This is a genomic window from Ohtaekwangia kribbensis, from assembly GCF_042676245.1.
GTDB classification, from domain to species: domain Bacteria; phylum Bacteroidota; class Bacteroidia; order Cytophagales; family Cyclobacteriaceae; genus Ohtaekwangia; species Ohtaekwangia kribbensis.
In genome coordinates, this window is the sequence record NZ_JBHTKA010000016.1 from 115,344 (window position 1) to 173,014 (window position 57,671).

The window sequence follows — 57,671 nt, forward strand, 5'->3', positions numbered from 1 at the left end:
CCCCATACAATAGGATTTGTAGTAAGTTCAAAGAAACCACTGGCTCCAAACCATAATGAAGTTAATATAGCGCCTGTCCAGTAAATTACTTTTGTTGTTTTCAGGTTCATGATTTGTTGTTTTGAGTTTAATGATGCTCAAAACTGCAAGTACTCGCGCAGTAATCTCAGTGAATTATAGGCGAAGTGGACAAATTGAATGGCCGGTCAGGCAACCATCGTGTGGACTCACCATGGTTTTCATGCCATACTGTAATTAAAACGCATAATGACGCATGCCTCCATCCACAACGGCTACACTACCCGTAATATACCGGGCACGTGGCGATACCAGGAACATTGCCATGTTAGCTATGTCCTGCGGTTCACCGAAGTCACCTAATGGAATTTCACGCTCGGCAAACTTCCTGCGCTCATCCCCGGGAAAGAACGGACGAATGTTCGCAGTATCGATAAGTCCGGGCTGCAGACAATTAACACGAATACCATATTGACCAAGTTGTGAAGCAAGTTGCTTGGACCATGCCGCTATACTTGCTTTGGCAACGGCCGAAGCATTGATCGAACGCAATTCGTATGTACTAGTGATATTTAAAATTGAACCCTGCTTACGTTCTATGAATTGTGGCAAAAGTTGTTGTGTTAGTTGTCGATGCCTACCGAAGTCGAGCGTCATCGCGGCATCCCATTCATCTTCAGCTCCAATAACGTCCAGGGGTCGGCTGCGGCCCGCGTTGTTAATGAGTATATCTATAGTACCCAGTGCTGCGAGCGCTGCTGTGGCAATCTTTTGAGGTCCGTCAGGTGCGACAAAATTTTGGACGAAAGTAACGGGCTCAACACCACCGGCCGCTATAATTTCATCTTTGAGACTGTCCAGCAGATCTTCGTTTCTCGCGGTGGCAAAAACTTTTACACCCTCTATCGCCGATTCTTTAGCAATCGCCCGGCCGAATCCCTGGCTTGCACCGCTTACAATAGCAGTTTTTCCTTTTAAATACAGATCCATAATTTTTTGCTTGCTTTAAAATTTCTATGCAAGAGTAACGCACCACTTTTGATTTTATACGTTGTAGAATTAATTGTATGGTACTATAAAACATGTAAGTAATGGCAACCCGCAAACAAGACTCCACCTACACCCGAAACGAGAAATGTATTGTTGAATGTGATCTCACCTATGTTATTCAAAAAATTGAAGGTCGGTGGAAATTGCAATTGCTAAGTAAATTGGAAGAACGAAAGTTCAGGTTCAGTGAGTTGAAGAAAGAGTTTTCGCTAATTACTGAGCGCATGCTAACGCTACAGTTGCGGGCACTGGAACAGGATGGGCTGGTGAAGCGAACGGTGTTCGCTGAAGTGCCACCGCGGGTGGAGTATGAACTTACAGCGATGGCGCTCGAGTTAGCCCCTATCTTTAAACAATTGAGTGACTGGGGTAACAAACATCGGAAGTTGGCAGAGAAGGCTTTGGTATAGATGTACCAGAATCTTTTTATGATCATACTTGTATGTACAAATATAAAGTTTATTACCTTTGTATCGATTTGAAAAAGTTGGAGAACGAGTATCGTAAGTGTCTTTATTTTTCGGCCAATGCTCTGGCGCGGAAAACGGAGAAGCTGGCCCAGGAGAGCTGGAGTAAGGTTGATCTTACACCCAGTCATGCCTATTTATTGATGCTGGTAATTGATCAGCCGGGTATACAGCCCACGCAGATCGCGACTTATCTACACTTAACACCCAGCACGGTAACGCGACTCATCTTGAAACTTGAAAGTAAAAAGCTTGTGCATCGCACCATGGAAGGTAAGATGACTAACGTTTACCCGACAACGAAAGGAAGCAACCTGCTGCCGAAGCTGCATGCCTGCCAGCAGGAATTTTTCGCCAACTATGTGAAGATCCTGGGCGAGAACGAAAGCACACGACTCGCTCTTCAAATGGTAAATGTTGCTGATAAACTGAAGGGTTGATTTTTTTTGCAATGATATTTGTATATACAAACATAACCTATAAATAGTATGAATTATGTAATTACAGGAGGGGCGGGTAATATCTCGGCACCCTTGGTTAAAAATCTACTGGCGGCCGGTAAACGTGTTACTGTAGTAGGAAGAAATGCAGACAACCTCAAAGAACTGACGCAGGCAGGTGCAACGGCAGCGATTGGTTCGGTAGAAGATGTAGATTTTCTTACCAGGACATTTAAAGATGCCGATGCGGTATATACTATGATACCTCCCAAATGGGACGCACCTCAATGGAAAAAGCATATCGGAAAGATTGGTGAAAACTTTGCGACTGCTATAAAAGGGTCAAGTGTGAAATATGTGGTTAACCTGAGCAGCATCGGGGCACATTTACCGGATGGCGTAGGGCCGGTTAGCGGACTATATTTAGCAGAGAATGCGTTGAACAAACTCGAAGGCGTAAATATACTTCACCTGCGTCCATCGTACTTTTATCATAACCTGTTGTCTAATGTTGGTCTGGTCAAGCAAGCCGGAATTATGGGGGGTAATTTTGCGATCGATAATAACAAGTTTCCGATTGTAGATCCGCAGGATATCAGTGCTGCTGCGTTTGAAGAACTCACATCGTTGAAATTTACCGGGCACAGCGTACGATATGTGGTGAGTGATGAAGTCTCTACCGATGCAATTGCCAAAGCGATTGGCAGTGCCATTGGTAAACCAGACCTGGCGTGGGTAAAATTCCCGGATGATCAGGCATTACAAGGTATGTTGCAAGCCGGACTATCAAAGGAAGTAGCGGAGAATTATGTTGAGATGGGGGTTGCGTTACACTCCGGTAAAATGGCAGAAGACTATTGGAAGAACCGTACCGGGAAACTTGGAAAAGTAAAGCTTAATGATTTCGCAAAAGTATTTGCCGCTATATATGGTGCTGCATAAAATATAGCGGGATGGTGTACTTATTTTATGAATGCGGAGTGCCTGTCAGCTCCGCATTTTTTGTTCCGGCATAAATGCTTTAGCTATATCCTGCAGGGTTTGTAACCAGCTACCCTTCGGCAGTGAATATCTTGTCATACTTGGAGAGGCACTTATGGAAGGTGGCCTGTATAGTAGAGATCTTGCTCTTGCCAGTTTCACCCATTTTTGACTCTTCCGTGTCATACAGCATGTGCGCGATGTCGGGATCGAAGAGATGCCGCTCTATTTCTTCGTACAAATCTGCCAAGTCTTTGACAAGCCCGGTCTCATCACCAAACTCGGCAGCCATATCCCGGATATACTTTCGGATAATGGCGTGTGTTTTTAACAGCAGCCGGTAAGTTGGTAATTTATTTTCGTGCTGATCGATTTTAAAAAAGAAGGCAATTTCATTCAGGCTTCTCGTTAGCAGAATAAAGTAAATGCGTTCCCGGGTTCTCCGCTTCCGCTTCCTCATAATATTCAGCACCAATTTGTATATCAGCACGATACAGCCTAGAGTGATGAATATAATCAGCACGTAATCGCTCTGTATTGAATTCGCATCGGTCATAAGTATAACGGCTTGACTTTAATCTGTTACAAAGATATCCGCCATAGAAAATTATGAATGAGCATGAATACTTGCTGGAATATCCGTATAACTACGGACACGCGGCAAAATTTTATAGTGCAGCCATTAATAATGTTTTGAGGTTACTGAAATCACTGTGTTTAAAAATCCACCATGAATGATGAAATGGTATGCATGCAAACTATAGTGTAGTAAAATGCATCGTGTATAATTCACATTTACTTAATATGTATATAGGTATAAACTCGGAGCGAAACCGGTTTCGTAAATAAAACATGAAGTAAAGTTCGGTTCAATCAATATTATTTCTGAAGTTAGTACAAAGGCTAAGCCTATACGCTATATATAGCCTCATACTAAGCCCAAAACCCATCTTGACCGAGCCTGACTATTTTTCGCTGGTAAAGAACATTCGGCAGAATGACAAGAAGAGCCTGGAAGCTCTGTTCAGGCTTTTATATACCCCGCTGCGTAATTACGCCAACGTCATTATCAATAGCAAAGAAGACGCGGAAGATATAGTTCAGGAAGTCTTTTTAAAGCTCTGGAACAGTCGGGGCGATCTCGATGAAAACAAGAGTATAAAGACTTATTTATATGTATGCACGAAGCACAGTTGCCTGAATTGGCTCAAGCACACCAAAGTGCGAAGCGATTATGCACGGGTAATGGCCGTTGTATATGAGTCTTCATCAGACGAACTTTCTCCTCACGAATCGCTGGTTGTCAATGATATTGAAAGCGATCTGTCGATAGCACTGGACGAACTTCCAACCCAATGTCGCAAAATATTTGAGCTGAGCCGCTTTGAAGGATTGAAGTATCACGAAATAGCATCCAGGCTGAATATATCTATTAAAACTGTGGAGACTCAAATGTCGCGGGCGCTGGTTAAGATCAGGTTCCAGCTCAAGAAGCATAGCACTACACCGCATACACTGTTGTGGCTGGCCATTATATTTTCCAGAAAGCTGTAAACTTTTTGTCAGGGTAAAATCAGGCTGAGTTGTATTTGTTATATACGACTATCAGCCCGAATGAATACTCACAAGCGACTGCCGCACGATACATATAATCTTGTTATCCGGTTTCTCCGTCACGAAACTTCTGCCGCGGAAATTCAAACCCTGGAGCAATGGCTGGCTGAAGACCCGTCTCACCGAAAATTGTTTCATGAGATCAATGCTGAATTTCAGGCGCATTCTGAAAACGATCGCGACTATAAACATATAGAGGATATATGGATGTCGCTGTCGGAGAAGATTGAGACAGCCGATGAAAGTAAGACACGCGTTATCGTTCCTGAATATACCCGGTTCTCCTGGTATACAATAGCAGCATCCATCAGTATAGTACTCGTTGCCGGTTTTTCGCTATGGAGGTATATACAACCTGATCTTGTGAAGTCGCAGACTATTATAGTGGAGCAGGCTGCTGATCAAAAGAAACTGGTAACGCTTATAGATGGTACGAAAGTGTGGCTGAATGCAAACAGTTCGATTCAATATGATGAGCACTTCGGAAAAGATACCCGAACGGTTTTACTAAAAGGTGAAGCGTTCTTTGATGTAACCAAAACCGGTATAGATTTCATCGTTCAAACCAACAACTTGAACATACGGGTTAAGGGAACAAAGTTTAATGTCACGGCTTTCAACAACGATGCAAGTGAATGTGCTACACTGGAAGAAGGCCGTGTAGTGTTGCAGGTGAAGGGAAAAAATGAAGCCTTTGATATGAAGCCAGGCGACCAGGTAACATTCGAACATCAGTCGAATGCCGTGAGCAGGAGAGTTGTGCGTCCATCGAGTTACTCACTCTGGAAAGAAGACCCGCTCCGATTTCAAAACGCTACACTCGAAGATATTCTGAAGAAAATCCAAACACGTTACCGCGTAACGATTAAAATACATGCCTCCAGTGTCATGCACGAGAAATTATCCATGACGCTTCATGAAGAAACCCTGGAAGAAGCGATGGAATTGATCGGTATAGCAACATCTCTGAAATATAGTATAAATGATAGTGAAGTTGTAATGTATAAGTAACGGTACAACCCCTAAACATCAAAGCCTATGAAATATTTCTATCAGTTTTTAAACAAACAGGCTATAGCTGCATACCCACGATGTGCCGTATATAGCATGGCGTTTCTGCTGCTATGCCTGGTGGCTTTACCCGGTGCCGGTCAGGCAGCACAAAAGAAGAGCAAGCGGACGGTGATTGAATTGTCCGTATCGAACCTTCCGCTAAAGGATGTACTTACGGAATTGGAGCGACAAACGGAATATACCTTTGTTGTAAATCACAGTCGGTTAGCATCACTGAACCGTTCGATTACCGTATCCATTCGGGAAGAGCGAATCGAACCGGTGCTCGATAAAATACTCGAAGGAACCAACGTTACCTATACTATACGGAAAAAGCAGATTACACTTGTAGCCGTTACACAAACGCCTTCCTCTATTCTTCATTATCAGTCAGGTGGTGGCTCGGCTCTAACGTCCAGCAATGTTAATTATATACCCTTGCCGGGACTGGTAAATAAAAAACTCATTGCTATATCCGGTCAGGTTACCGACAGTCCGGATGGCGCTCCGCTTCCCGGAGTAAATGTATTGGAGAAGGGAACTTCCAATGGCGTTGCTACGGATGCTGAAGGTAAATTTGCGCTCAACGTTTCATCTGAAACTTCCGTACTTGTCTTCAGCTTTATCGGGTATATAACGCAGGAAATAACAGTAGGCAGTCAAACCGTGCTCAACGTTCAGATGGCTTCTGATATAAATACCCTGAACGAAGTAGTGGTTGTCGGCTATGGTACACAAGAGAAAAGTGATGTAACGGGTTCAATCTCTTCTGTAAAAGGATCAGACTTTGCCAACCTGCCGGTATCTTCTACACAACAGGCACTGCAAGGTCGTACGGCCGGGGTAAATATAGTGCGCAGCGGTGGCGAGCCGGGCAATACAGGTGCCATACGCATCCGCGGTGTTGGTACCGTGAATGATGCCAACCCGTTGATCATTATTGATGGCGTACCTTCCGATGGACCACTTGTGGATGTTAACCCCAACGATATCGAATCGGTAGAAGTATTGAAAGATGCATCTGCCTCTGCTATCTATGGAACACGGGCTGCCAACGGAGTGGTGATAGTCACAACCAAGCGCGGCAAGTTTGGACAATCACTGCGCATGAGCGTGAACGGATATAGCGGTGTCTCAAACCGTATAAAGTCCATTGATGTACTCGATGCACCGACACTGGCCATGCTGAAACGCGAACGCTATACCAACGATGGTCTTGCTATAGATCCTATATGGGAAGATCCACAATACCAGACACAATTAACCGACTGGCAGGATGAGGTACTTGGAAAAGGTACGATAAACAACCTCGATGTATCCGTAAGTTCCGGTGGAGAAAAATCTGCGTTCGCATTATCCGGTGGTGTATACAACGAACAGGGGATGATCCGGAATTCATACTTCAAGCGTTATAGCTTTCGTATAAACTCTGATCACAAGATCAGCAGTAAATTTAAACTCGGACAGAATTTACAGATCACCACTCAGGCCGGTACAGCACCAAATACATTATCGGCACAGGATGGATTGGTGTGGAGTGCCATACGTTTTCATCCGGGATTACCGGTAAAACTGGCCGATGGCAGCTATAGTACATCACAGGTGAGTTCGCAGTTCGGCGATATCAACAACCCTATATTTACCATCGATACACAAGACAGACGTTCAACACGTTCGCGACTGCTGGGAAGTGTAAATGGAGATTTCGAAATATTCAAAGGTCTTCATGCCAAAGCGAACGTAGCACTTGACGCGAGCTTCGGCGACTATCGTGAATTCAATATCCGCGTACTCAACCAGACACGTACCACCACCAACAATTCCAGAACAGTAAGTTCGTACAAGAGCTATTCATTACTTCAGGAATATTTTCTGAACTATAACAAACAATTTGGTGTGCATGATGTAACGATTGTAGCGGGATACTCACAGCAAACATTCGATTATTCAGATATGTCTGCGCAGAAGAAAGATTTACCAAGCGAAGATCCGAGTCAGCGCTATCTTAATTCAGGCGGTACACTTACAAGTGCAACGGAAGGTCGGTCGTACAATGCACTTCAATCTGCGTTCGGACGAGCAAACTATAGCTTGAAGAATAAATATCTGGCAACGGTAACATTTCGTGCCGATGCATCATCGCGATTTGCACCTGATAAGCGCTGGGGATACTTTCCTGCGTTTTCATTGGGATGGAGAATTTCGGAAGAACCATTCTTTACAAACATGACGAATGTTGTATCGAACCTCAAAATTACCGGAGGCTATGGCGAGTTGGGCAATTCCAATATTCCAGCCCTACAATATCTTTCGCTGATTAGCGGTGGCTACCGGTATTCGTTTGGCAGTGAACAGACGCTTGGCTCGGCACAAAGTCTTATTGGTAATTTAAATATAGGGTGGGAGCGTGCTACTATGACTTCGTTTGGATTGGAAGCAGGATTGTTTCAAAATAAAGTCGTAGCAACGCTCGGTTATTTTAACAAGCAGACCAAAGATATGTTGCTTGCACCTCCATCGCTTGGATCGATCGGAACAGCTACCATTCCCTTTCAAAACGTTGGACGGCTTGAAAATAAAGGTGTGGAACTGGAGTTGAGTTATCGCAAAAGTGATGGACCGATCACCTATACTATAGCGGGTAATTTCAGCTATATCACCAACAAGGTTACAAAACTCTTTAACTCTAATTTCCTGTCGTCTCAATTATATGGACGAAGCAGTTCAGAGATTTCGCGCACGTATGAAGGTCATCCTATCGCTACATTCTACGGTTGGAAAACAAATGGTTTATATCAGAACCAGTCAGAGATCGACAGCGATCCGAATATAACCGAAGACCCGCGAAGGTCTAACGGTCAGATACAACCGGGTGATGTTCGTTTCCTCGATCTGAATGGTGACCATGTGATCGATGATGAAGACAGAACAATAATCGGTAATCCTACTCCTAAAATTACGTACGGTATAAATGCAGGTATAGAGTATAAAGGATTCGATGTAACGCTTTTCTTCCTCGGTTCTGCTAAAGTAGATATATACAATGCCGACCGCATGCAGGGTATAGATCCTACGTATCCGTTCAATATGTACGCTGAAACGATAAATCGCTGGCATGGTGAAGGTACAAGTAACTCTATTCCCCGGATGACCACTGCACGGGACAACCTCAACCACAGAACGTCTGATATGTTTGTAGAGTCAGGCGCATTCTTCCGGTTGAAGAATGTGACGGTTGGCTATACTTTGCCGCAGAGTATCACCAATGTTGTTCGCATCAGCAAGGCACGCTTTTACGTAACGGGACAGAATATATTTATAATTACCAACTATAAAGGTATGGATCCTGAACTCGGTATTGTGCAGGGAAATTTCCAGATGAATGTGGACTATGCGCAATACCCGCAGGCGCGCACATGGACAGTAGGTGCTCAATTATCATTCTAAACTATAAGCGATCAGAATTATGAAACCTATACTAAAAATTTCAGCGTGGCTTCTGGTTGTCATGGTAACCTTCACGCAGTGTAAAGATGACTTGTTGGAATCTACCGCCTACGGTCAGGCTACCAGTCAGCAATTCTGGCGTAATGGTGATGATGTTGTATCGGCAGTCAATGCTATATATGAACCGCTGTTGCAGGAAAATTACTTCGGTCATTTCGAGCGCACGTGGGATATACAGTCGGATGATATGTGGCGGGCAGGTGACCATGCCGAAGATCAATCGATCGAATACTTTACCTATGATGCGAGTAATCCGAAACTGATTGATACCTGGAAGTGGCGCTATGAAATGATATCACGCGCCAACGCAGTGCTCATCAACGCACCGGATGTAGAGATGGACCAGGCTATAAAAAACAGAAGTCTGGGTGAAGCTTATTTCCTTCGCGGCTTCAGTTACTGGAGACACTACCTGGTGCACGGTGAAGTTCCGCTGTTTCTGGAAGCTGATGTTACTTCGGGCACCATCAATAAACCCAAGGCTACACTGGCGGAAGTGCAGGCTCAGATCGAATCAGACTTTTTAAAGGCAGCTGAGTTGTTGCCGGAGTCTTATCAGGCAGAGACGGAAAATCTCGGGCGTGTATCACGCGGTACTGCGTATGGCTTTCTTGCCAAGTTCTATTTATATACGGAACAGTTTCAGAAAGCGATCGATGCGGGTATACACGTAACTGAGAATGCACAGTATGCATTGGCTGATAACTTTGAAGATAATTTTACAATTGCTACCGAGAACAATCCGGAAATTCTGTTCTCCATGCAATACAAAGCCAACTGGACAACGGATAATACACCACAGATATATACTACGCCTCGTCCATGGGGGGGATGGGATTTCCGAGAACCTGTACAAGATCTTGTAGATGAATTTGAACCTGACGATCCGAGACTTGGGTATACTGTATTCCAGGTTGGTGAGATGGTTGACCTTGGTGGTGATGCCGGTGTGCAGGAGTATACCGCTGATCTTTCTACTTCCGGGTATCATTTTAAAAAGTTTGCTTCATGGGTGAACGGTGGCTTGAATTCCGATCAGAATGCTCCCATACTTCGCTCGGCAGATGTATACCTGTTGGTGGCAGAAGCCAGGATACGAGCCGGACAGAATGGTGATGCGGAGCTGAATGCAGTGCGAGAGAGAAATGGTCTCGACCCCATCACGAATGCTACTATGGAAGATATCATTCACGAACGCAGGGTAGAACTTGCCGGTGAGAATGAACGCCACCAGGATCTGCTGCGTTGGGACAAGGCCGGCATCATTGACATCGTTGCGTTCTATGCTATCAATCGCGGTTCGTTAAAGCCGGGCAGAACATTTCAAAGACCCAAGCATTATTACTTTCCGATACCGCAGCGTGAGATCGACCTGAGTAATGGCGTGCTGATACAGAATGAAAACTATAGATAGTATAGATACTTCGGATAAGACACTGCTATAGTGGCTTTTCCCGGGTTTGGGATGAGTGAACTCCTTTTGTGAAAACAAAGGGAGTTTTTTATATAATCAATAAGCAAAAACCTGGTATAGATGCATATAAATATTCGTGCAGGATTTATGGCTATCGTCACGGCGGTATCTGTGACATTATATCAATGTTCTGGTCGCAACAGTGTGCAATCACTGGAAGGAACGTGGCGCATGGATTCGGTATACTCGTACTACAACGGATTTGCCTTTACCCGCAAAGATATTTTGGACGAACCGCTACAACGCTATGAACCCGATGGCAGTTTGGTTATGACGCTCAACGAAGAATCGCGTACGTTTTATTTTTCTATGCCTGTACGTGATAGTCTTGTACACCTGGCACCTGATAAATCGGTTATCGATAAATTCGCAATCATTGCATTGGACAATGATGTACTTGCTTTAAAGAAGTCATTGAATCCTGTCTTTAAAGGGCCGCAACAGGAACGATACGAAGTGCGTTACTTTTCGAAAGTAAAATAACAATCCTGAATTTGTTGTCAGGGAAATGTTACAGTTCTCGATGTTCCGGTATAACTATATATAACCGCTTGCTTTACATCCGGAGTTACGGCAAGTCTGCGGGATGATTGTGATAGATAGCCACTGCTATAGTAAAATTCATGTTTTGATTTTTTACCGTTAGCATGTGTCATAATCGCATAGGCATCATTTGCCTGGATAGCAATATACTTACCGGGTGTGACGGTATTCTCAAATACCTTTAGCGTATCGTTATTCTGTGTTGCCAGCAAAAGAAGTTTTCCTTTTCCATCCACCAGCTCACTCAGTGCTTTGGCATTTCCATCGATCAGTAAGCCGCTTTGTTTGATCGATAGCGGTAGAAACGTTCCGTTGCCATTGCCGTGTAGTATCATTCCTTTAAATGCATCGTATCGGCCGGTGAGTACATCGGGTGCGTATGAGTTTCCACTCAGAGCTATATCGATATGACCATCGCTGTTGTAGTCATCTACCGATATGCCATATACCGGGGCAACCTGTGTCTGTAACGGTAAGGGTACCAGTTTCCAACCTGCTGCTCCGTTGTTTTCGAGGTAGCATGATTGAAGTATATCGCTTCGAAGAATAGTCGGTGCTGTGGTTGCCCCGGCAAACATGCTTTCCATTGTTGCATCGGAATATACTTTATAGCTTGGATATTTTTTCTTGAACTGCACAAGCTGTAGAAAAAGATCATCACGCGGATGTGCGGGACGGTTTACACCCTGGATATAGTGTGCCAGTATAGCATCTTGTGTGCCATCCTGGTTAAAATCTCCGGTGCATATACTCACCGGTTGATCAGGGTATATTTTATAGCGCGTGTTCAGACCGAGGTTTCCTACAATGAAATCTATATCGCCATCTTCATCAAAGTCACCGCCTTGTATACTGTTCCACCAACCGGTAGAGTTCGCGACAGTCGCTTTATCTTTTGCCTGTACAAATTTACCCTGCTTGTTTTTGAAAATGGTGATTGGCATCCATTCGCCAACAACAACCAGGTCTGTTTGATTGTCGTTATCAACATCACTCCAGGTTGCCGCAGACACCATGCCTATATTTTTTAAGCCTGCTGCCACGAGGTCTGTAACATCTGTAAAGCGGCCGTTATTATTTTGATAGATATAGCTTTCGCCAGCTTGCGGGTAATGTTGTGGTGTCAACCGTCCTCCTATAAAAAGATCGAGATCACCATCGGCATCATAATCGGCAGCTGTTACACATGAGCCGCTTGCTGCTGAAACAGGAAGAGCATCTTGGCTATAACTGAAATTGCCGTGACCATCGTTGCTATAGAGACGATCGCGATAGTACGGTGAACCCACAGCAAATTCGTTTCCGCCACTTACTATATATAGATCGTTATCGTGGTCGCCATCGGCATCGAACAATAATACGCCTATATCTTCTTCAAACTTCTTTTCGTGCGTCAGCACTTTACTGCTAAAGGTTCCATTCTTCTGTTGAACGAAAAACTGCCCGGATTGATTATAGGCTCCCCCAATGAAGAAATCATCGAGACCGTCACCATTGATATCTCCGATAGCTATACCCGGACCGTCTTCCGAAAACTTATGTGGGATTAGCGGCTGAATTTTAAAATCTGCGTATTCAGTTTCATGGTGTATATAGGTAATGTTTCGATCGACTTGCTTGAACAGTGGCTGCGATTGATCCTGTTTAGTTGATACATCGATTGTTTTTGCATCGCTATATTTGATGGTAAGGGTCTGATCAGCGGACAACTGTTTAAGTAATTGTTGCTTCCCGTCTGGCCATTGAATGCGTACGGAGTCTATCGTTTTAAGTTGTGCTAATCCGAAATGAAGTCCTTGCTCTACCGAGGACTGATAGCCTCTGTAGGGATAGTTTTCCTGGAATTGAAATGTGGAATCGGTATATAGCCAGACCTTCGCACCATAACCCTGTATATTTCCGGAAGCACCTTCAAACTTTAATTTTAGAAAATGATTTTGTGTCAGCTTATCGGAATGGTTTTGAAATATAAATGCAGGCCCGTCTATATTGTTGGTTAAATAATCAAGATCACCATCGTTATCAAGGTCGGCATAGGCTGCTCCGGTGGAATAGGAGGGTAAGGTAAAGCCCCACGCGGCAGACTGATTGCTGAAGGTAAGATCGCCTTTATTTTTGAAAGCAAAGATGGGTATATGTGCACCTTCTATACTTTGAATGGCGTTGAGCAGTTTTTTCTTTACCGATTCATTGTAGCCATGGTTCATAAACTCGTGCATCTTGTAACTGGCAAAATCGCGATTGGTTATGTCGCGGGCATAACCGTTCGTAATCAGCAAGTCTTTCCAGCCGTCATTATCGATATCTGCGAACAGCGGGCTCCAGCTCCAGTCTGTAGCTTCGATGCCCGCGAGTTGTCCTATTTCACTAAAGAGCGGTTGCCCTGCCAGAGATTCTCCAACGTTTAGCTGCAATGTATTGCGCATGAACTGCGGTGTATATCCATAGGCAATTTCTGAACGGTAGCGATCGTAATTCGTGGAGCCAAACATCATTTTCTGTCGCTTGTTATCTGGTGGCAACATATCAACCGCTACAACATCCGGCAATCCATCATTGTTGAAATCAGAAACATCGTTGCCCATGGCGGAGTAACTTGTATGTTTGAAGTACTGCGACAGACGATCGGTAAATGTACCGTTGCGATTATTGATATAGAGCAAGTCGTTGGACAGATAGTCATTCGAGACATAGATATCAGACCAACCGTCATTGTTGATGTCGCATATTGATATTCCTAATCCATAGCCTTCTATTGTGATGCCTGCTTCCGTTGAGACATTGGTAAACGTGTTGTTGCCATTGTTCCGATAGAGGCGGTCGGTGTTGATCATTTCTCCCTTTACCCGTTTCGTTCGGATCACGTTCGGACCGGTCTGATCGGTTGTGTTGGTAAGGATATATACATCCAGGTCGCCATCTTTATCATAGTCAAAAAATGCTGCTTGTACCGAATGACCGGTATCGGCAAGTCCGTATTCTTTTGCTTTCTCGGTAAATGTATTGTTGCCGTTGTTGATATAGAGTTCGTTAGCACGTTTGGTTGAATCAGTTGAAGGACCTGCATAGCATACATATATATCCAGCCAGTGATCCTGGTTGATGTCAATCATCGAAACGCCAGTCGCCCATTTACCGGAGGAAGGTATGCCTGCTTGCTTGGTAATGTCTTCAAATTTAAAATGACCACGATTCAGATAAAGCTTACTGGCCGACATGTTGGCTGCGAAAAATATGTCCTGCAGTCCATCGTTGTTAATGTCACCTGCGCCAACACCGGCACCGTTATAAAAGTACTCGAACGTGATGATGTTTAGGTCTTCGTCTTCTTTCAGATTATTGGCAAAGTAGATTCCGGTTTCAACGGCCGGAAGTAATTCCATCAGGTAAGTTTTCTTTTCGGGTGTGGTACACGAAGCAAAAACCCATACCAGTATGACGGCATGAAATATACTTCCTTTGTGGAGCGTTTTGAGTTTGCGATCTGTGGATGTGCGTGTGCTTCTAAAGATGGTGCTATAGGTCGCTTTTGCAGGCTTCATGGTGTCCTAAGTTAGTGAGCAATCCAATGGTACACAGGTATATCGCAATAAAAATATTTTTTCATTTGTTGTCAGGGCGAAATGTATGTATAGTTGTATTAATAAACTGTAATGTTCCGAAAGTAAAAAACACCGACTGTATGAATAGATTTGTATCAGGTTTAATAGTGTTTGTCTGCATCGCTGCGCTGATGGGATGCAGCCAGTCTGCCACCATAGATGACAAGAAGCAAGACGATGCAGCCACAGCGCTTCTGAAACGCATTGTGAAAGATAAAGCAGGTTCGTTTCTGATCGAATACATTCCACAAGACAACGGTAAAGATGTATACGAGTTGGAGAGTAACGGTGATAGGATTGTGTTGCGTGGAAATAATGCTGTAGCGGTAGCCTCTGCTCTCAACCATTACCTGAAACATTTTTGTCATCAACATTACGCCTGGGATAAACTGGACGTTACGTTGCCCGATGTATTGCCGGTGGTCTCTGCGAAAGTTAGACGTGTGTCTCCCTATAAATATCGCTACTATCTCAATTACTGTACATTCAATTATACCATGGCCTGGTGGGACTGGGAACGGTGGCAACGTGAAATAGACTGGATGGCGCTGCATGGTATTAACATGCCGCTGGCGCTTACGGGTGAAGAAGCTATATGGAACGATGTATACCATACGATGGGTTTTACCGACAAAGAGCTTGAGACATTTTTTACAGGGCCTTCTTACTTCTCATGGTTCTGGATGGGAAACATCGATGCATGGGGCGGACCTCTGCCACAAAACTGGATGGACACGCACAAAGATCTTCAGAAAAAAATACTGGCACAGGAGAGAGCGTTGGGCATGACTCCTGTATTACCTGCCTTTACCGGTCACGTGCCACCGGCATTCAAAGATAAATTTCCAAATGCCAAGTTGAAGAAGACAAACTGGGAGGCAGGCTTTAATGATGTATATATACTCGATGCCGAAGACTCGTTGTTTGAAAAAGTAGGTGCGCTATTTCTGGAAGCACAAACACGTGAATATGGTACCGATCATTTTTACTCGGCCGATACGTTTAATGAAAATGTTCCGCCTACAAATGATACTACATTTCTGAAACAGATCAGTAACAAGGTATATAAATCGATGGCCAATACTGATCCGCAGGCGGTGTGGCTTATGCAGGGATGGATGTTTCATTACAACGATGAATACTGGAAACCTGCACAGATAAAAGCAATTCTTTCGGGTGTACCGGAAGATCGTATGATTGTACTGGATTTATATAGCGAGAGCCACCCGGTATGGCAACAGACGGATGCCTACTATGGCAAGACTCCTTGGATATGGAATATGCTGCAGAACTTTGGAGGCAACGTAGCGATGTTTGGAAGAATGCGTAACGTAGCGGCCGATCCGTCTGCAGCGTTGCATGATGCAAAATCAGGAAAGTTAACAGGCATTGGTCTTACACCCGAAGGTATTGAACAGAACCCTGCGCTCTTTGAACTCATGCTGGAGAATGTGTGGCAGAGTGAAGCGATCAATCTGGACAACTGGCTGAGAGATTATGCGACAGCGCGATACGGTTCTGAAAATGCTTCGATCAATGAAGCGTGGACTATATTGAAGAATACAGTATATAGCGGTGGCCTTGGTGAGGGTGGCTCTGAATCGATTATCGTGGCACGTCCTACATTCTCGATACAAGGACATCGTGTGCTGACCAAACTCGATTATGATCCGGTAGAACTTGCTAAAGCATGGAAGATATTTGTTGACAACGCAGATGCATTTAAAGATAACACCGGGTATCGATACGACCTGGTGGATATTACACGGCAGGTATTGGCGAATTATGCTTCGCCCTTGCAACAGTCTATAGCAACCGCTTACAGCAAGAAAGATATTGCATCATTTAAGAAATATAGTACTGAGTTCATTCAGTTGATTGATGATATGGATACGTTATTGAGTACACATCCGGATTTTCTTTTGGGCAAATGGATTGACGATGCGCGCAGTTGGGGTGTTACCCCTGAGGAGAAAAACCTGTATGAGTTTAACGCCCGTGACCTGGTAACACTTTGGGGTGATAAGAACAGCGAACTGCACGAATACTCTAATCGCCAATGGGCCGGGTTACTGAAAGATTTTTACAAACCTCGCTGGCAACAATTCTTTACCTATATCGAACAAAGCATGGTGCAACGGAAAACTCCTGACCTGGCTACGTTCGAAACAAAACTGAAAGATTGGGAATGGCAATGGGTAAATTCTACCAAAGAAAAATATTCACCAACCGCGCAGGGAAATTCAATTGATATAGCGAAGGCTATATATGGGAAGTATCATTCCAGGATTACTGCGATGCCGTAGAAGATTTGATAGTATAAAATGTCCAATCGACTTTTAGAATTTTATTGCCAGGAATTCTTTGTGAACAAATAAATCAGGCCAACTGTCATTGCTATAGATAACGATGGTTGGCCTGCAAAAACTGTATATCAATATATAGCAGTATTATCCTACCGTAATTGTTTTCATAAGAGTATAGCCGTCCGCAATATTTCCGGTAATACTATCGGCCATGTTTTGATTTAAGCTGTTTGAAAAAATGGAGTCTTGTGTGTTTGATCGGTCCGGAACACCATTATAGCCATCGCTTGCGTAAACTTCAGAATATACCGGAACAGGGAATGCAATTTGTGTTACCAAAAGCGAAGTACCGTCTGCTGTGAGAATTTGAACATGGATGTGAGGCGCCCGGCCTGGATACCATCCCGGAAAGATACTGAGATACGACACCTGTCCGTTAGCATCTGTGGTTTGGCGGCCACGCAAGAAATTCTGATTGCTATAATTGGTAGCCTGTAACTGATTGCCTCCGTACTGAGAATAGTTACCATCCTTGTCACATTGCCAAATGTCTACCAGTACACCCTCCAGCGGTGTGCAGCCATTGCTCTTGTCTTGTATCGTTAGTGTTATTAAAAGCGGAATACCTGCTCTGTCGCCAATGATATTCGCCCGCACATATTGAGCCGGTGTGCGGATAGGGAAGGGGCCTATAGTCTCCACAGGCGACACTACACAGTTATCCGAGCCATTGTTACCACCGTTCACAGGAGGAGAAGCAGCTGCGTTATCGTCATCAGAGCAAGCGGTCAATGCGGCCGGTAAAGCTGCCATGGCGCCTAGTCGCAAAAATCCATTCGTTAAAAATTTCTTCCGGTCCATCTCTATAATTTTGTTGTATATATAGGTAAACTATACGCTGGCAGATTACTTCATTAAAACATCGGATGTGGATTTGAGGAAGTCTCAGGAGCCACTTGTATAACGTTCCAATGTTCTACGATCATATTGTCTTCTACTTTGAACATTTCGGCAATCGCCAGGTATTTATATCTACCGTTGTTTGCGGACCGCCTGCAATCCATTGCTTTGTCATTGCTTTCAGAGCCTCTCTGCCATCTGCTACCTGCAGGTTGTGCTGCATATAATCTGTAACAATATATTCATCGATAGCAGATATATCTTTGTCACCAAACAATGTCTGGCGGAACGTTATCACCAACTGCTTATTGCTCTCCTCTTGTTTCAGGTTTCCGGTTGAGGATGTATTTGAATCATCATCTTTCGAGCAACCTGCTATAAGAACAACAGCACTTACCACTACATTAAGCGCAATTTTTTGGTCATCATATTCTTTAAGGGTTATACTGCAAACATGCGGCAGTGATCGCTTAAATCCATTGAACTAGTTCAACAAATAATGCTCCTTTCCCGGGTATATTCACGAATTAAGGTTCAGATCGCCATAGCATGTTGAAGCCACTCTTTAGCAGACTCAATATTTTCGAACGATGCTGTTTTTATTTTCTGGGTGCCTAACTTCACAAAGTCCTGAATCTGTAGATCAGCGAAAATATCTTTCGGTGAAACAAAAGCAATATGATATATACCGCCTGCCTGAACTCGTGGAGCCCAATCATTGGCCGACCATTCTGCCATGGTATTGCCGTCCATCAGTAAGGTGTCTGCGAGCCAGGCGATTTTACCATGAGTTTTTCTTTTCACAATTGCATACGCCAATCCAAGGTTGAGTATTTCTTTAAATTCATCATCAGTAGCGTAACCAATGTGTGTGGCAATTATACAGGGAACAGACGGATCGTAGTCAAGTGTTCCATATTCCCATGTTTGTAATCTGATAACTGTTGATTGTTCGTTCATAGTTAGATATTATATTTTCTGCTGTGTCTTACCGTTCAATTCAATACATCGGAGAAGGTTGCATCGTTGTCTCATTCTCTTATTTATGGAATTGCTATGCAAAATAGCGGGCAAAGCTATTCCAGAAGACACGGCATAGCATTGAACAAGTTCACTAAATTGGTCATTGCCTAATTTTTAAAAATAACCTGTCCTTCCAGCGGGAATTGCATCTCGAAAAGGTCTATGTATAAAGTGGCAATACTTGTTTTAAACCGGGTATAATGATCAGAGTTTATTAAAGAAGGTCTTCGCTGTGCTTCATGCATGAATACACTGATTTGATTTCGTATCAATTCACTTTTAAAAGCGTAGAGTATACTTTGATCCTGGATCATTCTTTGAAAGAAGGAAGCGAAGAAGTTACTTTCCTTTGAACTAAACTCAAGTACGGAAGCCTCAAATGTATTCAGCAAGCGAGATTGCTCGAGCCAATGGAAACATTCGCCATGAAGAAATTTTTCGGTGAAAATACAAATATACCCTGTGGTAATTTTAGCCGGATTGATATTCCACGATATGGTTACACCAGGTTTAGCAACCACTAAAACGGACCCATCGATCACCACTTTTTTGTTGGAATAATGGATCACTCCCTTGCCGGATAGCAGTGATATTTTATAAACGTCCTTCCCGCGATATGTCTGCAGTATATTTCCGTGCGATTTCACTTTATATACCTTGAATCCATTGAGCTCAAGGTCGTCACGAGTGTTTGGAAAGCGAGCGGAGTGATGCTTCATTTGTATTCCATCAACCGTTTTTTAATAACTGAACCCATGCAATTATATATTCAACTGATGTAAAACAAAACTATCACGTATTTATTGGTAAAAAATATGGGAATCAAACAAGAAGTTAATCTATTCAAATAATGTTATAGTATACACGGATTAGATGCGAAATGATTTAGGTGCACTGCCGGTCATACGCTTGAAGAAATTGTTAAAGTATGTTGGGTAGTCAAAGCCGAGCGCAAAGGCAATTTCACCTACACTCCAGTTTGTATGTTGTAAAAGCGCTTTCGCTTCAACAGCTACCCGCTCGGATATATGCCGTGTAGTAGATTTACCGGTTACATGTTTCACAGCACGATTTAAATGATTCACATGTACTGCTAATTTATCAGCATAGCCTTGTGCTGTTTTCAACTGAAGCGGACGATCGATCTGTTCGATCGGAAATTGTTTTTCCAACAGTTCAATAAACTGAATGGCAATTCTGGAAGATGCATCCTGGTGCTTTGCAAACTTTTCAGACGGTTGCATCTTGAGCGCTTCGTGAATGATGAGATTGATATAGTTTCGTATCAGGTCATTTCTGAAAGCATAAGCAGTTTGCTGTTCAACGATCATGCGTTGAAATAAAGACGAAATAAAATCACGTTGTTGCTGATCGAGTGAAAATATAGGCGTGCCTCCCAGTTTAAAAAGTGGCGATTCCTGAAGACTCTCTGAGCGATCTTTTGCTTTGAAAAAATCTTCCGAGAAGAGACAGGTATATCCTGTCTGCTCGGTGGTATTTTCCCATGAATACGGAATGAGCGGGTTGCCAAAGAACAATGTTGTTCCGCTAACTTTATAGCCTCTGTCTGCATATTGTATTACCTTTTCCCCGGTAATCATACATATTTTATAGAAGCTCTTCCGATCGTACGATCTCAAAACGCAGCTCTTCGTATCGACTTCAAAAACACTGAATTCATGTTGCTTCAGGTCTTCGTTGATGTCCAAAACATTGAGAATAGTTCGCGTATTCATGTTCAACATGGTAAGGTCTATCCGCGCCTTTGGCTGCCAGCGTGTTTCGAGGCAGCATTACTTCCAACAGTAAAAAAGCGAAATGCCAAAAATAGTTCAGGTAGTGGCCCGCTATATAAGATATTCAAACAGGAATTTAAGCTTTTCAAACAAAGCGTGAAATAGCGAACATTTGTAAAATAGAAGAGCGTCCAGATACACGTAGTTAAATGTGCCTGAACGCTCCGGGTATAAACTTGTATAGGATGATCAGCAGATCATTGTTTTAATCAAGCTGCTGGTATGTAAAATTTCTGAAGGTTACCTCTCCCGTGCCTATAGAACAGAGCCCGATCCGTAGCCCGATAAAACCTCCGAGCGCGTTGTGATTATAGGAGGAAACTTCAAATGAATTCTCTGTCTTGTTCCATTTCTCTCCGTCCGTGCTATAGTACATATCCACGGTGTTGTTGATATTCCGGAGGCGTAGTATAACGTGGCGTTGAATTACTTTTTTTTCTGCAGGAAACTGCCAGCCTTTAAAATTGGTGAGTATATTTTCTTTATCTGCCAGTATACCGGAATATGCAACGTTGTTATAGAAGAGTACAAGTCCACCCACGGCATCACCCTCCATGGACAGTTCAACCTGAACGGTATAGGAGTGATCTGATGGCACGCAAAGTAATGGAGAACTATCGGGCACACCATTTCCTTTAGCTTTAATGACTAAACTTTTATTGGCGAGGTGGAAGCGTGTTGTATCATAGTTTTGAAAAAACTTCCATTGTGTTTTTAATTTCTTTCCGTCAAAATTATCGGACAATGAAAATATACCGGGCAGTGCTGTTCCTGCAGGTTTCGTTATTGTTTCACTGGTATTGTCCTTCACCTTGAACCATCCGTCCTTTGTCCACTCTACTGGTATGAGTAAAGTTTGTCGTCCCATATTATAGAAACCATTTTCATACGCATGGTATACCATCCACCAGTTTCCGGCTACATCATCCACGAGTGTACCATGTCCTTGCGACCACCACTTTTCAGCACTGCTATTGGTTCTGATGATCGGGTTGTAGGGTGAATTTTCCCAGGGGCCTAATGGCGATTTAGAGCGTGCAGAAATTACCATGTGACTGGTTGCCGGTCCTGCTGTTCCTCCTTCGGCTGAAGTGAGGTAATAGTACTCACCATGTTTCATGAGTTTAGGACCTTCCATGCAGAAGCATTCAATGCTCCAGTCGCGTGGTATAGGCCAGCCGTTATAGGTATGCCTGAATTCTCCTGCAACCGAAAGACCATCATCCGACAGCGGCACGTAGCCACCGTTGCTGAAGTATAAATATCGTTTGCCTTTGGTATCAGCAATATGTCCCGGATCAATGTTGCCGATTTTCAAATCAACAGGGTCACTCCACGGACCGTGAATGGAATTGGCCGTAATAACGTAGTTGGTATTGTTGGCCGGAAAGTATATATAGTATTTGTTCTTGTACTTAACGAGATCGGGCGCCCAAACGGAGCCTACATACTTATGCAATGCATTGGTAACGGGTGTCCAATGGATGAGATCTTTTGAATGCCAGATCATGAGTCCCGGGTAATATTCAAATGATGAATGAACTATATAATAGTCGCTTCCATCGCGTAATATACTTGGATCAGGATAATCACCTCTGAAGATCGGGTTTACATAACCATCGTTCTTTTTTTCTTTTGTGTTGACCTGGGACTGAGCATTGGCGAATAAACTCAGTAATGTGAGAAGTGTGAGGAGACAAACCTTCATAGTTTTTATTAGAGCTATATATGGATTGTAAATTTATTCTAATTTTCCCCAGGAAAACAATACCCATTTGGTGGTACGATTACGATATTATAAATACTGACTTCGTACAATTTAATTAGCCGTCAACAGGTATAGTTTGATGCAGAGCAAGTTAGACGATAACATTTGTTGCGCCTGTATTAAAATCAAACAATAGTGAGAGCCCGCGCGTCCACCCTGATCAAGTTACGCAATTCAGTCCACTTTGTACATAATATAGTTAAACAGCCACGGTATTAATTGTCCTGATAAATTTTGCCGGCACTCCGCCGGCAATTGTATTGGCAGGAACATCTTTGTTTACCACTGCACCTGCTGCCACAATTGCATTTTCGCCTACCGTTACACCCGGTAATATAGTGGCACCTGCACCGATCCATGCATTTCGTTTTATGAGTATGGATTTCAGATCAAGTTGTTTTCTTCTTGCCGGATCAACAGGATGGTTTTCGGTGATCAGGTTTACCCTCGGCCCGATCAATACATCGTCTTCAATGGTTATTCCGCCCATGTCAAGGAAGCTGCAGGCGTGGTTGATAAATACATTCTTACCGATGCGTATATGCTGACCGAAGTTTGTATGGAAGGGTATAGATATAGTGGTGCTGCTATCAATCTGACATCCGATAATTTCACTGAGGCGTTCCCGAATCTGATCGACATCGGTAGCACTGTTAAGCGCTGCCGACAATTGCATCGTTCGAAAAACTACTTTCCACGCATCAGCCATCTCATCATTTCGAATTATACCTCCGGCAAGCATTCTTTCAAAAAGCGTAGTATTGTCCCGATTCATATTTACCTGTTTATCTCCTTAATAATTTATATATATAGTTTCTAGCGCTCCTGGCGAAGCTCAAACGTCACCTTCACATCATCTGATCCCAATGCAGCCGCCAGCCCTGTTGGATCATCAATCTTCCCGACTTTCGTATAGGTATAGGATGTGGAAAAGCTTTTGTAAAACAGCACGATGGTATTGGCACCCCACAGCATCAGGTCTCCTGTTTTTATAGTGCCAGGGTTGGATGCATTTGCCTGTAAATCAGCAGGCAGGCGAAAGTACTTCTCATTGCCGTTCAACTCAGTCATGTTTATGGTAAGAGGCAACATGGCTTTAAATGCCATAGCCGTAGCATTGTCCAGAAGAGTTGCTGTAAAAATTTTGTCTCCGGTTTTAATATTGATGGTGCCAGGCATACGAGGGTTGTTTGAGCTAATGTTACTGTCTTGAAAATTTTTATATACCAGTATGGTGTTGCCCGCGATCAGGAGCGGAAGTATACAGATAAGGATGTTGAAAGTATATTTCATCGTGCTGGTATTAACACATTGCTTCTACACGATAACAATATGTATTTTGAGATTTATCCATTTATAAGCAGTGGATAATCAAAATTAGCGCAGCAGCGTCACTTACGGTTAATAAAAAACAAACTGATTCTTAAGATTTTCAAACCAGGCAGACACAGGTTGCTTTCATATTTTGGGATTCTGGATGCCTGGGTAATAGTTTCACGGCCTGGTATATATTATAATTCAGGAATTGGAAAGTATAGTTTAAAGGTCGATCCTTTGTTGGGTTCACTTTCGGCAATGATCCAGCCGGAATGGTTGACCATTACTTTCTTCACAATCGCCAGCCCTATACCACTTCCGGCAGATTCATGTTTCGCGTGTAATTTGTGAAACACCTCAAATATCTTTTTAGAATATTCCTGAGAGAACCCTATGCCATTATCAGCAAAGGATATTTCGTAAAAGTGTTGATGCGGTGTGTCTGCCTCTATAGCTATTTCTTTATTCCGTACTTGCCTCAGCGTGATTTTTATCGTCAGCTTTTCTGACGGTTTGGAGAATTTTATAGCGTTGGTGAACAGGTTCAGAAATAATTGGTAGAGCTGATGTTGTATACCGTGAATTACCGGTAACGTATCCGAGTATATATCGGCTCCCTTTTCTTCGATCAGCAATTCAATATCGTTCTTAACTGCACTGATAACATCGTTGAGATTGACCGGTTCGAATGTAATGCGTGAGGAGAGTTCCGAGTAGGCGAGTACATCTTCCATCATCTTCTGCATCTTGGCAGCGCTGTCTTCAATCTTGTGCGAGTACTCCAGTATCTGCGCCATTGATCGGTCTTCTTCGCGTTGCCGGGTCGAGAAGATCCGGATCTTGCGTATCGGTTCTTTTAAATCATGACTTACGATGTAAGCAAAAGCAGAGAGTTCGCTGTTCAGATTTTCCAGTACTTTATTTTGATCCTTTAATACTACAGCGGCAGCCTTCATCTCATCGTCTGCATGTTTGCGTTCGGTGAGATCGCGTGTAACTTTCGAGAAGCCGATCACTTCACCATTGTTGTTGTGCAAAGCTGTAATGACAACACTGCCCCAGAACCTGGCGCCATCTTTCCGCACGCGCCATCCTTCGCTGTTAGCCTTTCCATTAACTTCAGCTTCATGAAGAAGTTTCTCCGGAAGTCCATATGTAATGTCTTCCGGAGTATAAAATGTTTTAAAGCTTCTGCCGATAATTTCAGAAGCGGTGTAGCCTTTCAGGAGCGCTGCTCCGGCATTCCAGTTTTGGACAATGCCTTCCTTATTCAGCAGGAGTATAGCGTAGTCCTGTACCTCTTCAATCATCTTATGATACCGCTCTTCACTTTGTCGCAGCGCTTCGTTTCGTTGCTTGAGCTCTTCGGTATACATGCTGAGTTTATCTTCAGCAATCTTTCGTTCTGTAAGGTCTTTGGTAACTTTCGAGTAGCCGATGATCTGGTGATCATTATTGCGCAATGCCGTCATGGTGATGCCTGCCCAGAAGCGCGTTCCGTCTTTTCGTATTCGCCATCCTTCGTGCGTAATCCAACCGTTATCATGCGCAACTTTTAATATCCGCTCGGGCACATTCGCGGCTTTATCTTCTGCAGTATAAAAAAGTCTGAAACTCTTGCCTATAATTTCTTCCGCTTTATAGCCTTTCACCGTTTCAGCACCTTTGTTCCAGTCGAGAATTTTTCCCTCTTTGTCCAAAAGAATAATGGCATAGTCGTTTACTTCCGACACCATTTTATGATATCGTTCTTCGCTTTGTTTCAGATCTTCATTCTTGAGTCTGAGTAACTCAGCGTAGTTGCTTAACCGATCTTCTGCTTTTTTACGCTCGGTGAGATCGCGTGTAACTTTCAGTATCCCCGTAACAGCGCCGTGGTCATTATGTAACGCTGTAAGCGTAATGCTTCCCCAAAAACGTATACCATCTTTGCGCAGCCGCCAACCTTCGTGATTCGCGCGGCCTTCCTGTATGGCTGTTGCTAAAAGTCTATCCGGTAATCCATCTTCCTTATCCTCCCGCGTATAGAAAACTTTGAAACTTTTTCCGATGATCTCCTCTGCGCTATATCCTTTAATTCGTTCGGCACCTTTGTTCCAGGAAGATATAGTTCCTTGTATATCCAGCAGAATGATAGCGTAATCTTCTACTTCTGCAATAAGTCTTTCAAAGCGGTCTTCACTCAGTTTAAAAACGTGGCTCGCGTTATTGACAGCAGATTGGAAATTCTTTTCAGGTAGATTCTTCATGCGTCAGTACATTGGGCTTAAATATAAAAGCACCAACATATTTTTGTTTAAGAAATGAACGTCATTTTTAATTTTCAGACAATAAAAATTAAACAATATGAGGTGTAAAAAATCATGCCCGATAGATCCGCGATACATTTTTGAAAAAAAAGGAAAGCGGTTACGTAAAAAATGACTTCAATACTTCACGCGTATCGATCGATATAGTGTTCATGTCTCATTATCGATGGAGTCCTATAACTTTTTATTTATGATTAGCGATAACTTCCTTCAACAAAGAGCAAACCAATAAAAGCTCGGCCAGTAATTTTAAGCATTCTTCCCACAGAACGCCTGCTCCGGTAATATCAAAGCCAACGGATATACCACCTGCTATAGAGGCAAGCAATAAAAGTATTCGACTTGTTTGCTGAAGGTGCAGCCATAGTAATGCCGTAACGGCTATGCCTGCACATGCGCCCAGTATAACCGGTAACTCATATAGCCACCGCGATGTTTCATGGGGAGAACTGAAGATAATCTTCTCTTTTATTCGTTCATGAAACATGAAGCGTTCATCCGCAGCGAGTATAAAAAAGAATACAGAAGCTATATACCATGGAAACCAACCTCTGCGCATGCCGGTGATCAGTGCTATAGCGGCTGCCATAGTCAACAATACTCCTGATAACCAGGTGCCCGGTGAAGACTCGCCCGCCAGTATAAGAACCGGGTTGTGCGGGTGCCATGCAAAGGCAATAACAAAGAAGAGTGTAAATAAACCAACAAGCAATACAACGGACTGCGTATACGCTTTCATGTGCAATCCAGGTCTTGTCCCCAATCAATGATTTGCCACGTGCCTTGTATATTGACAAACCACAGGACTTCCGCCAGTGTGTCGCTGCTAATGCCTTCAAAGGTAGCCGATACACAGGCTATATCCGCAATGCCGTCTCTGTTCAGATCGGCTGTCCATACAGTGCTATTCGGATTGTTAACCGTGAACGAAACTTTTGAATCACCCTGGTAGGGTATATATACCGCCAGTATATCTTCGGATTCCAGGCTCGTTGCGCAGGCAAATTCAATGCGCGGCTGATCCGAAACACAACCCAGACTTTCCGGAACGATCTTCACGGTGATCGAAATAAGATGTGCCGGTACAGCACCCCTGGTTGTGAGAAAATATAGCGGTATACGACTGGTGAATTCATGGATGATTGTTCCGATACCATTAACCTCCTGCGGTCCGCTGTCGTACGAACGAAGCGGTGGACCGAATGCTATGGTAGTTTTGGGATGCCGCGCGTGATAGATTGACTTCAACAAATAGTTGGTGTTCTCCGTAACCGAGCACTCGAAACGTGTTTCCGGTTTTCCATCCGGGGAAGTATATACTGCATTATCTTCCGGGCTTAATTTGTAAATGAAAGGTCTTCCGCCCAGGAAGAAAAAGTTACCATCTGTGAGGAGTTGTGATGCACCTGCCGGTGGAAGCGCATAGGTGGATGAGTCTTCTGTACCCGTTACCCGGTTAAGCTGTATAAGTTCAGGACATGCTTCATGCGGTGCTGTTCCGGCCTGCATGGATTTTTTATAGGCTAGCATCGCTTCGTATGCCTTGGTCTCAAACGGTGCAAAGACCAGGCTGTCCTGTAGATCAGAAAGCTCCAGTGTTCCGCGAATTCTCTCGATACTGTCGCGGGTATAGATGGCCTGCCGGGATAAAGTATAGATGTCATGCAAGGGCGAAAATGTTTCCATCGCCAGGCGAATGCTGTCATTGGCAACCCCTTCGTACGCTATCTTTACTTTCACGGCAGATAGTTGTGCTTCCACGACTTCGGTTACTACGCTATCCGGTGGTATAGCTGTAGTTTGATCTTCGTTATCGGTTTTAGGCTTGCAGTAAAACAGGATAAGAAGCGAGAAGATTGATATGAGCGTCAGTCGATATTTCATTATTCGATACGGGCCAGGATTATCGTTTAAATATATAGGTTTCTTGTGTACGAATGCGAAGGCTGGTATAAAGAATTTTGGAGCGGTGGTGCTACATCCGGTTGGTGTTACTGCACGAAAATAGTTCACAACCGTACATAGAGCTGGGTAATGAGAATGTGTATTCTCTTGTGTTATGATTTAACTAATTTTTAACGAATGATGTCGGGTAAAAACAGTTGATTTGTTAAGCGTACTTTCCAAACCCATGCTAGATGAAAAAACCTTCGGTAATATCACGCAGAGATTTTCTGAAATCGGGCAGCCTGGCGGCAGGGGGACTGCTGCTCTCTTTTTCGGTAGGAACGGCTGCTGTTAAATCTTTGATAAATACGATAACAACAGCTTCGTTGAATGCTCATCTGAAAATTGGCGAGGATGATAGTATATATATCATTCTCTCCAAGGTAGAGATGGGACAAGGTATATGGACAACCCTGCCCATGCTGATTGCTGAAGAACTGGATTGCGACTGGAAGAAAATAAAGGTAATGCATCGTCCTTCCGGAAGGGGAGATGATTTCCGTGAATCTATATTTGTTCAATCCACCGGCGGGTCGGACTCCACGCGGTCTGAATTTGATCGTTACCGTCTGGCAGGAGCTACCGCGCGTGAAATGCTGATCGAAGCCGCTGCGAGGAAAATGCAAGTGCAGCCATCATCGTGTCGTACCGAAAATGGTTTTGTTATAACAGGCGAGAGACGCATGCGCTATGGCGAAGTTGCAACAGCAGCAGCTACGCTGCCCGTGCCGACAGTCGTGTTGCGCGATGCTTCAAAATGGAAATATATAGGTAAACCGCAAAAACGCCTGGATAATCCTGAAAAGGTAAATGGCCAGGCACGCTACGGTATAGATATACAATTCCCGGATCTGTTAACCGCTGTGGTTGCTCATGCACCGGCATTCGGTGCCGTTGTAGAATCATTTGATGCGCGCGAAGCCAAAGCTATAAAAGGTGTATATGATGTTGTACAGATTCCGCAGGGTATTGCTGTTGTCGCCACTAACTTCTGGACTGCCAAACAAGGACGTGATGCCTTGAAAATCGAATGGGACTTCAGCAAAGGCCAGCACGTAACCAGCAGCACGCAACGGGATGCATACCGGTCGCTGTCTCAAACAGCCGGAACAGTTGTGCTGCGGAAAGGTTCTGCAGCGGATGCATTAAAAGCAACCAACATTATACTTGAAGCAGAATATACTTTTCCATACCTCGCGCATGCACCGATGGAGCCTTTGAACTGCACGGTAAAGATCGATGCCAACCGCTGTGAGATATGGACCGGTACACAAACACCTTTACTGCATCAACAGGAGGTAGCGGCATTTTTAGGTTTGTCGACAGACCAGGTAATTTTTAATACGCCTTATATCGGTGGAAGTTTTGGAAGGCGTGGCTCATTCGGAGAAGACTGGGTATTGGAGGCCGTACACATTGCCAAAGCGAGTGGTCGCTCTGTTAAATTGGTCTGGACACGCGAGGACGATATAAAAGGTGGTGGCTATCGGCCGGTATATTTACATCGTGTACAGGTTGGTATAGGGCAGGATGGTTTACCTTCAGCGTGGCTTCATCGCATTGTAGGGCAATCACTGTTTACTAATACGGTACTTGAAAAAGATATTGTTGCCAATGGTATAGACTATAGCTCGGTAGATGGTGTAAACGGATCGCCTTACTTCAGCAAGATCAATGATCATACGATCGAGCTGCATACAACCACCAGCGATGTTACAGTTTTAGCGTGGCGCTCGGTGGGTAATACTCATACTTGTTTTGTGATGGAAACGTTGATTGATGAGCTTGCGGTGAAAGCCGGTAAAGATCCGGTTGCTTACAGGCGTATACTCTTGAAGGATCACCCCCGCCATTTGGCGGCACTCAATCTAGCAGCTGAAAAAGCGCAATGGCATAAACCATTGCCGGCCGGCCGATATCGAGGTATAGCGGTGCATGCTGCGATGGGAAGTTATGTGGCGCAGGCGGTGGAGATATCAATCGGGAATCAAAAACTATATATACATAAAGTTGTGTGTGCCATAGATTGCGGCCTGGCGGTTAACCCGGATGGTGTACGTGCCCAAATGGAAAGTGGAATTGTATATGGACTTACCGCAGCACTCTACGGTGAAATTACACTCGAGAATGGTGCAGTAAAGCAAAGTAACTTTCACGATTATCGCATGCTGCGGCTACCCGAGGCACCCGCGATCGAAGTATATATTGTTCCCGCTAATGAACGAATGGGGGGAGCGGGCGAACCGGGGGTGCCTCCTATTGCACCTGCACTTGCCAATGCGCTATATGCCGCTACCGGAAAACGACTGCGTAATCTGCCTGTTGACATGCGCGAGTTGGTGAAATCCTGAGGCGACATGTATATACTATAGCTATAGCATCTGTACCGTACAGCTTTCAGTTTTTGTGTCCAGTATCAGTATTCCTTCATGCGATTCGTCCAGGTGAGCGAGCAGTATACCTTTTGAGTTCCAGGCTGCGGTGTTGCCGGCACACATACCTCCGTCAGCAGCACCAATGGCATTGGACATCAGCACCGGAACATTCCTGGTGCCGGCAATTTCGGATAGCCGTTGCGTTGCTTTATCAACACCGTTCGTAAATTTGGCCACGCTGGCTATATAAACGGCAGCTCCGTTTTTAAATGCTTCATCAGCGTGTGCTTGTACAGACAACTCGAAGCAAATGGCGAAGGCTACGGTGTTGCCTGCTATCGCAATGGTCGGGAAGTTCTGGCCGGGAATAAAAAACTCTTCTTCATCCGGATGTATATATTTCTTTGCGTAGGCCAATCGCTCGCGGTGTGGTTGGAAAAGAATCATGCTGATGGTGATACCCTTTTCGGTTCTGATCGGTATGCCAGCACCAATGGTAACTTTCTGAGCGTTACTGATCGTTTGAAAATCATCAAGCCTGTTGTCGTGCAGATCAACTGCGAGTGCTTTTGCCTGGGGTGGCTCATAACCGGTTAGCGATAACTCCGGAAAGATGATCATATTCGCGCCAAACGATGTAGCCCGGTTTATAAATTCTTTATGGCGAACGATGTTTTGTTGGATATCACCGGTTACCGGCCTGGTTTGAGCCACACAGATTTTCATGCGATCGGTTGTCTTTAAATAATGGTAAAGAAGTATAGCACGGGCATTTTGTTGCTTGCTTTGCGGTTCTATACCATTAGTAATATTACACTATTTGTGATAGTATACCACTTATAGAGTTGTGTTAATTTTATAAGCAGGAGTTCGTTAATACGCGGTGTATTTGTGTTAAATTTGATTTTTCGGTAAACACGACACGGTAAAAACTTCAGTAGTAATTGTCGGCAAACGTGCTATACTGGATAAATCCTAACAGCGGGAAACACTAAATGGACTATATGCAGAAATCTCTACAGTCTTTTTGAATTTATTCACTTCGTCAACGAGCAACCGTATGCCTTCTGAAAAAGGCATTCTCCGCTGAATATAAATCAGATGTGAAGTAAACCTCTTGAAAGTAGCCGTTACGAAGGTCATCCGAGATAAAACAGGTCGGCAAAGGTCAGGGAATTTCTGTGCATGATGTTACCAGCTATATGTTAAGTGCGGGGTGTTTGCTTTTACGCCATCGTAAAGGGAATTTTCTAATCGATTGTAACAGTATATATGAACATACGTGTTCAACTATGGATTGTTTTTTATCTGTTCGCAGCATATCTGCCGCTAACGGCACAGCAGCTCTTTATCCAGGAGTATCCGGTCGAGCTGTATAAAGGCTCATCCCAGAATTGGGATATTACACAAGATACGCAAGGTATAGTATATGTTGGTAATACGGATGGTGTGCTGGTTTATGACGGACTGGAATGGAGGCGAGTTGAAATGCCGGCCGGTGCGTATCCCTTAACAATAACGGCTGATGATGCCGGACATGTATATATAGGATCAATCTCGGATTTCGGGTACCTGGAAAAGGATAATGCGGGTGAATACCAGTATCGCTCACTGCTTTCACTGATTCCTGCAAAGGATCAGCAGAACATGGGGGAAATAAATGATATCAAATCTGTTGGCAACGCGGTATACTTCAGTGATCTGGAACATGTCTATATATATGAAGACGGAGCCATACGTGTCTGGAATGGAGCCAACAATGGCGTGGTTGTTTTGGGAGGTCGGGCTTACATTGTTCACGAGGGGAATATGCACTTGTATCGTGACGGAGTGTTTACGCAAGTGCCATTTGTTTTTCCGGCGGCAGACATCCAGCATCTGAATGATTATTCACCTGGTAAATACATTATAGTAGATAAGGCCGACAGGATATGGATAGTGGATGCAGCGACCGGGGTCCGGCAACCGTTTTCCAGAGAACTTGACAAGCATTTGCAGGGAGAAGATATCAACAAATTTACACTTCTGTCAGAAGGCAGAGTTGCGCTTCTTACCGATACACGGATTCTTATTCTTGGTCGTAATGGTCAATTGTTTTTTACAGTAACCAACGATATGTTGAAGGGTAATCTCTGGTTGCAGGTACTCTATGAAGATAAACAACACAACTTGTGGTTCTCTACAGACGAATCGATCGGAATGATTGCCACCAGCTCTCCGCTGGCATATTTCAGCAAGTATAACGGTATTCAGGGAATTATATTTTCGCAGACGTTTCATGACGGTCATCACTATGTTGGTACCGATCGTGGTGTTTACCGCAGAATGGAAAAGGAAAAATTTACCTATATGCCCGGAACATCCGGCACGGTCTGGAATTTTTATAGCCAGGGAGATATACTATACATTGCACATGAGACTGGTATACTGGAAATGAAAAACGGTGTTTCGAAACGGATTCTTACGGAGCGACACGTTGAAACTTTGTGCTGGATCGGAAACCGCACCGACCGTTTTCTGATGGGTACGTATACTTCGGGTATATGGCTCGTGAAAAAGACAGGAAACGGCTGGCAGAAAAGAAGAATCAACGGGTTTGACGATGAGGTTCGCTATATGCAGATAGACACAACGGGCAGTATATGGATTGGACATTACAGTAAAGGTCTTTGGAAGCTAAAGCTGAATGACGCTATGGATTCCATTATCCAGAAGGAGTATTATAACACGTCACGCGGGCTTCCTTCTGGTGTGGATAACCGGGTTTATAAGTTGAATAGTGATAAGAGTATTGTGTTTGCTACCGCGAATGGTATATATGCGTACAATGCTTTGCGAAATACATTCGAACCTGATAAACGATTTTCGCAACATTTAACCGGAGCCACGATTTACTCGCTGATGGAGACACCCAATGGCGATATTTACTTTCGTGGAAAAAATATAAAGCATAAGAAGAATGAAGTGGCCGGTGTATTAAAAAGGAAGAGTAGTACGGAGTACACTATGTTGACAGCACCGTTCCATAAAATAATCTGGACCGATACAGAGCCCAGTATATATGCTACTGATGATGGTGCCTGGATTGCTAATCATAACAGAGTGATCGTATTTAATCCGCATCGCAGAACGTACTATCACGATCCGTTGTGGCCGTATATTCGAAAAGTAACTGCGCAAGATTCATTGATCTATGCCGCAGGACAAAAAGCCAGGGATATAACGTTGCCTTACGAAATGAATAGTGTGCATTTTCAGTTTAATGTGCCCTACTATGAAAACGTAGAGCGCCTGGAGTTTCAGTATAAATTGCAGGGATTTGACAGGGAGTGGTCGCGCTGGACAACCCAGCATGAAGCGAGCTTTACCAACTTGCCCGAAGGCGACTATACGTTTCTGCTTCAAACCCGGAACATCTACGAGAATGAAAGCCGGCTTGCAAGTTTTTCATTTCACATCGATCCTCCCTTTTACCGTACCGTTTGGGCGTACTTGCTATATATAGGCGTTTTTGCTTTGCTGCTATATGTAGTTGCTATAATAAATACCAAGCGCGTGAAGTGGCAGAACGAAATGCTGGAGAAGGAAGTAAACGAAAAAACAAAAGAACTGCTGGCGATGAATGAAGAGATCATGGCGCAGAATGAAGAGATCTCCATGATTAACGAAGAGGTTAATAAAAAGAATCTTGAAATCGAAAATCAGACGCAGATACTAAAAGAATCGAACACAACGAAGGACAAACTTTTCTCGATCGTATCGCACGATCTTCGCGGCCCTGTCCACCAGCTTCGCGAGATATTTAGTTTGATGGATGCCGGCCATATATCCGGAGAAGAATTTTTAAAAGTGCTGATGCCCGACCTGCGCGAACGCGTAGGGTACGTTGCTGCCCTTACCGATAACCTGCTGCATTGGGCTAAAGATCAGATGGAAGGTATACAAGTGAAGTCCGCAGCGTTTAACCTCAGCGATGTTGTACAGGAAAATATGAACCTGTTCGCTGCGCAAGCCGGCAAGAAAAATGTAAACCTGGTAAACACAACTGCCCCGGAGTGCGAGGTATTTGCCGACAAGGATATGATACGCCTGGTGTTGCGTAACCTGATGAGCAATGCCGTAAAGTTTACACCTTCGCAGGGAAGCATTGAGGTGTCGGTTCAGGCCGATCATCAATATGCCATCGTTTCGGTTCATGACACGGGTATAGGACTCTCGTCTGAAGAGATCGATATGATATTGCGTAAAGATTATTTTACCCGCTACGGAACAGCCGGAGAGAAAGGATCAGGACTCGGGCTGATGCTTTGCCGTGAGTTTATCGAGAAGAACAAGGGCACGTTCATGATTGAAAGTATACCCGGAGCAGGGAGCAGGTTTTCGTTCAGTGTGCCGTTAACGTCCTGCTGCCTTACGCAGATTGTCAATTCTAAATGAACCATCATTGGCAACCTTGAAGCTATATATGCTTTCATGCTATGCCCGGTGTGCACAGTTCCTTTCGAAGATTCTATTTCCCTTCTGTACTGTTTTTCAATCCCTTTATAAACGGAAAAATTTGATTATACAGAATGTTGATTCATCTTGTGTATTATATCCTTTCAAAAAAAATCTTATGAAGCAAAGTGTTTTGCCAGGGATACTCGTGCTGGCCATGTTTTTTAGTATGAGTAATGGTATGGCTCAATCAAAACCAACCAAGGCGAAAGCCGTGCTCAATCACACTGCAATCTATGTAAAGGATGTAAAGACAAGCGCATCATTCTATCACAACATTGTTGGTCTTGATACAATTCCGGAGCCGTTTCACGATGGCATGCATGCGTGGTTCAGAATTGCTCCCGGAGTAGCGATGCATATTATACAAGGTGCTACTGAGAAAAAGGAGTACTACAAGAATCAGCATACTTGTTTTAGTGTAGCATCGGTGGATGCCTTTGCTGCGATGTTAAAGAAAAATAATATTCCCTGGGAAGATCGCGATGGTGCCAAGCTTGCCATTACCACGCGCGTTGATGGTGTAAAGCAACTCTGGTTGCAGGATCCGGATGGTTACTGGATCGAGATCAACGATGCGAAGGATTGATACACTGTAATTCTGTAACTATATATTCTGTTCTTGTTGTAATTATTCTTTGTTTGGTAAAGTGAACGCCTTTCTGTTATTTGTCAGTCAGGAATTTTAGTTCCTTGATTATTACTGCGTGCACGATCAGCGAAAATATAGCATCCCGGTATATCACCTGGCAATATTGGTATTGCTCTGGCTTGGCATTCATATACTGCTCGTTCATCAATATGGTTTGCGTAATCTGCATGATGCCGCCAGCTATGTAAGGCGTGCGGATTACCTGCTGATTCATGGAAGTATGGAGGATTCACAGGATATTTTTTACGCAGTGCCGGTTGGTCTCATTGCACTTTTCCGATGGCTCTTTCCCGGGCAACTGGTTCCCTTTCTTTTTTTCCAAAGTATAGTTTCAGTACTTGCTGCGATAGCTCTATACCGGGCAGGTTCGAAACTATTTAACAACACATTGGCGGGACTGGCCACCGGAGTAATCTTTTTGTCAGGGTGGGATACGATACAGTGGAACACAACCACCATGACGGAGTCGCTCGCGTGCAGTGTTATTTGTTTTATACTTTATAGGTTAACATGCTTCCGTGGTTCTGCGAAAGATTATGCGTGGATCATCACGTTGCTCATCATCAATTTTTTTACACGGCCTACGGGTGTCGTGATCATTGTCGGCACACTCGCGTTTTTGTTGCACTACTACCGGCATGATATACGCAGAAACTATAGAGTGATGATGATCGGTATACCATGTCTGCTGATACTCGCATACTGGTCGGCCGACCAGATGTTTACGCGATGGGATTTTACAGACCAATATCGCAGAGGCAACATCGTTACCTATATGGATGTGATTGAAGGTGGCACACTATATCGCAGTGAAATGCGACTCGATACAGCCGGTATAGTTCTCACCGGGCAGGAACCATCGGTATGGAAGATTGTAGCATTTGTCATCAACAATCCGGCACACTTTGTAAAAGCTGCTTGTCTCAAAGTATATTATTTAATGACGGGTATACGTCCGTATTATTCAACACTTCACAATGTTTACATACTGATCTGGCTGGCGCTTATGTATACCTTGTACTACATCGGGTGGCGCAACACGCCAAAGAGTTCTGTTCGCTTTTTTACAATGGCTGTTGTAATTCTGAATTGCTGTCTCATCGGAATTTCTACAGTGGATTGGGACAATCGCTTTTACATTCCCATGCAGCCGGGCATTGTGTTGCTTGCAGGCGGTGGCGTTGCCTATGGCATAGGTCGTTTCAAGACATTCCATGTTTCTGGAAATTCGCAATGAGATGTGGTAATCCAAAACGGAGTGATCTTTGTAAACTTATTACGCGATCATCCGTATATTCAATCCGTAATCGGTCGTTCTCTTGTTTTGTGAGGAGAACGATTAAAAAAAGTAACTCTATAACCCTAATAATCATGAACAGGAAAAAGGTATTTGGTTTTGTCTTGGCGATCCTTCTGATCGGATCGAGTGCAATGGCGCAACAGTATGTAACGCAGGTTAAGTCGAGCAACAAAAAGTGGGGCTACATTAACTCGAAAGGTGAGGTAATCATCCAGCCTCAATTTGAAAAGTGCTATGAATTTTCTGCCGATGGTTACGCTCCCATATACGATACCAAAAACAGACAATATTATTTTATCAATCCGAAAGGAGAGAAGCTGCAAACAGAAGTTAGCGGTTTTAAACTGATCGATGGTTTCGGAATTGATCTGAAAGGATTTGAGGATGGACTTGTACCGGTGAAGGTTGGCGAGAAATGGGGCTATATGAACACGAGCGGCAAGCTTGCTATACTCGCTATGTATGATGAGCCCACGGCATTCAGCAGTGGTCACGCTTCTGTAAAAAAAGGTTCAACCTATGTTGTGCTGAATACAAAAGGAGAAGAAACTCCGGTGGCCGGTGATGTGGTTGATATCAAGGCGTTTTCAGAAAACCTTGCACCCTTCCGCGCAGCCGACAAGAAGTTTGGATTTATAGGTACAAACGGAAAGGTAGCAATACCGGCACAGTTTGAAAGTGTAGGTTATTTCAAGAATGGACTTGCCTGGGCAAAGACGCTGGATAAAAAAGTAGGCTATATCAACCCGGCAGGTGAGTGGATTATCAAACCACAATTTGATGTAGCAAAAGAGTTTGATGCCAAGAGCGGTTTGGCTCGCATCAAGCAGGGCGATCAGTGGGGGTATGTTTCAAAGACTGGCAGTGTACTGTATGTAAAAGATACTGATCTCTATGGTGATTTCTCCAACGGTCTTGCACAAGGACGCAAGAACGCCAAGATCGGTTTCTTCAACAGCAAAGGTGAGTGGGCAATCGAACCTCAGTTTGAAGGATCGCGCGATTTTAAAAACGGCTATGCGGCAGCGAAGAAAAATGATAAATGGGGTATGATCAACACCGAAGGCAAGTGGGTGATCGAACCAACCTTCGAAGCCATTAAAGACATGGAACTGATCAAGTAAAGAAGATTTTTCCTTTAAAAAAAGCCATTCAGCTGCTATGCTGAATGGCTTTTTTTATGCAGTCGGTTGTAACAGAAATATAGTGCTTTGTCTCGGTAGTGCATCGGCTTAAAGATATGCATACCGCTTTGGGTAGGAGTATATATTGAAGATTTATTCGCTATAGTATATCTCTGTGACGCGTTGCGCAAAAGTTGATGACAACTTTGCGAAGCTGTTGCATGCGGGAGATTCTTCGCGTGAATCCGAGTGTTTATCGCTAAGCTCGCCCTCGCCTTCAAGATTCCGATTACCCGTGTCGTTAAGGAGGTATAACAGCCAGATCGTGTTTAACGATCCACTAAAACCATAACCTTATAAATGTTAACGACATGAGATTGATTGAAAAAACGATGCGAACGCGAATCGCAGTCCTGATGAGTGTCGCAGCTGTACTGATGTGCCTGTGCATAGTATCAGCCTGCAACGATGATGATGACGATAGTGCGGGCACAGTATCGCCTGCCATTACGAGCTTTACACCAACCAGTGGAGTAGTGGGTACAACGGTAATTATTACCGGAACAAATTTTAGCACAACGGCTTCTGCCAACACCGTTACGTTTAACGGTATAGCAGCAACGGTTACAGCAGCAACAGCTACGCAGCTTACCGTTACTGTACCCACCGGTGCCACTACCGGTAAAATTGTAGTAACAGTAAATAGTGTGAGCGCTACATCTGCCAGCGACTTTACGGTTACAACAGCATCTACCAGCGCACCGACTATTGCAAGCTTTACACCAACCAGCGGAACGGAGAGTACTACCGTAACCATTACCGGTACAAATTTCAGTACTACATTAGCCAATAACACAGTTGCCTTTAATGGTACAGCTGCTACAGTAACCGCTGCAACGGCAACACAACTTACGGTAACTGTACCTACCGGAGCTACTACCGGTAAAATTACAGTGTCGGTAAATACGAGCAGTACAACAGCAACATCAACCGATGATTTTACAGTAACAACTGCAACCACTGCCGATTGCAGTTCTGCTACAACACAAATTGAAAAGATTGTGTGCCTGGCAGAAGCTTTCAAGGCAACACTTACTTCTTCGCAGATCGCTACGTTACAGATCAGCTTTACAAAAGAGTACGCTATACGCTGGTCTAATTTACCGTGTGGTGTAAGTTGCAGAAATGGTTTAGCATTCAGCACGCTTACAGCAACACAATTAGCAGCTGCTAAAGCCGTGATCGCGGCTGCAGCCGGAACTACGACAGATGAAGGCTATAGCGAGTTCTCGCAGATCAATGCGGCCGATGATGTACTGGGTACCAAGAGTGGTAACTCCAACAGCTATTCATCCGGAAACTATATCATTGCATTTCTCGGAGCCCCCAGCACAACCGGTACATGGATGTTGCAGTTTGGCGGACATCACTATGCACAGAATATTACCTATAGCGGGGGCCAGGTAATTGGTGCTTCACCTTCACATCAAGGTATAGAACCGAAGTCGTGGACATCGAACAGCACGACATACGCTCCGCTGAAATCGGAACAGGCGGCTATGGCAGCGATGCTGGCCGGATTGACAACAACACAATTATCAAGTGCTAAATTATCATCTACATTTAGCGATGTAGTATTAGGTCCTGGCTCCGATGGAAAATTCCCGTCAACCAAAGTTGGTCTTGCCGTAAGTACATTAACTACAGATCAGAAAGCACTGGTCCTGGCTGCTATGAAACCGTGGTTGCAAGATGTAGACGATGCCACCGGTACATCTTTGCTGGCTACTTACGAAAGTGAGCTCGACCAGACCTATATAGCCTACTCCGGTAACGCTACATTGGCAAACCATGCTGACTACGTGCGTATTGACGGACCGAGTGTATGGATTGAATTTGTATGCCAGAATGGTGTAGTATATACCGAGATACATTATCACGCTATATACCGCGATCATACCCGTGACTACGGAAACAGTTTCACGTTCTGATCATGAAATGCTTTATATCCTTCCGTTGCGTGAACATGGTCACGCAACGGTTTGGCTACCTGCTGATGCTTGTCCTGGTCATTGTATCCGGCCAGGCATTTGCTCATCCGATGCCCAACTCGATGGTGCTGCTCAACCTGCAACCCGATGGTGTGGCGGCCGAACTACAGTTACCGCTCAGTGAGCTTCAGCTTGCCTTCGGAAAAGATGTTAATCACGATGCCTCAACCCTGGTGGAGCGACTAGGTACAGAACTCAGCACCTATATTCTGGCACACGTGCGAGCAGTGAGTGACGACAATCGCGCATGGTCTGTTACCATACGCGGTATGAAAGTTACTCCGGTAGAAGAGAGTGCGAGTGGCCCGTACCAGGAACTTTCGGTAAACCTGTGGCTTCAGCCCCCGGCAGGTGTGAGCAGCAGAGTCTTTACGTTAAACTATGATGTTATCATTCATCAGTTGGTAACACATATAGCCTTAGTATCCATCCGGCAGGATTGGGAGGGAGGTATATTTACCGAACAACTTCCGGTAGAAGCGGGTGTTATACGACTAGATGTTCGCAGCAATACTATTCCGCCATTAAAGATCGCTCAGACCCATGGCAGTTACTGGACCGGATTCACCAGTATGGTAAAGCTGGGTATACATCATATAGCAGAAGGCACTGATCATTTACTTTTTGTATTGGTACTTTTGTTATCCGCTCCGTTGCTGGCACAGCGTGGTAAATGGAATGCATTGGGTGGTACGCGATATACATTGATGCGATTGTTTCATGTTGTTACTGCATTTACCATAGGCCACTCGGTTACACTACTGGCCGGTGCGTTGGGATGGCTGCGTTTACCTTCCCAACCTGTGGAGATATTGATCGCGTTTTCAATTTTAGTGTCAGCGATTCACGCGTGGCGACCTATCTTCCCCGGACGTGAGGCCTATATAGCAGCAGGCTTCGGCTTGATTCATGGCCTTGCCTTTGCCGGCACACTTGAAAATCTGGAGTTAACCACAACGCCCATGATGTTAAGTATACTGGGCTTTAACATGGGTATAGAATTCATGCAACTGTTTGTAATAGCTGTTACTATACCGTGGCTGATCCTGTTAAGCAAAACTATATTTTACAAAGGTATACGCATGGCGGGAGCAGTACTGGCAGCCATAGCCGCACTGGGTTGGATGACAGAACGTTTCCTGCAGCAAAGCAATTTACTTACGCAGACCATTGAACAAATGGCAACCTATAACGCCTGGATTATTGTAGCACTCGCATGCGTTTCGATCGCATGCTATTGGTTTGACAAACAGAAAGGGAATATATCTGTACAGAAATAGCGAACCATGAAACACATCGGTATGGCATCTGACCTAAAACAGAATAGCGCTGCTAAATCTTAGATTCAGCAGCGCTATTCATCATAGAACTTAATACGTTATCCGTAATTAGTCTTTAGCAAATTCAGTGTTGGCAGTGATCGTAACTTCATCGCTTACTACTGCAGAAGGAGTACCAGCACCTACACCAAAGTCAGAACGCTTGATAGTACCGGTAACTTTGAAAGCACCGATCGTTTTCTTCGTGTAAGGGTGTACAGCTGTACCGGTGAAAGTAGCTTCCAGTGTTACAGGCTTCGTTACACCGTGCAATGTCAGGTTACCAACAAGTGTATAGGTGTTCTTACCTTTTTTCTTGAACGATGTGCTCTTGAAAGTAATGGTAGGGAATTTTTCAGCATCGAAGAAGTCAGCACCTTTCAGGTGACCGTCACGTTGTTCGTTGTCAGTGTTGATACTGTTTACTTCAGCAGTCAGTTCGATAACGGCATCAGAGAAATCTTCTTTTGAAGAAGTGATCTTTGCATCGAATGATTTGAAAGAACCTTCTACAGTAGAGATCATCAAGTGCGTTACACCGAAACCAAGTTTAGAATGTGCTTTGTCTAATGACCATGACTGCGCAAATGCTGATACTGCAAAAGCAAAAGCGATGAAGGATAATGTAAGCTTTTTCATTTTGATAATTTAATTTTTAGTGAAATTGTGTTTTTTGTTTGTATTGTTAATAAGTGTGCAAGTTAATTGGAATATACAGTCTTCTAATATTCTTTCAAAGGTGTTGACTTTTACCGAGGTTTAGTCGTTGCAACGGTTCATCATCACTTCATAGTGTGCGTGACATGCAAATTCTTTGCCGATACTATAAATCATCTAACTGTTGTTTTGGTTCCATGCTGTCCCTATTTGGGGGAGTTGCAATCCATAAGGTATTTAGTTACTTTTGGATACTCAAAGGTAAATGTATACTGAATTGCCGTGCAAGAACGTACCTCGCAGTCACTTACTTACTAAAAGGAAACTATAGTTGAAAATCAATGTGTTAGACATGAAAAAAAAGTTGGAAGATTATGATCTGCACGCCAGTTGCCCGATTCGGAACGTACTGGATCGCTTTGGCGACAAATGGTCTATTCTGGTAATCCTGTTGCTTGGTGAACATAAAACGGCCATGCGTTTCAATGAAGTAGCACAAACGATAGGCGATATATCGCAGAAGATGCTGACGGTTACGCTTCGCACACTCGAAGCCGATGGAATGGTGGTACGAAAGCACTATCCTGAAATTCCGCCACGCGTGGAGTACGAACTCACCGAGCTTGGCAAAAGTCTTTTACCGTACATCAATGGCCTGGCACAGTGGGCTGTCAAGAACTACGATACCATCACCAAGTCGCGTAAGAAGTTTGCTGCCCGCAAGCAACTTGTATCCTGATTACAACATCCCAACTAACTCCGCGATAAAGCTTCGCGTTGTCAGCATCTGTTAGAAGCAATCGGAAGCACGGCCGAAGAGTATATTTCGAAAACGATCGCGAAGAAAATCAATGCTTATTTTTTAAAGTCATTTGAAAAAAAATGCATCTTTTATCTCGTTGATATATGTAGCAACGCATTTGAAGTTGAATCACGTTGTTAAAAATCTAGTGCATTTGTAGTATATCATGAACTGTACTGACATGCAGTAGGTTGCGTATAGCCGTAAAAACTACACGGTCCACGGTCTTCACATGCTATACCTGTAATGGCTATATAGCAGCCGTCATGTAAACGTTCTCAGCAGGTCGCAACGGAGTCACTTACCCACCAACAGGTTATTAGATTACTTTTTATAGGTGTATATTTGCAGCCTGGTCTATACGCTTTAAGCATGATGAGTAAAGGCAAAGAGCTTCAATACTCTGTCAATCGTTCATTCGAAAAAATTAAGTTGCTTCTTTCCCGGGACATTCAGATCTCCGGAACAACAGATATACTCTGGTCTGTTGCACAGCTTACTACTGCGTGTTATAAAACAAAAGACCATTGCCATGACAATACATTGTCCGATGTGTCCGATCGTGAACTTATCAAAGTAAATATCAGCATTAGCTACTATAGCACCATTGAACAGAAACTCGGATGAACATTTCCTTCTTTGTCAGACGAGACTTTCAAACGATCGGAGCCTATGAGCACGTCATAGCAATAAAAGATCACCTCATAGAGCATACTGCATTGGTGGTGCAAGACGATGAGCATCATTACCTCGGCATACTTACACCACTCGATGTTTTGCAGCGTCCGCGTAATCTTGTAATAGACTGTCTTGCCGAGAAGCCATCCATAACCATGCCTTGTAGTGTAGACGAAGCGTTGCAGATCATGCAGGCAGAACAGGAAGAAGTATTATCAGTATACCAGGGCGAGCAGTTCGAAGGGCTTGTGTTCAGGAACGATCTTCTTGAATTTGTGCGTACCAAGCGCAGGGAACTGGAGCAGGAGGTAACGGAGTATATAGGAGAAATTAAATCCATGCATGTGCAACTCGAACAATCGCGCCAGGTACTGCAGGCTATATTTGACAGTACACAATCCTATATCTTTCTCGTAGATCCACAGTTCAGAATTATCTTCTTTAACAAGAAAGCGCAGGAGGGAAGCCAGAGTATGCACGGACGTGAACTGAAACTTGGTGATAGTATATTAGCCTATACAGAATCGGGCAACGATGAAATGGCCTTGCTTACCTTTCATGAAAACTATAACAAAGCTGTTGGTACGAAGCAGACCGTTGTTAGCGAGCGCGAGATATACTACCCCAGCATGATGTCATCGTGGATACGATCTGAATATACCCCCGTATATGACAACGGTGTATTGATAGGTGTAGCGCTTCGTATTGTCGATATAACCGAACGCAAGCGCCACGAAATACAAATTGAAATGCAGACAGAAATATTGCAGCAGATTTCGTGGATGCAATCGCACCAGACCCGCCAACCTGTTGCTACTATATTAGGACTCCTCAATATCCTGGAAAAGTCATCACTCTCAGACGATAACCGGAAGATCGTAGCCATGTTGGAAGACACCGCATTGAAGCTGGATGATGTTATTCGCGACACCGTGATTCGCGCAAACTCTATCTAAAACATTCACGCATATTTCCATTTGAATCCTTTGGTGTGATGGTGAATGCCGCGCGCCACCAGTATAATTTCTTTCTCACCACAACCGGTTTTTCGCGAGGCTTCACTGATGCTTTCGTAACGCGCCAGCAGTTTGCCTTTTCGGGTATATTGTTTTACAGGCTTGCGCCTGCTATGGCCTCCGTAATTTGTCCACTTCGAGCGATCAGCAATTTTTAAATACGAGTCAACACGATCGCGCTTGAATACCCTCAGACTCTTTTCACTTTTTGTTACCAGCTTGAGATTCTTTACAGAGTTGTTATAGCCATCGCCATCTTTGTTGATCACATACAGGCCATCCTTTTCGTAATCTATATCTTCAATAAACGCGCTATAGATAACTCTGCGTGTGTTAAAATAATATTGGTGCCCTTCGCGGGATAATGATACGCGAAGATCAATCATTGGTTCGCCTGTTTTTATATTTCGGTTCTGCGCTACAGACTGACTCAGAATTCTGCCGGCAACAAATTGTTCTTTTAATCGTGGATGGGGTATAGTTCTATCAAGCGATTTAACCCGTCCCATGTTCGAAGCTTTATAAAGACCTTCAAATCCGGGTATATCGCGCCATCGTTCACCTTTTATACTCTTGAGTTCTTTGTTCAGATAGGGGTATTTCACTCGCTTCATATCTGTAATGTTAGTAACAATCTTATCAGGGAACAACCATTACGGAAGTATACCTCTGTAATCTTACGGAGGCTGCCATGTGTAATCTTTTTAGAGGCTTCATTCTTAAAGGATTGTAATTTTGAAACCGGAAACGACTTGCTATGTGGCGCTGCTAAATGTATACTTAGTAACCCTTCGTTTTGTTCGTTAGCAGAGTCAGCGATTGTATAGAACTTCTTTATTACAAAGGTATAAGATCAACGATAAGCAGGAGAGTGAATTACCCCATGAACAAAAACGCATCTGTTTTCAGATATTGCCGCTATATCATCATGCCGCTGGTGTATGTTTTGGTTGCAGGCTGCGAATTACAGGAAACAAATTTTATCAAGCCGGTCCCCATAGCACTCGAAGCAATGGACGTACAGTCTACAAGTTTTAGCGCAACCTGGAAACCTGTACTCGGCAGTTCGGTCTATGTCGTAGACGTTGCCACCGACCCGCAGTTTTCCAGTATTGTACCCAACTATCAATCGCATGAAACAACAGGTGTTACGTTGCAGGTAACAGGCCTTGTGGCAGAAGTAACCTACTACTACCGGGTTCGTGCGAAACGAGACAATACCTTTTCCGATAACTCCAATACTATACAGGTAACAACCGCAGCATTAACATCACCAGTTGCGTTGCCCGCTACAGGTGTCAAGGTATTTCAATTCACGGCAAACTGGGCAGCTGTTGAAGATGCTGCAAGTTATCTCCTCGAAGTAGCAGCTGATCCTGAGTTCAATACTATACTTCCGGACTACAACAGTGTAGAAGTAGTAGGCACTTCTCTTGATGTGGAAGGTCTTGACTATCGCGATACACATTACTACCGCGTGAAGGCAAAACGCCTGGAGAAAACTTCCGGTTATTCCAATGTAATCGAAGTGAAGCCATGCATTATGCCATCGTGTAAGGTTTCAAAACTTATTTTCTCCAGCGACTTCTGGGATGAATTTGAATACGATGGCAACACGCTGACTACTATCAAAACCAACTATTATGGCGATGAAACTACATGGAAGGTCGCATACCGCGCTGATGGTAAAGTTGATTCGGTAAATGCATGGTACGATGGCGCTGTATATCAGAAAAATGTATATGAATACAATTCAACGGGGCAGTGGACATCGTTGTACACATATGACGGCTCTGATGAACTGGCATGGGTGAGAGACTATCTCTATAATGATTTGGGGCAGCTGATCGGTTTAAGAGTTCATCGTGACCTTGAGCGTACCAGCCTGATGTTGCATCAGGACTACACGATCGATCAATATGGTAATGTGCTAACAGTTACCAATGAGAATGGCGATCAAACCGGTGAGTTCCGGTACGAATATACATTTAACCCCAAAATGTTAATTGCCGAAACCTTACGCCCTTTTATCGCGGATGCCTTTTCCGGTTTTGATCTGAGGCCCTACAACAGAATTAATAACGCAATTTACGCGCATGGAAATTTCACCGGCGAATATGAAGAAGAGGAAGTTTTTGTATACGAACGAAACAGTTGCGATGTAGCTGTGGCACGGAAAGGCTACTATAAAGTTACTTACGAATTTACAGGATGTGATTTCTAAACAGAAAGTATATATGCATAATACCTATTTACTAATCGGCTTTCTGTTCATTTCCAGTGTAGCGTCTGCTCAGACTGCGGATGATAAGGATGCTTCCGGTTCGCTCTATAAATTCTCGGTTGATCAGGATATACTCAACCTGAAATACGAAGGCGATGCCACCGTAAAGATACAGGGCGCTTCGGGTAAAGAAGAGGATGTCAATAAAACACCTTATTCAGCTACTGTATTAACGCGTGAAGAAATTGAAAATGCCGGAGCATTAACCATTCCGGAAGCGTTGCGCCTGGCCCCGGGGTTGTTTGTACAGCAAAGCGTTAACGGGCTGTACGAAGTATATATGTACGGTACCGAAGCCGACCCGCAAGGAAGTAATCTGAACGATGTCCGCAGCAAAATGGTATTGGTTATGATCGACAACATGCCGATGAATAATTACTTTGATGGCGGTATATTATGGGAAACATTGCCGGTAAACCTCGGTGATGTAGAGCGTATTGAAATTGTGCGCAGTCCTTCCAATATACTTTTTGGCCGCGATGCTGCTGCCGGTGTTATCAATATAATAACCAAAGCGCAGGAAGGAAATAAGATCAGTGTACAAGGTACATCACAATATAGCTTTGCCCCAGGCGCGAAGGCAGCCATCAGCCAGGCATCAATAGGTTTTGGTGTACGTGATAAACTTTTGGTAAGAATATCCGGGAACTATAATAACACCAGACGTTTTGAAGATCCGTATTATGTGTTCAGTCAAGGACGCTATATTCCAGGCGATTCACTTTTGTTCTATCAGTCATCAGCTGCACAAACCAACCTGTACGGAAGCCTTGCACGACAAGACTACGGGATGAACGCATCCATGCGCTATGTACCCAATGAACATGCAGAAGTAAACCTTTCACTCTCGCATCAAAACTCGGAGGCACAAACTATATATGGTGGCTTTGAAGAACTGGCACTAACGCGTAGGGCATCGACACTAAACTTTGCCAATCTGAATGCACGCGTATATAATCTGAATGTACAAGCATCGTATGTTTTGGGCGATCAGAATATGGCTGTAGGTTATCCTGGTTATAAATTTGATGTCACCAGAGTAAACGCACGTATATACTATACCTTCCATCTGAAAGGCGTTCACATTATGCCGGGGGCAAGCTACCAGCAAGGCGCGTTTGATGATGGTGCCTATAAATCTACCGATAGCCAGTATCCGGCTATTATCAATGGCAACCGGAATATTGCTAACTATGGTTTCTTCCTGAAAGGCGGAGCAAACCTGTTGGAAGAGAAGTTGACATTGGACGGAGGTATCCGCAAAGATTTTTTCAACGTCAATGATCAGTCGATCATGAGTTACCAGGCTGCGGTTGCCTATACACCCCTTGATCGCGTACTGTTGCGGGCTGCTTTTTCGCAGGGATATGTGAGCAACCCGGTACGTGATGTGTTTGATGAAAGTACCTATATCACGCAGACGGGGTTAACCGTACGCAACGCAGCGAACCCATCACTCAACATAACAACAGCTCAAAATATAGAGGCGGGTACCCGCATACAGGCTACGGACAAAATTCTGGTAAGCGCAGATTATTTCAGAATCACCGATAAAAATATAGTGCGCCAGGAGTCATCAATGGATGCGGATGGTGCCATGATACTGAAACGTGTTAATACCACAACTCCTTTGAAGCGACAGGGTATTACAGCGTCAGTCACCGCGAGTCTTTCCGGGAAGCTTAAACTACGTGCCTTCGGTACGCTTCAGCATACCAGCAATGCATACGATACTGCCGGCAGTAACAAATTATATACACCACAATACATACTAGGCGCTACCGGTACGTTCAGAACCCTGGTTGAAAAGCTTACTGTTTCAGCGAGTGTGTACGCGTATGGAAACCACGATATGTATACCTCTACACGAGGAGGAGAGTCGTTACGGGCACGTGTTATTCCCAATGTAAAAGTGTCTTATAAATTCTGGCAGGAGAATTTGGTCTTCGTCAATGCCCGCAATTTTCTGAACAGCAGTGATAAGGAATACATTTTCGCAGATAATGTACAGGCGCTATACCTGGTAGGTGTTAATCTTAATTTTTAACGGCAGATGAGTAAAGTTAAACGATTCATTTTAGTTTGTCTTGTGCTGAGCGTTGTTGCCAACGGCTATGCACAGGAGCATCAGCCGGTTGATACCATTAAAGCCAATGAATTTATAGCACGGGCGGCAACGTTATTAAAGTCTAACGAAACAGACAAATCCATACAGTCTGCCCGCGAAGGATTAACCGTATCAAAAAAGAATTTCTACCTGGCAGGGGAGGCGCGCAGTAATCAATTACTGGGTGAAGCGTATGCAAAAAAGAAAGACTATAGCGAGTCACTGAAAGCATACCTGTCGGCACTGAAGGCCTTTGAGTTACTGAAGCAGGATAATCGAATGATTAACACGTATACCGCCATTGGTATACTATACCAGCAGCAGCAAGCCTATACACAAGCTATAAAATACTTTGAACAGGCACTGAAGAAGTCTGATGACCGTAATTCGAAAATGAATGAGTTGCTGCTGGAAGATATAGCGCATTCCTATATTCAGCTTGAAAACTATCAGCAGGCCATCCAGTATAAAACCAGATTACTCAATATATACCTCGAACAGAAGAATACCGACAAGGTGATAGAGACCTACAAAGAACTCTCGTCACTTTGTGAGGTGACCCGCCAATACCGTCTGGCACAGCGATACAACACGGAGCTTGCATCGATTTACGGAAAGAGAAATGACCTCGGTGGACTTTCATCAGCCCATAACAACCTTGGTTTTATCAGTAAACGAAACGATGATCTTAAAACTTCATCAGAGTATTTTACAAAAGTAGTTGAGCTGGTAAACGAGCAACCTAAAAATTTAAGTGAGAGCGACAAAGCTATACTCTATACCAACGTTGGTGTAGCATACACGAACTTGAAGCAGTATACCCGGGCTAAAGAGAGTTATACCATCGCGCTGAAAATACGCGAACACCAAAAGAATGAGACTGAAATTGCCAATGTCGACAATTACATTGCGTCTAATTACTATGTAAGTGGCAATACATCGCGCGCGCTCAAGGCTGTGAATGAAGCTATAAAACTCGGTGAAGCAAACCATGCAGAAGAAGTGCTGGTTACAAGCTATAAAATTCTAAGTCTTATACACGATAAAGACAACAACCCGGCCAAGGCTCAGGTATATCTTGAAAAGCATAAAGCACTGAAGGATAAACTTTCCAAAGAAGCGAAAGAACGCAAGGAGAAGATGCTGCAACGCCAGTTGCTCATTGAGAAGAACGAAGAAGAGATCCGCACACTGCTGGCCGACCAGGAACGTGAAGCACTGGAATCGGAGCGCAAGGAAAACCAACTGAAGTTACAGGAAAACGAGATCAAACTGAAAGCCAAAGAGCTCGCCATTCTCAAACGCGATCAGGAGCTAAAGGCAATTGAATATAAAAATCAGCAACTCGAAAAAGAGCGTACGGAACAAGCATTGACACTGGCGCAGCAACAACTCGAAGCAGAGAAACGCAATCGCGAACTCGACATGCTTGCAAAAGCAAAGGAGCTGCAGGAACAGAAGCTGAAACAGAAAATGCTCGAGGAGGAAAAGCAGAAGAAAACGATCCAGCTTCTTGAGTCAGATAAAAAATTAAAAGACGAGCAGCTTAAAAACAGTTACTGGATATCCGGACTCTTTGTATTGGTGATCGGTATTATTGCAGTTAGTCTTATTCAAAAACGAAAGGCAAACCGCCTGTTGCAACAACAGCAAACCGAGATAAAAGAAAAGAACGAAGCTTTGCTTCAGAATATGGAAGAGCTTCGTGCGGCACAGGATATACTTAGTGAACAGAACGATCAGCTCGAAATACAGCACCAGAAAATCACGCACAGCATTCGCTATGCCGAGCGCATTCAACGCTCCGTGCTTCCGGCTGACAGCATGATGAACAAACTGTTTCCCGAACACTTCATTCTGTATCTGCCGAAAGATATAGTCTCCGGAGATTTTTACTGGGCAGCGCAGAAAGATAAGCGAAGAATACTGGCCATAGTGGATTGTACCGGGCACGGTGTTCCGGGGGCGTTCATGTCGATCGTGGGTAGTAATACACTGAATGAGCTTGTTAATGAAAAGCATGTTACCGAGCCGGCACAAATACTCAATCAACTGCATGAAGGTATACGGCATAAGCTCAGCCAGGTAGAAAGTCAGAATCACGATGGTATGGACATCGGTATATGTTCACTTGATCAACACGAAGATGGTTCATTCCGGTTGATGTTCGCAGCTGCCAAGCAAACACTGTTTGTTATGCGCAAGGGCGAGCTGCTTGAACTGGATGGCGACCGTAAATCGATCGGCGGAGCTAATGCCGGTGACGTACGCGACTTCTCCACAAAAGAACTGGTACTGGAAAAAGGAGATATACTATATTTTACTACAGACGGGTTTATCGATCAGAATAGTCCTGACCGCGTACGCTTCAATAAGAAACGTTTGAAGAGTCTGATCGAAGAAATATATCAGCAACCCATCGAGGTACAGCGCAGCAATTTTGAAAATACATTGGCAAGCCACCAGCAAGGTGCCGAGCAACGTGACGACATAACAGTAATAGGAGTAAAACTTTAATAAAAACAGTTGAATCAAGCAGGTAATTATAGCGCATGGAAGAGAGGAAGAATAAAGGTTTAATAGATCTGTATAGTACCATGAACGATCAGGATATAATTGTTTACTACAAAGGGCCATTCGATGATGTGATCCTTGCCGAGATCGGGAACAAGATCCGCATGAAGGCATTCGATTCTCCGAAGGCCGGCAAGCGGCTGTTCGCAGTTTTTATGGAACTCGCACAGAATATATCACTCTACTCGTATGAAAAGAATCGCCTTGAAAGTGTAGGGAAGTGGGGCGTAGGTACACTGGTGGTATATGAAACGCCTACAGCGTATGTACTTACTTCCGGCAACATGGTAAAGAACGATGTACTGGAACAGATCCGGAAAAAATGTGATGAGATCAACACGCTGGACCGTGAGAGTCTACGCGAGATGAAACGCAGGTATCGCAGTGCCGAACTGGATCCTGATCATAAAGGCGGAAATATAGGGTTGATACAAGTGGCATTAAAGTCTGATGCACCACTCGATATTGATGCCAGGCAGATAGACGATGAACGTTCTTTCTTTACTATTTCTGTAAGCATCTTCAAGGAGGGTTAAGACAGCTTGCAATACATGTTTTAAAATGAGGGATTTTACGCTGAGCAAACAGATGAATACTATGGAAGATTTTATAATAGCAGGGTCAAGGGATATATATTTCTCTCCCTCTGTTAATCTAAATGCAGCTACGGGCAAATGCAGCATTTCAGGCGAGTCATACCTGGAAGAACCATACGAGTTCTATAAGAAAATTTCGGTGTGGTTTTGGGAATATGTGAAGGCGGGCGGGAAGAATATAGTGCTCGATCTGAAATTCAATTATTTTAACACCAGTTCTTCGCGTGCTTTGCTGGAGATGTTGCGCGTATTGCGCGATCTGCATCACAGCGGTACCGAGGTAACGGTTAACTGGTACTATCCCAATCCGGATGATGACGAGATATTGATGGAAGGTGAAGATTTCAGAGATGAATGTGGCCTGGAGATCAATATGATTGAATATGAACTCGAGGAGAGCGGAGAGAAATAAAAAAAGCGATCATGCTGCCAGGCATGATCGCTTTTACTTTTCGGTATATATTACTTTACAATAAACTTGTTGCTGTAAAGTTCATCTTTCAGCGCAAGTTCAATGATATACAGGCCTGCCGGCAAATCATCTACCGAAACATGCTGAACTTTATCATGTGTAAGCGGTTTCGAATTTTTTACCAGTATACCCTGCAGGGTACGTACAGACAAAGTATTATCAGGGCTATACGCCAGGTCTGGTAATTCTACATGCAGATTTTTCTCGGCTGGATTCGGATATACTTTTAGTGAGCCTTGTCTTTTTTTCTCCGTACCACTGATAATATCTGCGCTCAAAAAGCGAAACCAGTTCATGTTAAACTCAGGTTGTACAACGCGTACGCGCAGCTTTCCTGATCCTTGATTCAGTTTCAATTTTCCAGTCACGGTTTTCCAGTTTTGCCATCCGTTAGTTACCGGTATATCAATCACTACACTGTTCAGTAAGCTTCCCGTTGCAGAGAGTTGCTGAAACTCGAGTCTGCCTGCCTGACTGTTACACGCTATACGCGCTTCGAACGGATACGTTCCATCTACCGGTACACGAATACGATACTCCAGATAATCGCCAACATGCGTGTGTCCTACATTTTGTCCGCCATCCGTATCCGATGTGTTTTCTACGGCAAGTCCCTGGTTCGTAACAAATGCTTCGGCTTCTATTTTAGCTGGTATAACAAAATGAAAGGGAAGATTATTCTTGACAGCAAGGTTTGAAAAATCCTGGAGCAACGTACCGTCTGTAGCCTTTACTACATCAGCGTTATAGCTGATGGTAATAACATTGTTATCAAATATATCCTGGTTCAGCGTAACGATGATGCGATTGGCATTTGAAGCATCCGGTTGTACACTCGTGACAGGAGAATCCACACCATCTACTTTTACACTAAAGCCTGTTATACTTGTTACAGTCGTTGCATCAGTTTCTTTGTTTGCAGTTATATAGAGCACTTTGCCATTGCCAGCGGTCTCAGCAGCCGTTGCCTGAAATGACACTTCACTGATCTTTTTACTCAGTGCGAATTTCATATAGCCGATGTTGGCTCCGCCTTTTTCAAAGTAAAAGCGGAAGGTATGTGTACCCTTGTAGAGTACAACATTGCTGATGGTTTGATTACCCCACGTTTGATAACCTCCGGTTGATGCAAGGGGTATCGTTTCGGTAATCGCAGCGCCATCCAGTTTGAATTTTATTTTACCGGTGTTATCCAGGTTAGCATAGCGAAGCGTAATGTTATAGGCAGCACTTGAATCAACTTTGATCGTATACTGCATCCATTCACCATCCTGTGTCCAGCCTATATTATAGCCGTTGGCGGATGCATCCGTATCGGAAGAAGGTTGTATATCTACACCATCGTTGCGATAGCTGAAACCACTGTTCCACGCTTTATAGCTTCCGGTGGTTACCTGGTAATTTGCGGTATCAACATCCGAGTATGCCACACCGTTTCTGCCGAGATCAAAATCGGTAGCATGAATTATACCGGGTACCTTGTTGGTGGCAAACGGTATAGCTGTTTTACTTTTTACCTGGCGGAACATCGCATCGATCACATCTTTGCGATATATATTGTTACCGATCTTCAAATTTTCGGTAAGCTGCATTAAAGCATTTTTGGCAAAGTCAACGGTAGGCTTAGCGCCACCACTCTTCCAGTAATTCAGTAACGTGTTATAGTCGTTGTTTTTGACAACCGTGAGTGGATTCACAATCGAATTTACTTTCTTCATTGGCCACCAGGCCCAGCCGATCTTATTGGTCTCAACCAGACTGATTGCATTGGTAAACCACGTGTTCGAGTTCTCGCCCGATTCACCGAGCCATACCGGTAAAGTTTGCTGCTCGCGAATGTCAACTATAAATTGAACCGCGCTCTGGTCGTTGTTATTCCAGTACTTGTGGAAACTCGCAGCCATGTTGTTATCCCACTTTGGAAATATAGCAGTATAATTATTACCCCAGCAGTTACCTTCAATGAAAATGATGTGGTTCTTGTCCACTTCGCGTATAGCCGTAGTAATCGCCATATATAGCTGGCGCAGTGGAGTATTGTTACTTTCACCACAACCGTTCTGGTTGGCACCCGGAGTAAAATTCCAGTTAGGTTCATTGATCAGGTCATAACCACCAATCCACGGTTCGTTTGCATAGCGTTCAGCAAGTTTGCGCCACAGGGCAATGGTCTTTTGCTTGTTGGCTTCACTTTCCCACAGGGAAGGTTTCGTAGTATCATAGTCAGATATAGCAGCATCATGTCCTTGTCCGCCCGGTGCAGCGTGCAGATCGAGTATCAGGTATATTTTATTTTTAGCACACCACTGCAGCAGATTGTCCACCATGGTAAATCCTTTGTCGAGCCAGGTGTTTTGTCCGGCAACCGGTTCTTTTTCAATCGGCAGAGTAAAGAGATTGTAGTGCATGGGTAAACGCACCGAGTTGAATCCCCACGAAGCAAGTGAATCTATATCCCGTTCGGTGCAATGATTAGCGAGCCATGCTTCGTAAAACTGGTTAGTGTTGGCTTCACCGATAAGGTCTTGAATTTTTGCACGTATCTGGTGCTGCGGATTCGCGAAGCTGTTTGTTTCAAGCATGTAACCTTCCTGCAACATCCAGCCGCCAAGTCCCATGCCGCGCAAGATCACCTCCTGGCCATTCTTGTCAACAATTTGTTTGCCTTGCGTGTGCAGGTATTGCGCATGAGCCATGCCCGTAGCGAAGATCGCCGCTGCAAAAATAAAAGCTGCTTGCCAGAGTTTTCCGTGTAAAAATCCAATCATATCGGAGCGTTGTTTTGTAGTTTATGTACAATCGTTTTCGGAATTCAAGTATATTGGTTATGATGGCTTAAATTTTCAATGCGCATACATCTAAAATACATCAGGGCAATTTTTAGCCTACGTCTTCAATACTTCATAAATAGCAGAATGGTTGATAATCAGCGTTTTGCTTTCTGTGAAACAAACCGGCACGGGGCACAGGGTGTTGCTTTTGTTTTTAGTCTTATCGGCAGATCTTGTACATACCTCATGGCTGCATCCAACTCCCTGGCTTCATCAAATTCAGTCATCAAATTTTTCGTGCTTGCTGTCATGGCGGTGGTGGGCGCATCCTTAAAAAGCAACGCGCAGCAAAACACAACGGCCGGGCTAGCCGAAGTGCACGGCATGCCCCGCATTATCCACTACACGAAAAAAGAATTTAACTCCGATCCACAGTTCTGGGCTATGTGTCAGGATGCGCAGGGCGTTTTATACTTCGGCAACAACGATGGTGTATTAATCTATGATGGTGAGCGCTGGCAAAAAGTTACATTGCCCAACAACTCATCGGTGCGCAGTCTTCGTACCAGTAAAAAAGGAGAAATATATGCCGGGGGATTTAACGAGCTCGGCACGATCAAGCGTGATAGCTATGGTAAATATTATTATGAATCGCTGCTGGAACTGTTGAGACCGGAGGACAGAAACCTGGAGAACATCTGGCAGATCTATGAAGTGCAGGGATATATAGTCTTTCGCAGCACGCGCATGCTCATCGCGATCGCCAACAACAAAGCGATTACGTTGCCTTCATCCGAGTCATTCCGCTATTGCAATGTGATCAACGATCAACTATATGTATTGGACAAAGAATGGATCAAACAGGTTGATTTACAATCGCTCGAGTTTACCGATCTCATCCATCAACGCGAAATAAACTCGGAAGAGATAGTGGGTTTATTACCGGGATTGAAAAAGGAAGGATTGTTATTAATCACCAAGAAAGGAAGTGCATATGCCATTGACCCTGAAAAGAGAACAGCAACATTCAGGAAACGACTTATACCCGAAAATTCGAGCAACCTTATTATCTGCGCGATCAAATCGAAACAAGGTACGTATTACCTCGGCACGTTGAGTACAAAAATTATGTTGCTGAATGAATCGGGCGAACATGTTACCACCAGTGAAGCCTTTCAGAATTTGCAGGATAATACAGTGCTGAATCTCTTTGAGAGTCGCGAAGGAAATATATGGGCACTGCTCAACAATGGTCTTGATTGCATCGATGTATCCTCGCCCGTTAGCATGGTATTCGACAATGCTGCCATCTTCGATGTTCTGCCCGTAGGCAAAACGTTGTACCTGGCAACGAACCAGGGTGTATTTGTTTCCAACAACGCGAACGGTGATAATTACTCGCGCACCAGTTTTAAAAAGATAGAAGGGCTGGAAGGACAAGCGTGGTCACTGCAGTATTTCAAGGGAACAGTAATATGCAGTCACGATCGAGGTATATTTATACTTACGGGCAAAGGCATTCAGAAAATTCCCGGCATTACCGGTATCTGGAAGATCATTGAAGTAAATGGCCGACCCGATGACTTTCTGGTATGTACTTACGAAGGTATATACCTGTTGCATTACGATAAATCAAACGGCTTTGTGTTGCAGCATCGCATAGAAGGTTTCCGCGAATCGAGCCGTGATATATTACAAAGTAACGAGCCCGGTATATTCTGGGTGTGTCACGGGTATAAAGGTGTATTCCGCATCAAGGTAGATGAAAGCCTGACACGTACTGTAAGTCTCGAACACTTCAAAGATCAGAACGGGCTGCCATCACCGTTTAATATCAATGTATTCCGCTGGAAAGGCGAAACAGTGTTCACCACCAACAAGGGTATATTTACTTTTAACGCGAATGCGAATCGCTTTGAGCCGCACGAATTATTGACAACGCTGTTTGGCACGGAGCATAACGTGCGCAAGCTGCTGCAGCATGGCGACAAGACCTGGTTTGTACACGATGATGAAGCCGGATATTTTTTAACCAACGATGCAGAACCGGTTCTTGAAAAAGGACTCTTCCTGAATCTGAAAGGTACATTCAATCAAAGTATGGAATGCATTGTGCCGCTTAGCAATAAAAATGTGTTAATGGGTACGATCACCGGTTTATATGCCTTCGATCTTTCCTATAATTCAACGGAGAAGGCATCGGCCAACATGCTGATCACGAAAGTGAGTGCGCTTGAAAGCCAGGAAGAAGTGTTGGGTGAGCTAAGCAGCGCAACGCCAC

General features: G+C 44.0%; 44 protein-coding genes (2 of these 44 cut by a window edge). 25 read left to right on the forward strand and 19 right to left on the reverse strand.

Annotation, left to right across the window (positions count from 1 at the left end; genetic code table 11):
• Together ACFQ21_RS29115 and ACFQ21_RS29120 are read right to left on the reverse strand one after the other, a co-directional pair.
• Positions 1–110, reverse strand: the 5' end (the start) of a protein-coding gene (locus ACFQ21_RS29115; RefSeq protein WP_377586105.1) for a DoxX family protein. 286 nt of this gene lie to the left of the window's left edge; only the first 110 of its 396 coding nucleotides appear in the window; its start codon is at positions 108–110; its stop codon lies beyond the left edge, outside the window.
• A gap of 145 nt (positions 111–255) precedes the next feature.
• A complete protein-coding gene (locus ACFQ21_RS29120; RefSeq protein ID WP_377586107.1) occupies positions 256–1,008 on the reverse strand; it encodes an SDR family NAD(P)-dependent oxidoreductase in 753 nt (250 codons plus the stop codon).
• 101 nt (positions 1,009–1,109) lie between these two features.
• On the opposite strand from ACFQ21_RS29120, the gene ACFQ21_RS29125 reads away from it, so the two are divergent.
• The 3 genes from ACFQ21_RS29125 (at position 1,110) to ACFQ21_RS29135 (ending at position 2,917) form a co-directional block, all read left to right on the forward strand.
• A complete protein-coding gene (locus ACFQ21_RS29125; RefSeq protein ID WP_377586109.1) occupies positions 1,110–1,478 on the forward strand; it encodes a winged helix-turn-helix transcriptional regulator in 369 nt (122 codons plus the stop codon).
• 68 nt (positions 1,479–1,546) lie between these two features.
• A complete protein-coding gene (locus ACFQ21_RS29130) occupies positions 1,547–1,975 on the forward strand; it encodes a MarR family winged helix-turn-helix transcriptional regulator (RefSeq protein WP_377586111.1) in 429 nt (142 codons plus the stop codon).
• Positions 1,976–2,023: 48 nt separating this feature from the next.
• Positions 2,024–2,917 carry an NAD(P)H-binding protein gene (locus ACFQ21_RS29135; RefSeq protein ID WP_377586113.1) on the forward strand — a complete coding sequence of 298 codons (894 nt, stop codon included), beginning with the start codon at positions 2,024–2,026 and terminating at the stop codon, positions 2,915–2,917.
• A gap of 109 nt (positions 2,918–3,026) precedes the next feature.
• On the opposite strand, the gene ACFQ21_RS29140 is transcribed toward ACFQ21_RS29135, so the two are convergent.
• Complete coding sequence (locus tag ACFQ21_RS29140; RefSeq protein WP_377586115.1) at positions 3,027–3,416, reverse strand: hypothetical protein; 390 nt, start codon at positions 3,414–3,416, stop codon at positions 3,027–3,029.
• Between the two features lie 491 nt (positions 3,417–3,907).
• Here ACFQ21_RS29140 and ACFQ21_RS29145 point away from each other — a divergent pair, with 491 nt between their 5' ends.
• The 5 genes from ACFQ21_RS29145 (at position 3,908) to ACFQ21_RS29165 (ending at position 11,087) form a co-directional block, all read left to right on the forward strand.
• Positions 3,908–4,510 carry an RNA polymerase sigma-70 factor gene (locus tag ACFQ21_RS29145; RefSeq protein ID WP_377586117.1) on the forward strand — a complete coding sequence of 201 codons (603 nt, stop codon included), beginning with the start codon at positions 3,908–3,910 and terminating at the stop codon, positions 4,508–4,510.
• A gap of 60 nt (positions 4,511–4,570) precedes the next feature.
• Positions 4,571–5,581, forward strand: coding sequence for a FecR family protein (locus ACFQ21_RS29150; protein WP_377586119.1), 1,011 nt, complete (start codon positions 4,571–4,573; stop codon positions 5,579–5,581).
• Positions 5,582–5,608: 27 nt separating this feature from the next.
• Positions 5,609–9,070 carry a TonB-dependent receptor gene (locus tag ACFQ21_RS29155; protein WP_377586121.1) on the forward strand — a complete coding sequence of 1,154 codons (3,462 nt, stop codon included), beginning with the start codon at positions 5,609–5,611 and terminating at the stop codon, positions 9,068–9,070.
• A 19-nt stretch (positions 9,071–9,089) separates the two neighbouring features.
• Positions 9,090–10,544: a RagB/SusD family nutrient uptake outer membrane protein gene (locus ACFQ21_RS29160; RefSeq protein ID WP_377586123.1), complete on the forward strand. Its 1,455-nt coding sequence runs from the start codon at positions 9,090–9,092 to the stop codon at positions 10,542–10,544.
• Between the two features lie 120 nt (positions 10,545–10,664).
• Complete coding sequence (locus ACFQ21_RS29165; RefSeq protein ID WP_377586125.1) at positions 10,665–11,087, forward strand: hypothetical protein; 423 nt, start codon at positions 10,665–10,667, stop codon at positions 11,085–11,087.
• Between the two features lie 17 nt (positions 11,088–11,104).
• Here ACFQ21_RS29165 and ACFQ21_RS29170 read toward each other — a convergent pair whose 3' ends face one another.
• A complete protein-coding gene (locus ACFQ21_RS29170) occupies positions 11,105–14,689 on the reverse strand; it encodes a VCBS repeat-containing protein (RefSeq protein WP_377586127.1) in 3,585 nt (1,194 codons plus the stop codon).
• A 140-nt stretch (positions 14,690–14,829) separates the two neighbouring features.
• Between ACFQ21_RS29170 and ACFQ21_RS29175 the strand changes: the two genes are divergently transcribed.
• Entirely contained in the window at positions 14,830–17,055 is a 2,226-nt protein-coding gene (locus tag ACFQ21_RS29175) for an alpha-N-acetylglucosaminidase (protein ID WP_377586129.1), read from the forward strand.
• A gap of 144 nt (positions 17,056–17,199) precedes the next feature.
• Here the strand turns inward: ACFQ21_RS29175 and ACFQ21_RS29180 are convergent, their stop codons facing one another.
• The 11 genes from ACFQ21_RS29180 to ACFQ21_RS29230 all read right to left on the reverse strand — a co-directional run bounded on the left by ACFQ21_RS29180 (position 17,200) and on the right by ACFQ21_RS29230 (position 28,181).
• On the reverse strand, positions 17,200–17,916 hold the full coding sequence (locus ACFQ21_RS29180) for a dioxygenase family protein (RefSeq protein WP_377586131.1): 717 nt from the start codon (positions 17,914–17,916) through the stop codon (positions 17,200–17,202).
• 133 nt (positions 17,917–18,049) lie between these two features.
• Entirely contained in the window at positions 18,050–18,355 is a 306-nt protein-coding gene (locus ACFQ21_RS29185) for a nuclear transport factor 2 family protein (protein WP_377586133.1), read from the reverse strand.
• A 134-nt stretch (positions 18,356–18,489) separates the two neighbouring features.
• Positions 18,490–18,915 carry an STAS/SEC14 domain-containing protein gene (locus ACFQ21_RS29190; protein ID WP_377586135.1) on the reverse strand — a complete coding sequence of 142 codons (426 nt, stop codon included), beginning with the start codon at positions 18,913–18,915 and terminating at the stop codon, positions 18,490–18,492.
• 170 nt (positions 18,916–19,085) lie between these two features.
• The gene (locus tag ACFQ21_RS29195) at positions 19,086–19,697 is read right to left on the reverse strand and encodes a hypothetical protein (protein WP_377586137.1); all 612 of its coding nucleotides are present in this window, start codon (positions 19,695–19,697) and stop codon (positions 19,086–19,088) included.
• 150 nt (positions 19,698–19,847) lie between these two features.
• Positions 19,848–20,714 (reverse strand): helix-turn-helix domain-containing protein, encoded by an 867-nt coding sequence (locus ACFQ21_RS29200; protein ID WP_377586139.1) that lies wholly within the window; start codon positions 20,712–20,714, stop codon positions 19,848–19,850.
• A gap of 265 nt (positions 20,715–20,979) precedes the next feature.
• Positions 20,980–22,482 (reverse strand): family 43 glycosylhydrolase, encoded by a 1,503-nt coding sequence (locus ACFQ21_RS29205; RefSeq protein WP_377586141.1) that lies wholly within the window; start codon positions 22,480–22,482, stop codon positions 20,980–20,982.
• 259 nt (positions 22,483–22,741) lie between these two features.
• A complete protein-coding gene (locus ACFQ21_RS29210) occupies positions 22,742–23,317 on the reverse strand; it encodes a sugar O-acetyltransferase (RefSeq protein WP_377586143.1) in 576 nt (191 codons plus the stop codon).
• Between the two features lie 41 nt (positions 23,318–23,358).
• Positions 23,359–23,835 (reverse strand): cyclophilin-like fold protein, encoded by a 477-nt coding sequence (locus tag ACFQ21_RS29215; RefSeq protein ID WP_377586145.1) that lies wholly within the window; start codon positions 23,833–23,835, stop codon positions 23,359–23,361.
• A 218-nt stretch (positions 23,836–24,053) separates the two neighbouring features.
• Positions 24,054–26,108 carry a PAS domain-containing sensor histidine kinase gene (locus ACFQ21_RS29220; RefSeq protein ID WP_377586147.1) on the reverse strand — a complete coding sequence of 685 codons (2,055 nt, stop codon included), beginning with the start codon at positions 26,106–26,108 and terminating at the stop codon, positions 24,054–24,056.
• Positions 26,109–26,352: 244 nt separating this feature from the next.
• Positions 26,353–26,907, reverse strand: coding sequence for a hypothetical protein (locus ACFQ21_RS29225; RefSeq protein WP_377586149.1), 555 nt, complete (start codon positions 26,905–26,907; stop codon positions 26,353–26,355).
• Positions 26,904–28,181 carry a hypothetical protein gene (locus ACFQ21_RS29230; RefSeq protein ID WP_377586151.1) on the reverse strand — a complete coding sequence of 426 codons (1,278 nt, stop codon included), beginning with the start codon at positions 28,179–28,181 and terminating at the stop codon, positions 26,904–26,906. Before ACFQ21_RS29230 ends, ACFQ21_RS29225 begins: the two co-directional genes overlap by 4 nt.
• A 125-nt stretch (positions 28,182–28,306) precedes the next feature.
• On the opposite strand from ACFQ21_RS29230, the gene ACFQ21_RS29235 reads away from it, so the two are divergent.
• Positions 28,307–30,466, forward strand: coding sequence for a xanthine dehydrogenase family protein molybdopterin-binding subunit (locus ACFQ21_RS29235; protein ID WP_377586153.1), 2,160 nt, complete (start codon positions 28,307–28,309; stop codon positions 30,464–30,466).
• Between the two features lie 21 nt (positions 30,467–30,487).
• Here the strand turns inward: ACFQ21_RS29235 and ACFQ21_RS29240 are convergent, their stop codons facing one another.
• Positions 30,488–31,216 carry a carbon-nitrogen hydrolase family protein gene (locus tag ACFQ21_RS29240; RefSeq protein WP_377586155.1) on the reverse strand — a complete coding sequence of 243 codons (729 nt, stop codon included), beginning with the start codon at positions 31,214–31,216 and terminating at the stop codon, positions 30,488–30,490.
• Positions 31,217–31,762: 546 nt separating this feature from the next.
• Here ACFQ21_RS29240 and ACFQ21_RS29245 point away from each other — a divergent pair.
• The 6 genes from ACFQ21_RS29245 to ACFQ21_RS29270 all read left to right on the forward strand — a co-directional run bounded on the left by ACFQ21_RS29245 (position 31,763) and on the right by ACFQ21_RS29270 (position 41,394).
• Positions 31,763–34,927: a sensor histidine kinase gene (locus tag ACFQ21_RS29245; protein WP_377586157.1), complete on the forward strand. Its 3,165-nt coding sequence runs from the start codon at positions 31,763–31,765 to the stop codon at positions 34,925–34,927.
• A gap of 178 nt (positions 34,928–35,105) precedes the next feature.
• Entirely contained in the window at positions 35,106–35,576 is a 471-nt protein-coding gene (locus tag ACFQ21_RS29250) for a VOC family protein (protein WP_377586160.1), read from the forward strand.
• 118 nt (positions 35,577–35,694) lie between these two features.
• Positions 35,695–36,876, forward strand: a complete 1,182-nt coding sequence (locus ACFQ21_RS29255) for a hypothetical protein (protein WP_377586162.1) — start codon at positions 35,695–35,697, stop codon at positions 36,874–36,876.
• A gap of 134 nt (positions 36,877–37,010) precedes the next feature.
• A complete protein-coding gene (locus tag ACFQ21_RS29260) occupies positions 37,011–38,063 on the forward strand; it encodes a WG repeat-containing protein (RefSeq protein WP_377586164.1) in 1,053 nt (350 codons plus the stop codon).
• A gap of 371 nt (positions 38,064–38,434) precedes the next feature.
• A complete protein-coding gene (locus tag ACFQ21_RS29265; RefSeq protein ID WP_377586166.1) occupies positions 38,435–40,054 on the forward strand; it encodes a DUF3500 domain-containing protein in 1,620 nt (539 codons plus the stop codon).
• Between the two features lie 2 nt (positions 40,055–40,056).
• The gene (locus tag ACFQ21_RS29270) at positions 40,057–41,394 is read left to right on the forward strand and encodes a HupE/UreJ family protein (RefSeq protein WP_377586168.1); all 1,338 of its coding nucleotides are present in this window, start codon (positions 40,057–40,059) and stop codon (positions 41,392–41,394) included.
• 108 nt (positions 41,395–41,502) lie between these two features.
• Here the strand turns inward: ACFQ21_RS29270 and ACFQ21_RS29275 are convergent, their stop codons facing one another.
• On the reverse strand, positions 41,503–42,072 hold the full coding sequence (locus tag ACFQ21_RS29275; protein WP_377586170.1) for a YceI family protein: 570 nt from the start codon (positions 42,070–42,072) through the stop codon (positions 41,503–41,505).
• Between the two features lie 370 nt (positions 42,073–42,442).
• Between ACFQ21_RS29275 and ACFQ21_RS29280 the strand changes: the two genes are divergently transcribed.
• The 3 genes from ACFQ21_RS29280 to ACFQ21_RS29290 all read left to right on the forward strand — a co-directional run bounded on the left by ACFQ21_RS29280 (position 42,443) and on the right by ACFQ21_RS29290 (position 44,526).
• The gene (locus ACFQ21_RS29280) at positions 42,443–42,829 is read left to right on the forward strand and encodes a winged helix-turn-helix transcriptional regulator (protein ID WP_377586172.1); all 387 of its coding nucleotides are present in this window, start codon (positions 42,443–42,445) and stop codon (positions 42,827–42,829) included.
• Between the two features lie 435 nt (positions 42,830–43,264).
• Positions 43,265–43,519, forward strand: coding sequence for a hypothetical protein (locus ACFQ21_RS29285; RefSeq protein WP_377586174.1), 255 nt, complete (start codon positions 43,265–43,267; stop codon positions 43,517–43,519).
• Positions 43,516–44,526 (forward strand): PAS domain-containing protein, encoded by a 1,011-nt coding sequence (locus ACFQ21_RS29290; protein WP_377586176.1) that lies wholly within the window; start codon positions 43,516–43,518, stop codon positions 44,524–44,526. The genes ACFQ21_RS29285 and ACFQ21_RS29290 overlap by 4 nt, the downstream gene beginning before the upstream one ends.
• A 5-nt stretch (positions 44,527–44,531) precedes the next feature.
• Here ACFQ21_RS29290 and ACFQ21_RS29295 read toward each other — a convergent pair whose 3' ends face one another.
• Entirely contained in the window at positions 44,532–45,200 is a 669-nt protein-coding gene (locus ACFQ21_RS29295; RefSeq protein ID WP_377586178.1) for an NUMOD4 domain-containing protein, read from the reverse strand.
• 269 nt (positions 45,201–45,469) lie between these two features.
• Between ACFQ21_RS29295 and ACFQ21_RS29300 the strand changes: the two genes are divergently transcribed.
• The 5 genes from ACFQ21_RS29300 to ACFQ21_RS29320 all read left to right on the forward strand — a co-directional run bounded on the left by ACFQ21_RS29300 (position 45,470) and on the right by ACFQ21_RS29320 (position 52,559).
• Entirely contained in the window at positions 45,470–46,810 is a 1,341-nt protein-coding gene (locus tag ACFQ21_RS29300) for a fibronectin type III domain-containing protein (protein ID WP_377586180.1), read from the forward strand.
• 13 nt (positions 46,811–46,823) lie between these two features.
• Positions 46,824–48,917, forward strand: a complete 2,094-nt coding sequence (locus ACFQ21_RS29305; protein ID WP_377586182.1) for a TonB-dependent receptor plug domain-containing protein — start codon at positions 46,824–46,826, stop codon at positions 48,915–48,917.
• A gap of 6 nt (positions 48,918–48,923) precedes the next feature.
• On the forward strand, positions 48,924–51,494 hold the full coding sequence (locus tag ACFQ21_RS29310) for a tetratricopeptide repeat protein (protein WP_377586184.1): 2,571 nt from the start codon (positions 48,924–48,926) through the stop codon (positions 51,492–51,494).
• A 35-nt stretch (positions 51,495–51,529) separates the two neighbouring features.
• A complete protein-coding gene (locus ACFQ21_RS29315) occupies positions 51,530–52,087 on the forward strand; it encodes a SiaB family protein kinase (RefSeq protein WP_377586186.1) in 558 nt (185 codons plus the stop codon).
• A gap of 61 nt (positions 52,088–52,148) precedes the next feature.
• Positions 52,149–52,559 (forward strand): DUF1987 domain-containing protein, encoded by a 411-nt coding sequence (locus tag ACFQ21_RS29320; protein ID WP_377586188.1) that lies wholly within the window; start codon positions 52,149–52,151, stop codon positions 52,557–52,559.
• A 50-nt stretch (positions 52,560–52,609) separates the two neighbouring features.
• Here ACFQ21_RS29320 and ACFQ21_RS29325 read toward each other — a convergent pair whose 3' ends face one another.
• Positions 52,610–55,387 carry a carbohydrate-binding protein gene (locus ACFQ21_RS29325; RefSeq protein WP_377586190.1) on the reverse strand — a complete coding sequence of 926 codons (2,778 nt, stop codon included), beginning with the start codon at positions 55,385–55,387 and terminating at the stop codon, positions 52,610–52,612.
• A 249-nt stretch (positions 55,388–55,636) separates the two neighbouring features.
• Here ACFQ21_RS29325 and ACFQ21_RS29330 point away from each other — a divergent pair, with 249 nt between their 5' ends.
• Positions 55,637–57,671, forward strand: partial view of a helix-turn-helix and ligand-binding sensor domain-containing protein gene (locus ACFQ21_RS29330; protein WP_377586192.1) — the 5' portion only. It continues 974 nt past the right edge of the window; the window shows 2,035 of its 3,009 coding nt (coding positions 1–2,035); the start codon lies at positions 55,637–55,639; its stop codon lies off the right edge, out of view.

Coding starts and splice junctions, on each gene's coding strand:
- ACFQ21_RS29120 (WP_377586107.1), bottom strand. CDS start 1,008: ATGGATCTGTATTTAAAAGGAAAAACTGCTATTGTAAGCGGTGCAAGC.
- ACFQ21_RS29125 (WP_377586109.1), top strand. CDS start 1,110: ATGGCAACCCGCAAACAAGACTCCACCTACACCCGAAACGAGAAATGT.
- ACFQ21_RS29135 (WP_377586113.1), top strand. CDS start 2,024: ATGAATTATGTAATTACAGGAGGGGCGGGTAATATCTCGGCACCCTTG.
- ACFQ21_RS29140 (WP_377586115.1), bottom strand. CDS start 3,416: ATGAGGAAGCGGAAGCGGAGAACCCGGGAACGCATTTACTTTATTCTG.
- ACFQ21_RS29150 (WP_377586119.1), top strand. CDS start 4,571: ATGAATACTCACAAGCGACTGCCGCACGATACATATAATCTTGTTATC.
- ACFQ21_RS29155 (WP_377586121.1), top strand. CDS start 5,609: ATGAAATATTTCTATCAGTTTTTAAACAAACAGGCTATAGCTGCATAC.
- ACFQ21_RS29160 (WP_377586123.1), top strand. CDS start 9,090: ATGAAACCTATACTAAAAATTTCAGCGTGGCTTCTGGTTGTCATGGTA.
- ACFQ21_RS29165 (WP_377586125.1), top strand. CDS start 10,665: ATGCATATAAATATTCGTGCAGGATTTATGGCTATCGTCACGGCGGTA.
- ACFQ21_RS29170 (WP_377586127.1), bottom strand. CDS start 14,689: ATGAAGCCTGCAAAAGCGACCTATAGCACCATCTTTAGAAGCACACGC.
- ACFQ21_RS29175 (WP_377586129.1), top strand. CDS start 14,830: ATGAATAGATTTGTATCAGGTTTAATAGTGTTTGTCTGCATCGCTGCG.
- ACFQ21_RS29180 (WP_377586131.1), bottom strand. CDS start 17,916: ATGGACCGGAAGAAATTTTTAACGAATGGATTTTTGCGACTAGGCGCC.
- ACFQ21_RS29190 (WP_377586135.1), bottom strand. CDS start 18,915: ATGAACGAACAATCAACAGTTATCAGATTACAAACATGGGAATATGGA.
- ACFQ21_RS29195 (WP_377586137.1), bottom strand. CDS start 19,697: ATGAAGCATCACTCCGCTCGCTTTCCAAACACTCGTGACGACCTTGAG.
- ACFQ21_RS29200 (WP_377586139.1), bottom strand. CDS start 20,714: ATGAATACGCGAACTATTCTCAATGTTTTGGACATCAACGAAGACCTG.
- ACFQ21_RS29205 (WP_377586141.1), bottom strand. CDS start 22,482: ATGAAGGTTTGTCTCCTCACACTTCTCACATTACTGAGTTTATTCGCC.
- ACFQ21_RS29210 (WP_377586143.1), bottom strand. CDS start 23,317: ATGAATCGGGACAATACTACGCTTTTTGAAAGAATGCTTGCCGGAGGT.
- ACFQ21_RS29215 (WP_377586145.1), bottom strand. CDS start 23,835: ATGAAATATACTTTCAACATCCTTATCTGTATACTTCCGCTCCTGATC.
- ACFQ21_RS29220 (WP_377586147.1), bottom strand. CDS start 26,108: ATGAAGAATCTACCTGAAAAGAATTTCCAATCTGCTGTCAATAACGCG.
- ACFQ21_RS29225 (WP_377586149.1), bottom strand. CDS start 26,907: ATGAAAGCGTATACGCAGTCCGTTGTATTGCTTGTTGGTTTATTTACA.
- ACFQ21_RS29235 (WP_377586153.1), top strand. CDS start 28,307: ATGAAAAAACCTTCGGTAATATCACGCAGAGATTTTCTGAAATCGGGC.
- ACFQ21_RS29240 (WP_377586155.1), bottom strand. CDS start 31,216: ATGAAAATCTGTGTGGCTCAAACCAGGCCGGTAACCGGTGATATCCAA.
- ACFQ21_RS29245 (WP_377586157.1), top strand. CDS start 31,763: ATGAACATACGTGTTCAACTATGGATTGTTTTTTATCTGTTCGCAGCA.
- ACFQ21_RS29250 (WP_377586160.1), top strand. CDS start 35,106: ATGAAGCAAAGTGTTTTGCCAGGGATACTCGTGCTGGCCATGTTTTTT.
- ACFQ21_RS29260 (WP_377586164.1), top strand. CDS start 37,011: ATGAACAGGAAAAAGGTATTTGGTTTTGTCTTGGCGATCCTTCTGATC.
- ACFQ21_RS29265 (WP_377586166.1), top strand. CDS start 38,435: ATGAGATTGATTGAAAAAACGATGCGAACGCGAATCGCAGTCCTGATG.
- ACFQ21_RS29270 (WP_377586168.1), top strand. CDS start 40,057: ATGAAATGCTTTATATCCTTCCGTTGCGTGAACATGGTCACGCAACGG.
- ACFQ21_RS29275 (WP_377586170.1), bottom strand. CDS start 42,072: ATGAAAAAGCTTACATTATCCTTCATCGCTTTTGCTTTTGCAGTATCA.
- ACFQ21_RS29280 (WP_377586172.1), top strand. CDS start 42,443: ATGAAAAAAAAGTTGGAAGATTATGATCTGCACGCCAGTTGCCCGATT.
- ACFQ21_RS29285 (WP_377586174.1), top strand. CDS start 43,265: ATGATGAGTAAAGGCAAAGAGCTTCAATACTCTGTCAATCGTTCATTC.
- ACFQ21_RS29290 (WP_377586176.1), top strand. CDS start 43,516: ATGAACATTTCCTTCTTTGTCAGACGAGACTTTCAAACGATCGGAGCC.
- ACFQ21_RS29295 (WP_377586178.1), bottom strand. CDS start 45,200: ATGAAGCGAGTGAAATACCCCTATCTGAACAAAGAACTCAAGAGTATA.
- ACFQ21_RS29300 (WP_377586180.1), top strand. CDS start 45,470: ATGAACAAAAACGCATCTGTTTTCAGATATTGCCGCTATATCATCATG.
- ACFQ21_RS29305 (WP_377586182.1), top strand. CDS start 46,824: ATGCATAATACCTATTTACTAATCGGCTTTCTGTTCATTTCCAGTGTA.
- ACFQ21_RS29310 (WP_377586184.1), top strand. CDS start 48,924: ATGAGTAAAGTTAAACGATTCATTTTAGTTTGTCTTGTGCTGAGCGTT.
- ACFQ21_RS29315 (WP_377586186.1), top strand. CDS start 51,530: ATGGAAGAGAGGAAGAATAAAGGTTTAATAGATCTGTATAGTACCATG.
- ACFQ21_RS29320 (WP_377586188.1), top strand. CDS start 52,149: ATGGAAGATTTTATAATAGCAGGGTCAAGGGATATATATTTCTCTCCC.
- ACFQ21_RS29325 (WP_377586190.1), bottom strand. CDS start 55,387: ATGATTGGATTTTTACACGGAAAACTCTGGCAAGCAGCTTTTATTTTT.